We start from the raw sequence: 57,671 nt of genomic DNA, 5'->3' as shown, positions 1-57,671 counted from the left end.
CCCGAATGCACGATCAACAACGAACTTGCATCCAGGACGGGCTGCCCGTCGGGATCGTAGGACCGAACGTCTGCGCCGTCCACCCATGCTTGCAACGTGCGCACCGAGTCGTCGTTCCACGAGTGCGAGGTCAGTTCGGCGCCATCGGCGCCGAACCAGACCAGATCCGGCCTGCCCGATGGAGTGTCACGGCCTGTGAAGAATTCCTGTTGGCGCAGCGATGGAGCACTGCGCCGGATTCGGAGGAGTCTGGCGACGAAAGCGATCAGGTCCTCGTCGACGTCGGACCAGTCGAGTGCCCACGATTGTGCAGCGGGTGCATCGGCGGGAACGCAGTAGGCATTGTTGTTGCCGAATTGGGTGTGGCCGAGCTCGTCACCTGCGAGGAGCATCGGAGTGCCGGTCGAAAGCATCAGCGTGGCAAGGAGTGCGCGAACATGGCGGCCGCGTTCGGCCAGGATGACCGGGTCGTCGGTGGGACCCTCCGTTCCGTGATCGACAGACAAGTTGTTGTCGGTCCCGTCGCGATTGTCTTCGCCGTTCACCTCGTTGTGTTTGGTTGCGTACGATACGAGATCGGCGATGGTGAAGCCGTCGTGTGCGGTCACGAAATTGATCGATGCCCAAGGCTTGCGCGAAGCCCCGCCGTAAATGTCTTCCGAACCTGCCATGCGGGAGGCGAGCTCGCGAACACCGGTGTGTCCAGCCCAGAACCGACGCACAGTGTCGCGGTAACGATCGTTCCATTCGGTCCACAGACTTCCGAAACTGCCGACTTGGTACCCCGCACCGGTCGCGTCCCACGGCTCGGCGATCAGCTTCGTACGCGACAGAACCGGATCGGTCGTTATTGCAGTCAGTAGCGGAGCACGGGGATCGAATCGCCAGCCTCCTGGCCGGCCGAGGGTGCTGGCAAGGTCGAATCTGAATCCGTCGACACCCATCTCGGTAGCCCAGTATCGAAGGCTGTCGCACACCATCCGAACCACCGCAGGTGACGCCGAGTCCAGTGTGTTGCCGCACCCGGTGAGGTCGACGTCGTAACCGCGTCCGTCCAACAAGTAGTAGCCGGGGGCATCGAGCCCACGCCAGCTGAGCGAGGGCCCGTCGACCCCGGACTCACAGGTGTGGTTGTAGACGACGTCGAGAACGACCTCGATTCCGACAGAATGAAGTGCTCGCACCATCGCCCTGAACTCGTCGATCTCCGCTCCCGGTACCGCTGCGAAACGGGGGTCGGGTGCGAAGTAGGCGCCGGTCGAGTAGCCCCAATGATTGCGCTTGCCGCGGGCGCGCACACCTGGTTCGGTGAGCATCGCCTGAACTGGGAGCAATTCGATGGTGGTCACACCGAGGCGGGTCAGATGTTCGAGCACTGCGGGTGCGGTCAGTCCGAGATACGTTCCGCGGTGTGCGGGGGGAACGGCCGGGTTCCTCGCTGTGTAGGAACCGACGTGCATCTCGTAGATCACTGTCCGATCCCAGGGGACGTCCGGAGCGGAACCGGTATCGAAAGTGGATCGGCCGGTCACGACGGAAAGTGGGATCGAGCCCAGTGAATCGATGGTGCTGGGGTGTCCGAACGGATCCTCGTCGTAGGGAAGTAAGGCTCGAGCTGAACCGAGGCTTCCAGTGATCTTGCGGGCGGCGGGATCGATCAGGATCTTGTGCTCATTGAATCGGCGACCGGTGGAGGGATCCCAGCGTCCGTGTACCCGGTATCCGTACCTTTGTCCCGGTCCGACGTCCGGAACGATGCCATGCCAGATCCCATAGGTGCGGCTGCGTAGTTCGACCCTTTGTTCGGCTCCGTCCGCATCGATCAGACATACCTCGATGCCGTCCGATTCGGGGGAGTGGACCGCAAATTGCGTACCACCGGCGTGGACGGTTGCCCCGAGGGGGAGCGGCGATCCTGGCGGCGGAGTCTCTTCGCGCCAGGCGAGATGAAGGTTGGACGACACGCCTGCAGATCCTGCCGTGAAAGCCCGACGAATGTGGGACAAGATAGACACGTGTCTGAACCGGATCCCGATTTGCTCATCGATTTCAACAACGTTCTCGTCAGGCGGGGTGGGGTAACACTCGTCGGTCCCGTCACCTGGCAGGTAGAACTCGACGAACGCTGGGTCGTACTCGGGCCCAACGGGGCCGGCAAGACCTCGCTGCTGCGTATTGCAGCCGCCGAAGTTCACCCGACCTCGGGAACGGCTCACGTTCTCGGTGAAGTGATGGGCAAGGTCGATGTCGCTGAATTGAAAACTCGAATCGGCCTTTCGTCATCCGCGTTGGCACACCGCATACCCCCGCACGAGACCGTGAGCGATCTCGTGGTCTCCGCCGGTTACAGCGTGCTCGGCCGCTGGCGTGAGCGTTACGACGAGATGGACACCGAGCGGGCAGTGGAGATGTTGGAAAGCCTCGGTGCCGAGCATCTGGCCGATCGCACTTACGGAACGCTGTCCGAGGGCGAACGCAAGCGGGTGCTGATCGCGCGAGCGCTGATGACCGATCCGGAACTGCTGCTACTCGACGAGCCTGCTGCTGGGCTCGATCTGGGCGGACGCGAAGAACTCGTCGCACGGTTGGCGGACCTGGCTGCAGATCCGGACGCTCCGGCAACCGTCCTCATCACCCACCATGTCGAGGAAATACCACCTGGCTTCAGCCACGCACTGCTGCTCAAGGAAGGTGGGGTCGTTGCACAGGGACTTCTCGAGGACGTCATCACCGCGGAGAATCTGACCGAAGCGTTCAGCCAGTCGATTGCGCTCGATCGTGTCGATGGTCGATTCTTCGCTCGTCGAACCCGCACGCCCGGTCAGCATCGCCGCTGAATGCAGCAGGTTCGGTGCCGGGTAGATTCTCGAACATGACATCAACTGGTGTGTCGGTGCCCGAACAAGTCCCTGTCCGCGACGCGTCGACCGTAATTTTGGTTCGAGATGGTGCGCTCGGTATCGAGGTGTTTCTGCTCGAACGCGTCGGTGGAATGGCGTTCGCCGGTGGCATGACCGTCTTTCCGGGTGGTGGCGTCGACTTGTCCGACGCGGACGCCGACGTGGCTTGGTCCGGCCCCGGGCCGGTGTGGTGGGCGGACAGGTTCGGTGTGGACGAACGCAAAGCGACAGCGCTCGTGTGCGCCGCAGCTCGCGAAACTTTCGAGGAATGCGGAGTTCTTCTCGCAGGCCCCACGCCGGACTCGACCGTTTCCGATACCAGTTGTTTTGCAGAAGATCGTGGCAAGTTGGAGCGCCGGGAGCAGACCTTCGGCCAGTTCCTCACCCGAAACGGGCTCGTTCTACGGGCCGATCTGCTGCGGCCGTGGTCGAACTGGATCACTCCGGTCGGAGAGAAGCGTCGTTACGACACGCGGTTCTTCGTGGCGGTGCTTCCGGACGGCCAGGAGGCAGACGGAGCGACCAGTGAAGCGGCATCGGTTGGATGGCGTTCGTCGACAGCAGCGTTGGCGGACTGGCGACGGGGAGAGACGATCTTGTTGCCTCCGACGTGGAGCCAGCTGTCAGGACTCGAAGGCTTCGACTCGATCGCCGATATTCTCGACGCGTCGCCCGATATTTCGCCTATCCAACCCGATTTGCATCGGGTCGACGGAAAGATTCGGGTCGATTTCCCAGGCCAGGACGGGTACTACGCGGACAGTGCGCATCCGTGGTCGGGGAGAAAACCTTAGGTCGGTCGTGGCGCCTACCCCTGAGTTCGCAGACCGCGAGCACAGGTAGCGTGTGTTCTCATGGCTGAGTTCGTAACTTTAGAGGTCGAAGACGGTATCGGAACCATTCGGTTGGCTCGTCCACCCATGAATGCGTTGAATCGGCAGGTCCAGGAGGAGCTGCGGGCAGCAGCCCGCGCGGCGACCGTCGATTCTTCGGTCAAGGCGGTAATTGTGTACGGCGGCGAGAAGGTCTTCGCGGCCGGTGCGGACATCAAGGAGATGGCAACGCTCACCTTCGGTCAGATGAGCGACATCGCCGGTGATCTGCAGTCTGCGATCGGGTCCTTGGCCGATATTCCCAAACCTGTCGTCGCCGCGGTCACCGGATACGCACTTGGTGGCGGACTCGAAGTAGCGCTGAGCGCGGATCGCCGAGTCATCGGAGACAACGTCAAACTGGGTGTGCCGGAAGTGCTGCTCGGCGTCATCCCCGGCGGCGGTGGCACACAGCGTCTCGCCCGGCTGATCGGACCGAGCAAGGCCAAGGATCTCGTGTTCACGGGCCGCTTCGTCGGTGCGGAGGAAGCGCTGCGTATCGGTCTCGTCGACGAGGTCGTGGCTCCGGACGAGGTGTACAACGCGGCGCGAAAGTGGGCTTCCCAATTCGTCGGAGGTGCGTCCAGGGCGTTGGCAGCTGCCAAAGCGTCGATCGACCAGGGGCTCGACGCCGACTTGAACACTGGCCTGAAGATCGAGGCCGGCCAGTTCGCATCCCTCTTCGCCACGGCTGATCGCACGATCGGGATGGAATCTTTCATCGCGAACGGACCTGGCAAAGCAGAGTTCACCGGCGAGTGAAAAGATGCAAGAAACTAGAACTTGTTCATTTCCTACCGGATAGTAGGCTGCCCTCATGACTGCAAGCCCCCACGACGGCAAAGATTCGTCGACCGGCAGCGCTGACACCAGCCTGCGAGCCGTCCCCGACGCTTCGAGCGACCCGACGCCCAACCCGCATGCCACCGCCGAGCAGGTGGAGGCGGCACGGTCCGATACCAAGCTCGCCCAGGTGCTTTACCACGACTGGGAAGCCGAGACGTACGACGACAAATGGTCGATCTCGTACGACGAGCGTTGCATCGACTACGCGCGTGGCCGATTCGATCAGGCTGTCAGTGGACAAGCCGGCGCACAGGAGGCGCTGCCGTACGGACGAGCACTCGAACTCGGGTGTGGCACCGGATTCTTCCTGCTCAACCTTATGCAGGCCGGTGTTGCCGAGAAGGGCTCGGTCACGGACCTGTCTCCCGGGATGGTCAAGGTTGCGTTGCGCAACGCCGGCCACCTGAATCTCGACGTCGATGGTCGGGTCGCCGATGCCGAGACGATTCCGTACGAAGACAACACGTTCGATCTGGTCGTAGGTCACGCGGTTCTGCACCACATCCCCGACGTCGAACAGTCGCTTCGTGAGGTGCTGCGAGTGCTCAAGCCGGGTGGACGTTTCGTGTTCGCCGGTGAACCCACAACGGTCGGCAACTTCTACGCCCGCTGGCTCGGCCGGCTGACGTGGGAGGCGACCACTCGCACAACCAAACTGCCTTTCCTGAGTAGTTGGCGCAAGCCGCAGGAAGAGCTCGACGAGTCGTCCCGCGCAGCGGCGCTGGAGGCAATTGTCGATCTGCATACATTCGATCCCACAGATCTCGAGAACATTGCGGTGTCGGCAGGGGCCGTCGACGTCCAGGCTCGGACCGAAGAATTTGCAGCTGCTCTGCTCGGTTGGCCGGTCCGCACTTTCGAGGCCGCCGTGCCCGCAGACAAGCTCGGATGGAATTGGGCCAAGTTCGCGTTCGGTAGCTGGAAGACGCTGAGCTGGCTCGATGAGAAGGTGCTCACGCATGTCGTCCCGCGTGGATACTTTTACAACGTGATGATCACCGGAGTGAAGTCGAACTGATACAGCGTTCACCCCGGTACTGCACATGGCTTATCTTTTCGGCGACGCCGACATCGACTATCTCGTCAGCGATGTCGGCGTCGCTGCGCTGGCAGATGTCGACCGCTACGCGTTGACGCCGAAGTCGATGTTGGCTGATATCGGTGCGATCAGGTCGGCGCATTCCGATCATTTCGCAGCTCTCGTCGAAACGGTCACGCTTCGTCGTCGAGCTCGCGTGAAGTTGACCGATGCAGAACGATGGCTGTTGACCGACGATGCCGTTCAGCAGGCGACACCGTCACGTGTCGCCGATCGTAGGGCCGGCCGTTTGGCAGGTAGAGCAGTGCACGATGTGACGTGTTCCATCGGCACCGAATTGGCCTCGTTGACCGGTGTCGGCAACGAAACTGTAATCGGCAGCGATCTGGATCCGACGCGGCTGCGGATGGCCGCGCACAACGTGCCCGGCGCGGCTCTACTGCGCGCGGACGCTTTGACCCCGACCACAAGGGGGACGGTGATCCTTGCCGATCCAGGACGCCGCAGCGGCGGGAGACGAACACTCGATCCCGCGGCACTCGAACCTCCACTCCCCGCGCTTCTCGACGCGTATCCCGGGCGCGATCTGGTCGTCAAATGTGCACCCGGTTTGGATTTCGACCGACTCGACTTCACCGGCGAGATCGAGGTGACATCACTGGATTCCGGGGTCCGGGAGGCATGTCTGTGGTCGCCCGGTCTCACTCGGTCCGATGTACGTAGACGCGCATCGGTTCTCTCCTCGACGGGAGCGTCCTACGAGATCACCGACGCAGAGCCCGACGACATCGAGGTCAAAGCTCCAGGGGCGTGGATCGTCGACCCCGACGGCGCGGTCGTCCGTGCCGGTTTGGTTCGGCACTATGCGGCCAGACACGGACTGTGGCAACTCGATCCCCGGATTGCATACCTCACCGGAGATTCGGTGCCGGACGGCATCAACGGATTTCGCATCCTGGAGCGAATCAAGTACTCGGAGAAGACGTTGCGCCAAGCTCTGACTGCTCACGGATGTGGAGCTGTCGAGATTCTCGTGCGCGGCGTCGACGTCGATCCGGCCCTACTGCGTCCCAAACTCAAGCTGCGAGGTGAGACCGCCTTGTCGGTGATCATCACCCGAATCGAGCGTGCGGGGGTCGCGTTCATCTGCGAAGCACGCCGACCGGGCGCGCCGGTCAGGACGCGTAGGTGAAAATCTCGCCCAGATAGGTCGAGGTGACGACCTGACCTTCCGGTCCGATCGAGGTACCTACGGTGAAACCCGTTGCATCCGGGAGGATCTGCTCGGAATTGGTAGTCCCGGATTGGGCATCGACACTGGTGAGTGCTAATTCTTCGCCGCGACGAACTACCGTCTGCACGGTACCGTCCACGCTCTGAACTGGAACCCCGGCTTGCTGCAAATCATTTCGCGACCACACGAGAGTGGCGTGGTCTCCTTCGTCCTGTAAGGCTTGCATGCCGCTGTCCCCGCCCGTCGGAACTATCAAGCCGGTGGAGGAGACCGACGGCGATCCCGAAGCGCCGAAGGCTGCACCCTGCGTCCACTTCACGGTGCCATCCGAAGCGTTGTAGGCGCTGACTCGGCCGTCGACGTCGGCGATGTACACGGTGGAGCCGTCCTGCGACAGGACCGGGCTCGAGGTCACCCCTGCCGGAAGCAACTCCGAAGACCATTGCTCGGTAAGAGCCGGGGTTGCGTCGGCGTCGTAATGGAGTGCGACCAGCTGTGGCGCAATCGCACCGGGCCGCCACAGGACGAGGTAGATCGAGGACGATTCGAGGTCTACCGCTGGGGCGGCACCGACGGGACATGACGCCGATCCGGTTGCGCAGTCGGCAAGTCCGGAGTCGGGTGCAAGGAAGTTCGTGTTGGGGGATTCGAGGAAGTCGGGGGTATCGATCAAGTCGACAATGGGGACGGTCAACTGTCCAGTCTGCGTGTTCAGAACATTGACCTGACCGAAGTGGGTCACCGCGAGCACACTTCCGTCACCGAGGAATTGAGCGGTGCGCGGGACGCCGTAGACAGGTGTGCGCCAGCGCAACTGACCGTGATCGTTGAAGGAGGAGAACGCACCGTCTTCGCCGACGTACACGTTCGCTACCGAGTCCACCAGCGGGGTGGACACGGCGACGGAAGGCGCTAGTCGGTTGCACCAGCGCTTGCGACCGGAATCGATATCGAACGAAAAGAGGTTGCACCCGGCGTCGGTGTAGGTCGAGACGAACATCTGTCCGCTCGCGGCAATGGATACCGGCGACACCACGGCGCCACCGAGCGGACGCGACCACGCGAAAGACACCGCGGACAAGTCGGTGTGATCGGTGGTGTTGCTGTTTCGTGCATCGCCGTGTGCGACGGGCCAACTCCCCGGCGCGAACGCGTCGATTGTCCCGGCACCGCTCGAGCACGCACCGAGGGTCAAGATGCCGACAATCGCAAGGGTCGCGATCGACACGCGGTCCGCTCTGCCGCCAAGCACCTGGTGATCTCCTTCGTGTCCGGTCTCTGCTCATGATCTTCGCGGGAGGGGCCGGGGAGGCGCCGCACTCGTCGGGACAGAGACTATCGCGGCCGAGGTGTCGATCTCGCGTCGCGGCCTCTCTGGCGATCTCGTGTGTCCCACGTATCGAGGGCCGTCGGAAAGCTCGGACGGCAGAGTTGGATTGCGAGAGCACCGAAACTATGGTGAGGCGTTATGACGAGCATGTGGAACGCACCGCTGCGTACGCGGTGGCGTGGTTCGAGACGACGCGACCCCGACCAGGCACAGTTCCTCACTCTCGACTCACTACGATGGATCCGCCGAAACAAGGCGTACACGCCGTGGTACCTCGTCCGGTACTACCGCCTGGCCCGGTTCAAGATGGCGAATCCGCACGTGATTCTGCGGGGCATGGTGTTTCTCGGTAAGAACGTGGAGATCCACTCGACTCCAGAGCTGTCGCGGCTCGAGATCGGTCGATGGGTCCACATCGGCGATGGCAACGCCATTCGGTGCCACGAGGGATCGCTGCGGATCGGTGACAAGGTCGTCTTCGGCAAGGACAACGTCGTCAACGCCTATCTCGATATCGAGATTGGTGCGTCGACGCTGGTCGCGGACTGGTGCTACATCTGCGATTTCGATCATCGGATGGACGACGTCACGATGCCCATCAAGGACCAGGGGATCGTCAAGGGGCCGGTACGGATCGGCCCGGACACCTGGATCGCGGCCAAGGTGACAGTGCTGCGGGAGACGCGCGTCGGGCGAGGTTGCGTCCTCGGTGCACACGCCGTCGTCAAGGGCGATATACCCGACTACAGCATTGCTGTTGGCGCTCCCGTCAAGGTCGTGCGCAATAGGAAAGTGGACTGGGAAGCCGGCGCGGCCAAGCGCGCCGAGTACATCGCCGCGCTCGAGGACATCGCCCGCAAGAAGGCGCTCACTGCGGCCGAGGCGGCTCGGGACGACTCAACCACGTTCGGGTAGCGCCCGCTCGACGATACTGGGTCGTGCAAGCGGGAACCGAACCTTTCGCTTTGCCGAAAGATAGACCTGCGCTGTCGATTCGGCGACGTGTTTCCAGTCGAAATCGACGGTGAGGCGTTCTCTCGCTGCTGAAGCACGCGCCTGGGCTGCATCGACGTTGTCGAGCACGTTCCGGACGGCGGCCGTCAGCCCGGCGACGTCCGCCGGTTCGAACGACAACCCGGTCTGCCCGTCCACGATCGCCTCGCCCAGCCCGCCCGCGGTCGATGCAACCAGCGGTGTGCCTGCTGCCGCAGCCTCGAGCGCGATTATCCCGAAAGGTTCGTATCGGCTCGGGAGCACGATGGCGTCGGCACTGTGGAGAGCGCCGAGTAGATCTGCGTGACCGAGGGTGCCGAGGAAAGAGACCGCACGGGCGACGCGGTGGGTTCGTGCCAGCTGTGCCAGCCAGGTGAATTGTGTTCCCTCCCCGGCAATGTGCAACGTGGTGCCAGGGTGAGAGCGTCGGATGCGGGGGAGTGCGGCGATGGCGTCCTGAATGCCCTTCTCGTACTCGAGTCGCCCGACGTACAGCAGTGTTGCCGGCGTCGACCGCGGCTCCCGTAGCCGGAAGTTCCACGCACGAATGTCGATCCCGTTCCTGATGACGGTGACCGCGGCATCCGGAATGTCGAAAAGTCGGGTCACCTCGTCCTTCATGGAGGCGGAGCACGCGATGACAGCGTCCGAGTCGTTGGCGAGCCACCATTCGATCGAGTGCACCTGCCGATTGACCTGACCCGAGATCCAGCCGCTGTGCCGTCCCGCCTCGGTGGCGTGGATGGTGGAGACAAGCGGTACGTCGTAGTGCTCGGCAAGGGCGATGGAGGGGTGAGCGACGAGCCAGTCGTGCGCGTGGACGACGTCGGGTTGCCAGCCTTCACCGAGCCCTGGTTTACCCAACGCGACTCCTGCCCGAACCATGGCGTGACCCATTGCCAGCGTCCATGCCAGCATGTCTTCACCGAAGACGAAGTGGGCAGGATCCTCGGCCACCGCGACCACGAGAACGCCGTCCTCGATGTGGTGTGAGGTCGGATGTGTGGATGCGTCGGTACCGGTGGGGCGGCGTGAGAGAACGACGACCTCGTGACCGGCGCGTACGAGTTCGGTCGCGAGATGGTGGACATGTCTACCGAGCCCGCCGACGACGACCGGTGGGTACTCCCACGACACCATCAATATCTTCACTTCGACGTTCCCCTCCGTACAGCCCCGTGATCAGTGTGCATGTGGCCTACCGACGACCACCCGGTAGGCGTCGGGCATCGAGCGCAGGAAACAGTCCGTCCGCTCGGTTCCACTGCGCCGCGAGCCGCTTCGCTGCCGCGTCGTGCCCCTGGTTCACCGCGTCGGCGATCTCCCGGAGAGCGTGCGCGTGGACATGCGCTCGTTCGCGGGCATAGCCGGCGGCAGTGTCCTTGCTGACCATGAAGGCCCAGTCGCTGGCTACCGCCATGAGTGTCTCACGCAGCACCTGGTCGTTGATCCGGTTACGCAATTCGGGCTGTCCTGGAATCGAGGCGTTGTCGCGAGACTTGTCGACAGTATCGAGCGCGGCCGTCACGACCTCGGCGTTGAGTGCAACCAAGTCTTCGACGGCATCTCCCGCCCAGACTCGCCAGTCCTTGCCCGAGCCCCACGACGAGTCCTCCAGCTCGACCGAGGATCCGACGTAGCCCCTCGATCGTGCATCGTCGAGGGTGCCGACGTCGATTCCTGCTTCGGGTAGTGCTCGCAGAACCCGTTCGAGCCAGACCGGACCCTCGAACCACCAATGGCCGAACAGTTCGGTGTCGAACGCGGCCACCACTAGTGCCGGTCTTCCGACACGGGCGGATTCGGCGCGTAGGCGCTTTCGTATCGCATCGACGAAATCCACCACGTGGCGATCGATGGCAGCAGATGCGAGCTCCGGGTCGTACGGCGCCTTGTCCGCCGAGTCCACGTTTCGACCCGTCACCCGTGAGGATTTGAGTCCGGTCGCGTGGTCGTAGGTATGGAAATCGCGATAGGCGCTGTGCCCCGGGTATCCGGATTTGGGCGACCACACCCGATAGCTCACCTGAAGATCCCGCCCGAACGCGACGACATCGGAGTCTCGGACGGGCCGGCCCACGGTCGTGTCGCCGCGCAACGCCGGTCCGTCGACCATGAAGTGGGTGACCCCTGCCGCGTCGTATTCGACCTCCATGCCAGGGGTGTACGCGCACTCCGGTGCCCAAAGGCCGTTCGGCCTCGTGCCCCAGCGTGTCTGCGCATCCGAGAGCCCCTCCGCCAGTGAGAACTGGCGCAGGCGTGGATCGAGCAGCGGAGTGAAGGGATGGGCGAGTGGGCCACCGAGAAGTTCGATGGTGCCCGCATCGACGAGTCGACGAACGACGGCGGAACCGCCGTGACGCCAATGCGTTTCGAAATTGTCCAACGCCGATGCGGAAGCGCGATGTTCGCGAATCGCCAGCGCCCGATCGGTCGACTCGTGGGCGCGCAGTTGCCAATTACCGAGCCAGTGGTGCATTCCGGCGAGACTGTGCGGATCGTCGAGTTGCGCAGCGAGCACCGGTGTGATGCCCAGCGACAACAGGTTGTGACGTCCCTCACTTGCCAGTCGCGTCAGCATCTCGGTCAGCGGCAGATAGGACGCAGCCCATGACTGGTACAGCCATTCCTCTCCGACGGGCCACCGGCCGTGGTTGGCGAGCCAGGGGAGATGGGAATGAAGTACCAGGGAGAACATCCCGGGTTCTTTCACCCGCTTACCGAAATCACGTGTGCCGAGTCGGGTTTCACCGCGATCGCAACGAGGTCGAGGCTGGCGTCGATGTTTTCGGGAGTGAGATCGAAATCGGCGGTCGTCACGGCAGCGACGTCCGTGGTGAGTTCCGCAGGCCATGGCTGACCTGCTAGGGCGCGTTCGATCTGCGCATCGATGAACGAACCGCCGTGTTTGGCGTCCAGCGCGCGCAGGGCCCCGCCATGGTGGACCCCGGTCATCTCCTGGACGGCGAAACGCGCATCTTCGAGGAGTTCGGTGAGTTCGGTCGCGTTCAGTTCGCGGGTGTGAAACGGATTGAGCGGCGTGTCGCGGCCGGGGGAGAACGTGATGCGGTTGGGCGTGGAGATCAGCAGCAGGCCGCCGGGAGTAAGCACGCGGAAGCACTCGTCGAGAAACTGCGCTTGGTCCCAGAGATGTTCGATGACCTGAAAGTTGACGACGACGTCGACGGAGGAATCTTCGATGGGCAACTGCGCGAGGTTGCCGCGCAACATCGCGATTCGGGGATAGCGAGCAGCCACGTGCGCTGCTGCGGACGCGTCGTAGTCCAGTCCGATGACGGTCTTCGCGAGCGCGGCAATCATGTTGGCGCCATAGCCTTCTCCCGATCCTGCTTCCAGGACCGTGCGGTGTGCGCAGTGACTCGCCAGGCGCTCGTACACGATTTCGTGTCTACGGAACCAGTAGTTCTCCTCCGCAATGCCGGGGACCGTCCGTTCCCCGGTGAGAGGGAGCGGCTGAGCCGCATCGGTTGGCAGCGGCCGAGCCGCATCTGGGATCGGGTTCATCACCGTGGGTGTCGCTGCCGAGGCTGCGTTCGAAGAATCGCTCACCGACGAGAGGTTAGTGCCTACGGGATCGGTTCGGCGGAGAGTGGTCACTTGGTCCGGTGCGGTCAGATGTATGGTCAATCAGGAAACGTCGTAAGTTACCCGTCAGTAACTTGGTATGAGGTAATCTTCGGCAGAGTCGTAAGAACTGCACTGTGGTGCCGCACCGAAGCGGCATTGCAATAACACCGAACGAACATTCGATACAGCGGAACATGACCAGGAGGTCGACGCAGACCCATGACGAACATCGTTGTTTTGATCAAGCAGGTTCCCGACACGTGGTCCGAGCGCAAGCTGACGGACGGTGACTTCACTCTGGATCGTGAAGCAGCCGACGCAGTGCTCGACGAGATCAACGAGCGCGCAGTCGAGGAAGCTTTGCTCATCAAGGAGTCCAAGGGCGGCGAGGTCAAGGTCCTGTCCGCAGGCCCCGACCGCGCGACCGACGCAATCCGCAAAGCACTCTCCATGGGTGTCGATAGCGCTGTCCACCTCAACGACCCGGCCCTCCACGGCTCGGACGCGATCCAGACGGGCTGGGCCCTCGCGGCTGCGCTCGGTCAGATCGAGTTCGAAAACGGTGAGCCGACAGAGCTCATCATCGCGGGCAACGAGGCAACCGACGGTCGTACCGGCGCAGTTCCGGCGATCATCGCCGAATACCTCGGAATCCCTCAGCTGACGCAGCTCCGCAAGTTGACGATCGACGGTGACACCGTCTCCGGTGAGCGCGAGACCGATGAGGGCATTTTCGGCCTCGAGGCCACCTTGCCTGCGATCGTCAGCGTCACCGAGAAGATCAACGAGCCACGATTCCCATCCTTCAAGGGAATCATGGCAGCGAAGAAGAAGACTGTGCAGACGCTCACGCTGGCCGAGATCGGTGTCGATCCCGAGACCGTCGGCGTCGAGAACGCCGGTACCACCGTGACTTCGTCCACTCCGAAGCCTCCCAAGACTGCGGGCGAGCGGGTCACCGACGAGGGCGACGGTGGCGACAAGATCGCGGCGTACCTCGTGGGCCAGAAAATCATCTGAGCACACACCCGAAGCAACGCAGACCACAAGAGGAGAGCAAGAAATGGCAGAAGTACTTGTGCTCGTCGAGCACGCAGAGGGAACGCTCAAGAAGGTCAGTCTCGAGCTCATCACCGCTGCACGCGCACTGGGTGAGCCGTCGGCAGTCGTGACCGGTCCGGCCGGCACTACCGACAAGCTGGCCGACGCATTGACAGAGGCCGGTGCCGAGAAGATCTACGCCGCCGAGTCCGAGGACATCGACGGCTTCCTTCTCACACCGAAGATCGATGTCCTGTCGAGCCTCGCGGAGTCCGTGAGCCCGGCAGCGGTCATCACGGCGGCAAGCGCCGAGGGCAAAGAGGTTGCAGGCCGTCTGGCTGCGCGCCTGGGATCTGGGCTGCACTCCGACGTCGTCGCCGTGAACGGTGACGGCAGCGCCGTGTACTCCATCTTCGGTGGCGCGTTCACTGTCGAGGCCAAGGCCAACGGCGACGTTCCCGTCATCACGGTTCGCCCCGGTGCAATCGAAGCCGAGCCGAAGGCCGGCGCCGGCACCCGCGAGACCGTCGAGGTCCCAGCCCAGGAAGAGGGCGTGACCAAGGTCACCTCGCGTGACCCGATCGTCGGTGGCGACCGTCCGGAACTCACCGAGGCGAAGGTTGTCGTCTCCGGCGGCCGCGGTGTTGGTAGCGCAGACAAGTTCAGTGTCATCGAGGAACTGGCCGATTCGCTCGGTGCCGCCGTCGGCGCATCGCGCGCAGCGGTCGACTCCGGCTACTACCCGGGCCAGTTCCAGGTCGGCCAGACAGGTAAGACCGTCTCACCGCAGCTCTACATTGCTCTCGGAATTTCCGGTGCCATCCAGCACCGCGCGGGCATGCAGACTTCGAAGACGATCGTCGCGATCAACAAGGACGAAGAGGCGCCGATCTTCGAGATTGCCGACTACGGCATCGTGGGCGACCTGTTCAACGTCGCACCGCAACTCAAGGATGCAGTGAAGAAGCACAAGGGCTGACAGGCTCTGTAATTCTCGAAGAATGTCCCCGCCGTCCTCGCGACTGCGGGGACATTCTTCTGTGACCACCAGTTCACAGCAGAAGCAGTTCACACGACGGCTTCGGACGCGTTACCCGCTGGATGCGTTGACGCCGCACCGAGTCGTTAGACACAGCATCATGGCCACCTCAGTCATGACTTCGCACCTCTCGACCGCTCCGTTCACCGACCGCTACACGGTGGTGATGGAAACCGACAAAGACCACCGCGAAGCCGCACAGCGCCTTCGCTACGACGTGTTCGCGGCCGAACCGGGCTTTCGAATGCCGGGTGATTCCGCTGGACGCGACTTCGATCGATTCGATGAATACTGCGACCACCTACTTGTTCGCGACAATCTGAGCGACTCCTTCGTAGGGTGTTACCGAATGCTCCCTCCCGACGCCGCAATCCGGGCCGGTGGCTACTACACCGAGACCGAGTTCGACATCACCGCGCTGGATCCGATGGGTACCAGGGTCGTCGAAATGGGCCGAGCCGTCGTACACCCCGACCACAGATCGGGATCCGTTCTGGGTTTGATGTGGGCCGGAATCCTGCACTATCTCGAGGTCACCGGGCTGCAGTGGGTGATGGGTTGTGTGTCGGTACCCCTGCAGCGCGGGGATGCGGAACTGCCCGGTGCAAACGTTCGGGGGGTGCGTGACTTCCTCCTCGATCGACATGGCTCCCCGCTCGATCGGCGGGCGGTGCCGTACAACCCTGTCGTCGTCGACGGAAGATCGCTCGACGACGTACCCGGACCTGGCCGTCTCGCGATTCCGCCGCTACTGAAGGGCTACTTGAGGCTCGGTGCCACGGTATGTGGGGAACCCGCTCATGATCCGGCGTTCGCAGTTGCCGATTTCGTTGCGCTGCTCGGTCTGCAGCAAGCGAATACGCGCTACCTGGACCGGCTTCGTAACGCTGCGGAGACGTTCGAGAGGAAGTCGAGCGCGTGAGCGAGCACTCCTGGATGCCGTCGAGTCCGTGCGGAGACCGATGCATTCCGCGCAGCGCGGAATCCATCCGGCGGATCGGAGTGGTGGTGCGGACCGCATCGGCGTTGTTCGCCATCGGATTGGTGCCGCTGCTGATCCTGATCGGACTGTTCTGGCCGCGTGTCCGAGGCGGCGTGGCAACAATCGGCGCCAGGTTGTTGTTGGCGGTGGTCGGCATCGGTCTCCGGGTGGAGGATCTTCGATCCGGCCGTGAGGCCTCGCGCACTCGGAACGGTTCGCTGGTGGTCGCCGGCCACGTCTCATGGACCGACATTCTGGTGTTGACCGCGATTCGCCCGGCCAGATTCGTAGCTCGGGGAGATCTGATCGACTGGCCCGTCCTCGGACTCCTGGCGCGGTCGATGAAGGTTATTCCCATCGATCGAGGCAAGCTTCGCGCGCTTCCCGGGACAGTCGATCAGGTATCGGCCACGCTGCGCGCCGGTGGGTCGGTCATCGTGTTTCCCGAGGGGACGACGTGGTGCGGTCTCGCATATGGATCGTTCCGGCCCGCCATGTTCCAGGCCGCGATCGATACCGAGACCTGGGTTCAGCCGGTTCGTCTGCGATATGTCGACACCTTTCGAGATCGGACGACGACGTCGACGTGCTTCGTCGGGGACGAGACCATCGGTCGATCGATCGGACGTATTTTCCGGTTGAAGGGAATAGTGGCGGAGGTCGCACTGCCGGCCCCGCAGGCGCCAGGCCACGACCGACGCGACCTCGCGCGTCGATGTGAGGACTCGGTCAGGGCCGATGACGTGCACGGCCGGCGTCTTCATCCGATAATCGAGCGCGCGGGCATCGAACCGAAGGCCACGCCCACCCGCTGTTGACGCACTCCCGTCCCGGTATCGCGTGCGAAGGGCAACGGCGAGGACCCGCTATCCTGGTAATCGTTATGCCCTCTGCCCGCAGTTCGGCTGCTATCAACTCGACGAGTCCTCCCGTCTACCTCGATCACGCAGCGACGACACCGATGTCCGCCGCCGCGATCGAGGCGATGACTGCTGCTTTCTCGACAGTCGGCAACGCGTCGTCCTTGCACGGTTCGGGTCGTGCGGCCAGACGCCGTGTCGAGGAGTCGCGCGAATCGATCGCTGCAGACCTCGGCGCGCGGCCTTCGGAAGTGATCTTCACCTCAGGTGGCACCGAAAGCGACAACCTCGCTGTGAAGGGAATCTTCACCGCCCGACGCGACGAAGACTCCCGTCGGACCAGGATCATCGCCGCATCCGTGGAGCACCACGCCGTACTCGACGCTGTGGAATGGCTCGTCGCGCACGAAGGCGCTCAGGTGACGTGGCTTCCGGTCGACGAGTCGGGGTGCGTGCATCCCGACGTACTACGCGCTGAACTCGACGTAACCGCGAGCGAGACTGCGCTGGTCACCGTCATGTGGGCGAACAACGAAGTCGGCACCATCATGCCGATCCGAGCTCTCGCGAATGTTGCTCGCGAATTCGATGTGCCGATGCACAGTGACGCCATTCAGGCAGTTCCGCATCTGCAGGTCGACTTCGCCGCCAGCGGGCTGTCCGCGCTCAGTATCGCGGCCCACAAATTCGGTGGCCCGCAGGGCGTCGGAGCGTTGCTACTCGGCCGGACCGTCCCCTGCGTTCCGCTGCTGCACGGTGGCGGCCACGAACGTGACGTTCGATCGGGCACCCACGACACAGCCTCTATCGTGGCCATGGCTGCTGCGCTGAGGGAAGCTGTCGACAATCGTGAGCTGCAGCACGAAGAGCTGTCCCGTCTGCGCGATCGTATGATCGCCGGGGTCCGCGCGATCGATCCAGATGTGATTGTCAACGGTGCCGCAGGCGAAGGTGGCTTGGCAGGTATCGCACATTTCACCTTCCCTGGTTGCGAGGGCGATTCGCTGTTGATGTTGCTCGACGCCGCCGGGATCGAATGCTCGACGGGTTCTGCGTGCACCGCAGGCGTTGCAAGCGCCAGTCATGTGTTGATAGCGATGGGAGCGGACCCGTCGACTGCGCGAGGGTCGTTGCGGTTCTCGTTGGGAGCCGGTTCTTCCGACAGTGACATCGACGCCCTCCTGGCGGCGCTGCCTCAGGTAATCGAACGTGCCCGCGCTGCGGGACTTGCGAGCGTAGGAGCTCGGGGAGGACATCGCTGATGCGTGTTTTGGCAGCAATGAGTGGCGGAGTCGATTCGGCGGTGGCGGCGGCTCGGGCCGTCGACGACGGACACGATGTCGTCGGTGTACACCTGGCGTTGTCCAGCGAGCCAGGGACGCTTCGCACAGGCTCACGCGGGTGCTGTTCGAAAGAGGACGCAGGTGACGCACGTCGCGCTGCAGACGTCCTAGGTATCCCGTTCTACGTCTGGGATTTCGCCGACCGATTCAAAGAAGACGTCATCGACGATTTCATCGAATCCTATGCCGCGGGCGAGACTCCCAATCCTTGCTTGCGCTGCAACGAGAAAATCAAGTTCTCCGCGCTGGCCGACCGCGCACTGGCACTCGGCTTCGACGCTGTCGCAACGGGTCACTATGCGCAATTGCACGATGGTGTCCTGCGTCGAGCGGTCGACGCCGACAAGGACCAGTCGTACGTACTTGCCGTTCTCACCGAGAGCCAGCTCTCGCGCGCGATGTTCCCGATCGGCGACACACCGAAGTCGGAGATCCGCGCCGAAGCGGCCGAGCGGGGACTCGCTGTCGCCGACAAGCCGGACAGCCACGACATCTGCTTCATTCCGTCGGGTGACACCAGAGCCTTCCTCGGTGCCACGATCGGAATCAGGCCGGGCAAGGTCGTCGACGCCGACACCGGCGCCGAGCTGGCCGACCACGACGGAATACATGGATTCACCATCGGGCAGCGCAAGGGCCTGGGTGTCGAGGGACCTGCAGCAGACGGGAAGCCGCGCTACGTGACGGCGATCGAAGCCGAGAGCGGCAACGTGATCGTAGGTTCGGCGACGCGTCTGGATGTGTGGGCTATCGCCGGTGAGCGCGCAGTGTGGACACAGGGAACCGCGCCGATCGGGCCGATCGAGTGCGTCGTGCAAGTTCGTGCGCACGGCGGTCTTACCGACGCCGTAGCCGAGGCCACCGCCGACGGAGGCATGGACATCACTCTTCGTGCACCGCTCACTGGCGTTGCGCGGGGACAGGCTGCCGTTCTGTATCGCCGGGATATGGAGGGAGACGTCGTAATCGGGAGCTCCACGATCTCCGGTACTCGTTCCGAGAACGTGTGACCGCGAGCGTTTTCAGCTCCCTCTCGACCGGTATCGGATCGTGGCCTGGTGTCGACGTTCGTGAGGCCTGCGCCGTCGTCCTCGGGGAGTTGCCGGTTCTGCCTCATCTCGTAGAACTTCCCGCCCGTGGCATCGGGGCCGACATGATCGGTCGTACGGGTGCCATCATGGCGGACGTCGAGCTGGATGTCCGAACCTCGGGTTATCGTGTCGCACAGCGTAAGTCGCTCACCGGACGGCGTGCTGCGGACCTACTGCGCGAGGATCTCGACGTTCTCGAAGAGCTGTGGGAGACGGGCGGTTTCGCGTCCTCTGACCGCCGGTTGAAAATTCAGGTCGCCGGCCCGTTCACCATGGCTGCGCAGGTGGAGCTTCGGTCGGCCCATCGCGTGCTGACCGACCGTGGCGCGGTGCGCGACTTCGCCGGATCGCTGGCAGAGGGTGTCCGGCAACACTGTGCGGAGATATCCTCGCGCCTCGGCGTCGAGGTAGTCGTCCAGCTCGACGAACCGAGTCTGCCTGCGGTGCTGGAAGGTTCACTGAGTGGGGTGACGATGCTGGATTCGGTGCGCGCCATGCCGGAGCCCGACGCGCTGGATCTGCTCGACACCGTCATCGCTGGTATCGGCCTCCCGGTTGTCGTCCACTGTTGCGCTCCTGCCGCTCCGCTGGAGTTGATTCGTCGCAGTGCTGCGCAGGCTGCGGCAATCGACGTTTCCATGCTGCAATCACGCGATCTCGATTCCGTGGGTGAGTTTCTGCAGGCGGGAAAGTCGCTGATGTTGGGATTGGTACCCGGTGTCGCCCCGGATCGGACACCGAAGTGGCGTGAGGTGGCGACACCTGCGGTGACGCTCGTAGACCGGCTCGGGTTTCCGCGGTCCGTGCTCGCGACACAGATCTCCGTGGTGCCTGCGTGCGGTCTTGCGGAGGCGACGCCCGACTGGGCTCGCACGGCACTGGCTCTGGCGAAGGACGTCGCAGACGCCTTTCAGGATGCGCCCGACTCCCTGTAGCGCTTTCGGTGCGCCAACGTCGTTCACGGTGTCGGTGGGGTCCGTTAATCTTCCAGGGTGGACGAAACGACTGCTGTACCGCGTTCTGCTGCCGAGCGTTCGATCGACAATCCATCGGGGGAGTCGGCGGGTACTCCGGCCTCGGGCGCCGATCGTGAACGGTGGCAGGCTTTGGCCGAGGAAGTTCGCGGCCACCAGTTTCGGTACTACGTCCGCGATTCGCCGATCATCTCCGACGGTGAGTTCGATGTTCTGCTGCGAGAACTGACCGAACTCGAACAAGCGCATCCAGATCTTCGGACCCCCGATTCGCCGACGCAACTGGTCGGCGGAGGATTCGCCACCGACTTCACGGCAGTCGATCATCCCGAGCGAATGTTGAGTCTGGACAACGTATTCGACTACGACGAGCTTCGTACCTGGGCAAAACGAGTCGAGGCCGAGGCCGAGGCCGGCGTCGATCTGCACTATCTGACCGAAGTGAAGATCGACGGTGTCGCGCTCAATTTGGTCTACGAAAACGGAAAATTGGTTCGCGGCGCCACCCGAGGTGATGGTCGTACCGGTGAGGACGTCACCCTCAATGCTCGAACGATCGAGGACATACCGGAGATCCTCGTGGCCACCGCGGACCACCCGGTCCCGGCGTTCCTCGAGGTCCGCGGCGAAGTCTTCTTTCGTCTCGAGGACTTCCGGGCACTCAATGCATCGCTGGTCGAAGAAGGTAAGCCGCCCTTCGCCAATCCTCGGAATTCCGCTGCCGGCTCATTACGGCAGAAGAATCCGGCTATCACTTCCAAGCGTCGGCTGGGGATGATCTGCCACGGCCTCGGACGAATGGAGGGTTTCTCACCCGATTCGCAATTGCACGCGTACGAGGCATTGAAGGCCTGGGGGTTGCCTGTCTCCATTCATACGACACGTGTTCAGGGGATCGAAGCTGTCGTGGAGAGAGTGGCCTACTGGGACGAGCACCGGCACGACGTCGAACACGAAGTCGACGGTCTCGTCGTCAAGATCGACGATATGGGTCTGCATCGCCGACTCGGTACCACTTCACGCGCGCCGAGATGGGCAATCGCGTTCAAGTATCCGCCCGAGGAGGTCACCACGACACTCCTCGACATCAGGGTGAGCGTCGGCCGAACCGGCCGGGTCACTCCGTTCGCCTACATGCAACCGGTGCTCGTCGCCGGATCGACCGTTTCGTTGGCGACCTTGCACAACGGTTCCGAAGTGAAGCGCAAAGGCATCTTGATCGGGGATACCGTCGTGATCCGTAAGGCGGGCGAGGTCATTCCCGAGGTGCTCGGCCCCGTGGTCGATGCTCGCACCGGTGACGAAACAGAGTTCGTCATGCCGACACACTGCCCCGAGTGCGGCACGCTCCTCGCGCCCGCCAAGGAGGGTGATGCCGATCTTCGGTGTCCCAACTCGCAGTTCTGCCCCGGCCAACGACGCGAACGGTTGTTCTTCGTCGCCGAGCGTGGACGTTTCGACATCGAAGGTCTGGGATACGAGGCCGCGACAGATTTGCTCGCGGCGGAGGTGGTTCTCGACGAGGGAGACATCTTCTCGTTGACGGAAGAGGACCTGTTGAAGACCTCGATCTTCCGAACCAAGGCGGGCCTGCTGTCCGCCAATGGGCGCAGACTGTTGAATAATCTCGACTCCGCGAAAGATCGTCCGCTGTGGCGGGTACTGGTCAGCCTCTCGATTCGACACGTAGGCCCGTCGGCCGCTCGAGCGCTCGCAGGTGAGTTCGTCAGCCTCGACCGAATTGAGGCCGCCTCCCAAGAAGAATTGGCCGCTGTCGATGGCGTCGGCAACACGATCGCGACGGCGGTGTCGGAATGGTTCTCGGTGCCCTGGCATCGCGAGATCGTCGACAAATGGCGTGCGGCAGGTGTGCGGATGGAAGACGAACGAGACTCCTCGATAGTGCGCAACCTCGAGGGACTCTCGATCGTCGTGACCGGATCACTCGAGAAGTACTCGCGCGACGAGGCAAAGGAAGCGATCCTCGTTCGCGGTGGCAAGGCGGCCGGCTCGGTATCGAAGAAGACCGCATTCGTCGTTGTCGGAGAGTCGCCGGGGACCAAACACGACAAAGCCATCGAACTGGGAGTGCCAGTGTTGGACGAAGCGGGGTTCACGACACTGCTCACCGAGGGTCCCGACGCCGTCCGGCCGGCCGAACCGGAGTAGGACGGACCGATCTAATTCAGAACGGTGGCGACAATGCCGGCCAGGTATCCGAGGCGGGCTACTTCCGACGGCCTGAACTCGGGACCGCCGGGGCGTCCGAGCATCAGTACTGTTCCGGTCGAGCCCAGCGGCGCGGCAGCGAGTGTCGTGTCCATATCTCGCCACACCTTGGGGACCCAATCGGCATCGCCGTCGAGGCTTGCCGGACGTGTGAGCGGCATCCACGGCATTTCGGTGGCGTGGGTTTCGGGGGCGCCCGAACTGCCGACGACTCGAAACGATCCGTGCTTGTTCGTCGCTATCACAACGCTCCACCCGACGCGCAATACCCGTGGTGCGCCGTCGACCAGTACCTGAAGTCGATCGTCGGACGCTGCTGCGACGCGGTCGATGAGTTCTAGTTCACGGTGTGTGTCCAGCACTCCGGTGTACGGCCTGATGGAGTCGACCCGGACACCGGTCACATTCTCCGAGGCAGTGATCAACGTGTCCGGCAGGGAACCGGGCGCCACTTCCACGACGAGGTCGTCCACCGCGTAGCCGTCGCCCCGTTCGATCACATCGAGGGACAGGATGTCCGCGCCGACGGAACCCAGCGCGACTGCCAGTGCACCGAGACTGCCTGGTCGATCGGGCAATTTGATGCGGAGCAGGTACGACATGTCGCAGCCTTTCGGTGGCGTGTGGCGGAAGAGTTCGGAGCCGTCAGCTATCCGAACTCAACCGACCCGATGCGCCGCGTCTGCACAGCGCCGCGCGCAATCCTTGCATTGTCGTGGATATGAGGTCGAACTGCGGCCCCGCATGTAACCAGGACGACATATACCGCGGAGAGTGAACGCTGAATGCAGCGCCCGGACTGTCAGCTACTACGCTTGCACACGGTCGCGTACCTGTGCGGCTTGCTACTCGACATGTGTGAAAGGGGTCTACGCGGTGCCTGATATCTCCCGCGACGAGGTGGCTCACCTCGCCCAGCTGTCCCGGCTGGCTCTCAGCGAAGCCGAACTGGACGAGTTCGCCGGCCAGTTGGATTCGATTCTTCACTACGTGAAGACGGTCGCGGAGGTTGCAGCGGACGACGTCCCACCGACGGCCAATCCCAGTGCTATCACCAACGTGACGCGACCGGACGTGATCGTGCCGGGCCTTACCCCCGAGCAAGCGTTGTCGAGTGCGCCCAACGCAGAGGGAAATCGGTTCGCCGTCCCGCAGATTCTGGGAGAGAACGAATGACCGATCTGACCGCCCTCGACGCCTCCGAACTGGCGTCGCGTATCCATTCTCGTGAAGTCTCGGCAGTAGAGGTGACGCAGGCTCACCTGGACCGTATCGACAAGGTCGACGGCGAGTTCCACGCATTCCTTCATGTCGCCGGAGCCGGTGCATTGGTGTCCGCCAAGGAGGTCGATGCTTCCATCGCTGCCGGGAATGCGCCGGCATCCGCGCTCGCCGGGGTGCCGCTTGCGCTGAAGGACGTCTTCACCACGACCGACATGCCGACGACGGCTGCGTCGAAAATCCTCGAGGGATGGATCTCTCCCTACGATTCGACGGTCACCTCCAAGCTTCGGGCCGCGGGTATCCCATTGTTGGGCAAGACCAACATGGACGAATTCGCGATGGGATCGTCTACCGAGAACTCGGCCTACGGGCCGACCAAGAACCCGTGGGACACCACACGCATCCCAGGTGGCTCCGGAGGCGGAAGCGCGGCGGCACTGGCTTCGTGCCAAGCCCCGCTCGCAATGGGCACGGACACCGGCGGTTCGATTCGTCAGCCCGCTGCCCTTACCGGCACTGTCGGCACCAAGCCGACGTACGGCACGGTGTCTCGCTACGGGCTCATCGCCTGCGCGTCCTCACTCGATCAGGGCGGCCCTTGCGGCCGCACAGTCCTGGACACCGCTTTGCTACACGAGGTCATCGCCGGGCACGATCCACGCGATTCCACCTCGGTCGACACCGTCGTGCCGTCGGTCGTTGCGGCAGCACGCGAAGGTGCCCGAGGGGACCTTTCCGGTGTTCGCGTCGGCGTCGTGAAGGAGTTGCACTCCGACAGTTATCAATCCGGTGTCATCTCCTCGTTCGATGCCGCCGTTGCAACTTTGACCGGTCTCGGTGCCGAGGTGGTCGAGGTGTCATGCCCCAATTTCGTGCATGCCCTCGCCGCGTACTACCTGATTCTGCCGTCCGAGGTGTCCTCGAACCTTGCCCGTTTCGACGGTATGCGTTACGGGGCCCGCGCAGGTGACGACGGAAGTAACAGTGCCGATCAGGTCATGGCCATCACCCGCGCGGAAGGATTCGGCGCAGAAGTCAAGCGTCGCATCATGATCGGTACCTACGCGTTGTCCGCCGGCTACTACGACGAGTATTACGGCCAGGCGCTCAAGGTCCGCACGCTCATTGCGCGCGACTTCGACGCCGCCTACGAGAAGGTGGACGTCCTGCTGTCTCCGACGACGCCGACGACAGCGTTCCCGTTGGGGGACAAGGTGAACGATCCGATCGCGATGTACCTCAACGATCTGTGCACGTTGCCGACCAACCTTGCCGGCCACTGTGCAATGTCCGTGCCTTCGGGTCTGGCGGTCGAGGATGGGCTGCCTGTCGGCTTGCAGATCATGGCACCGGCATTCGCCGACGATCGCCTCTACCGGATCGGTGCGGCGTACGAGGTTGCTCGCGGCCCGCTGAAGTAGCGCGATCATGGGGTCTTGGCCGCGTGGTTTCGCGCACGACGTGGTTCATCTACCTATCGAGGGTCAGTTCGTCTCGATCGCGACGGTCGCGGCGATAACGGCCGTGATGGTGGTGGCGGTCGTGCTGTGGGTTCGCCTCGGTCGCGGAGGGAGCGGTTTCGTTCGCACCGGAAATACTGCGATCGGTGCGGCCGGACTCGCTGCCGCAGTCCTCGTCGTCGTGGCCACTGCATCTCAATGGAACGTGCGCACCGCGGAGTACCCCACACTGGCGGCGGCGCTGGGCCATCCACCGGTAGTCGCGGCTGACTTGTCCGCGCTGGAGAAGCCGGCATCCGCCGTGGTCGAGAGCCGACCACTCGAGGATGCGTGGCAACAGTCCATTGCGTGGCGACGGTCCGACCCCCTGCCCGATCATGGCAATGTCATCGAAGCAGATATTCCCGGCACCGCATCGGGTTTCTTTGCACGCCCAGCGTCGATCTACTTCCCTCCCGCTTACTTGTCGGACCCCCGTGCCGATCTGCCTGTCCTGGTCTTGCTGACCGGCCAGCCGGGACACGTAGTCGACTGGCTGGCCGGCGGCCACCTCGCGCGCACGATGGATACGTTTGCCGCCGCCCACAACGGACTCGCCCCGGTCGTGGTGGTCGCGGACGCTCTCGGTGACACCGAGGCGAACCCCATGTGCATGGATTCCGATCTCGGGAACGCCTTCACCTACCTGTCCGTCGACCTGCCGACGTGGGTGCGTGGACATCTTCAGGTGGCATCCGATCCGCGAGATTGGGCGATTGGCGGTTACTCCTACGGTGGAACCTGCGCGTTGCAGACCGCGGTCCTCGCACCGGCCGTGTATCCGACGTTTCTCGACATCTCGGGTGAGGACGAACCGCGGCGAGGGACGCGAGAGGAGTCGATCGCGGCCGCTTTCGGCGACAACAGTGAGGAATCGGTGCGACGCTTCGATTCCGTGGCGCCGCTGACGGTTCTCGACGAGCGTTGTTTCGGCTCCAGCGCAGGGGCCTTCGTGGTGGGCATCGGGGATACCGAATTTCGACCGCAGACCGAACGTGCTTTCGCCGCAGCGAAGGTAGCCGGAGTCGACGCACATCTTCGCGAGCTTCCCGGTGGGCACTCGATGGACGTGTGGGCACCAGCTTTGGAAGCGGAAATGGACTGGCTCGCAGCACGTATGGGGCTGACCTCTTAGCATCCGGGCATCGAGGTTCCCTGGTCGGTGCCGTATCGGTGGCCGTGCCCAGCAGGGACGCCGAGTGCGGAGAACAGGTCCACTGTCGTCTGGACGAAGCTGACGACCGGTATCCATCGCGGTATCGGCGCGTCGCGACGGGCGAAGCTCAGATCTGGTTTCGATCCGACGAGCGCGGTGGACCACCAGATGACCGGGTCGGATGTGTTCGCCATCATTTTCGCGTTTCCGGGGATAACCTCATGGGCAGGTGGGCCTGCCCACAGTGCTCCACACAGTGTGGTCGGCGTAGTAGTTCCCTCGAGTACGGCTGCGGCCGAACTGCCTCCGATTGCCCCGAGGCTTTGGCCGTAGAGATAGAGGTTCGGCCGCGCGTCGAGCGGTACCTCGCCGATACGGCGCGATACCGCCTCGAGCAATGCCGTCGCGGACGCCTCGGCCAGCGGTTGTGCGAAAAGGAAAGTGGACCAACTGGGTTCATATGAATACTGGGCCGCAACGGTGGCGACATCACCGTCGAACCGTGTTTCTAGTCCGGTGACGGCATTCTCGTCGATCCACCCGGAACCGGTCGGTACAGCGACGACGATGTGCGAGCGGTCGAATCCACCTGCGCGGTCGAGTTCGCGTACTGCCAACTCGGCGCCTGCTTCGACGTCGGTCGACGCTTGGACTCCGATGTAGGCGCGTACGGTCGAAAGATCGGTTCCGCCCGCGGCGAAAATGCGGCCTTCACGGCCTAGATCGTTCCAGGTGATCAGCGATGCGGCACTGCCGGACCGAGTAGACGACTGCGGAATCGGCAGGGAAGTCCCGACGAGCGAATTCGCTACAACGGACCGTTCGGCAAGGCTGGAGAAGGCCATCGGTACCGCGATGAAGTAGGAGCAGAGCAGAAAGACTGTCAGCACGACAATCGTTTTCACTCTTCCCAGGCGTAGGTATCCGCGAGTGGTCGCGAGAAAGAGCACGATCAGAATCGCCGAGACGGAGACCGAACCGCACAGTACTTCGATCCAATGCAACCGGCTTGCTGCAGGCATGCCCATGGACGAGCGCAGGGAACTCTGCCATCTCGCGTCGACAGCTCCTGCGACAGCTACCGAGACAACACTTGCCGCAGCCGACACAGCTCGGGCTCCGCACTGCGGGGCGATCGGCACGAGTCGGCGGAGAAATCGGTGCAGTCCGGCCGACAGTCCGAGGCCGAGGGCCGCCAGGACTCCAGTGACCAGTGCTTGTGTCAGCGGCAACCTGGGCAGAAGTCCCGGGGCAAGCGATGCAGCCACCATTCCTCCGACGATCAGCGACGTCGTGACGCGAGGAACAGCGAGTCGGGGCTCGGGAGCAGTCCGAAGTGCAGCAGTGGGGCGCAGGCGGACGGACGTGGTCATGATGACACCGTCTGGCAGGCGCGACGAGAAGGATAGAGCGACAAGGCACCCAGCGCCGCGGCCGACAGTGCGGTAACGACAGCGCCGGCAAGCAGGAACGGTAGTGCAGGTTCCGGAATGGGTGGCCCGTCGTGCTGACGCCATGAGTTCAAACGAACCGAGGATGCGGCAACCTCGGCCATGCCGTCGCACACTGCACGAGAGAAAATCTCGGTTCGCTGTGCACACGCGGCATGCATATCTGCTGCGAGCATCGAATCGAGGCTTCGTCGGGCAGAAGCGGGAAGCCTGTTGCCGTGAATCGCGCCGTGTCGTAGCAGATCGTAGCCGAGATCATGCGCTGCACAGGCAGATTCGAACTCATCGGGCAGCGGTATCGGCGAAGAGCAGCTCCCACCGGGATTCACCAGCAAGTCATGTTCGATGGTAGGGGAGTAACCGAAGTCGCCGACGAAGTCGGGCGGCACTTTCGATGCCGCGTCGGCTGCGTCGTGCATGGTCAGTGCCTCGATGGCAATCGTGGTTTCGGTGCCAACCGTCGATCCGGATGGAGCGTCGGCACTCGCCGCCGGGACCGAGAACGCCACGCTCGCAGCCAGTGCTGCGCACACTGCCGCCACCGTAACCAGGTGGTTCGTTCGTCTTGTTTCGCTGGGCGTCCCGGCCGTTTGCTTCATGGTGAGGACGCTATGAACGGGTCGTGCCAGGCGTCGTCGCCCTGCGGTGCTGGTTCTGCCCGACACCGACACATGAGCGTCGACGTTGCGCTGATACCTAGGGGTTGGTGCTTTCTCACTCCTCAGTACGATGACTTTTCGGGTCAGGGTTCTTAGTGTTCACACCTGTGGGCAGAAAAATACTCTTCAGAACGCGCCGGACGAACGGCGCACGGACGGGCGCCGTTGCGCGCGTCGTTTCCCATATCGGTCCGATTCGGCTGGTGGATATCGCGATCGTGGTGATCACTGCCGTTCTCTATGCGGTGGCGTGGCCGACGCTCGCTCTCACCCATCTGGTTCCGGCCCCGATCATGCCGATCGTCGCGGCGCTCGCTGCGTTTCCGTTTGTCGTGGTCCGCACGAATCCAGCACTGGGATGGGCTGTTTCGGCAGGCTCTGGATTGATCATCCCGGTTGCGTTTTCGCTGCAGCCGGGATGGGAGTATCCCTGGCAGGTCGTGCACATCATCGTTTTGCTGACTCTCCTGTTCGCGGTGAGCCTGCGATGTGCAGTGCCGATCGTGGCGGTCGCCTGGATGTCGACCGTGTTGCTGTTCGTTGCCGACATGCCCGGATCCGACGGGATCGGCTGGGCGGTGGGCCTGACGGCGATCACCATCTTCGGCCTGCTGATCCGCTGGCTGATCCTCTCGCGTCGGCAACTGGCGAAGCAAGAGGAAGTAAATGATCTCGAGCGGACACGGCGGACAGTACTGGAAGAGAAAGCCAAGATCGCACGCGACTTACACGACGTGGTTGCCCACCACATGTCACTGGTCGTTGTGCAAGCCCAGACCGCACCCTTTCGTCTCGACGATGTATCACCCTCGGCCGCAGCGGAATTCGATGCGATCGGCGCCACTGCACGCGAGGCGCTCAACGAAATACGCGGAATGCTCGGGGTACTTCGAAGCGATGGGGAACAAGCGGCGGATGCGCCGCAACCCGGAGCGGCCGACGTCGAATCACTGCTGGAAGGCAGCCTCCGCGCAGGGGTCCGATTGCGCTGGACATCGACCGGAGACCCGGCGGTCATGTCGGATGCCGCAGGTCTTGCGCTGTACCGCATCGTGCAGGAATCGCTGGCCAATGTGGCCAGGCATGCCCCTGGGGCGGAAGTTCGAGTGCGGATTGCCTACGACCAGGATCCGGTATCGATGGAGGTCGTCAACGGACCTGCACCTGGCATAGGACCTGCGGTGATCGAATCGGGCACCGGCGGACATGGTGTGCGCGGTATGCGCGATCGCGCGATGGCTGCCTCGGGGTGGTTGGATGCAAGAATTCTCCCCGACGGCGGATTCGAGGTAGTCGCGCGGTTGCCGCCACGCGTCACCGCCCCAGCGGCAGACAGGTCGGCATAGGGTGTCGCCTGTGGCCATCACCGTTTTCATCGCCGACGATCAGGCCATGGTTCGGCAAGGATTCGGCGCACTTCTAGCCGCGCAGTCCGACATCAGCGTCGTCGGCGACGCAGACAACGGCGCTACTGCGGTGACCGAAGTCGAACGTCTGAGACCCGACGTCGTATTGATGGATGTGCGGATGCCGCAGATGAACGGACTGGAGGCCGCCCGGGCGATCCTGCGCGGCTCGCACCACCCACCGGTGCGTGTCTTGATGTTGACGACGTTCGATATCGACGAGTACGTGTACGAGGCACTAACTATCGGTGCGAGCGGATTCATGCTCAAGGATGCGCCTGCCGAGGAATTGATTCGCGGCGTTCGCGTCGTCGCGGCCGGTCAGGCTCTGTTGGCGCCGTCGGTGACGAGGCGGCTCATCGCGGACGTGACCAAGAGGCGTGGTTCGCTGCGGTCGCAGCCGGCGAAGTTGGCCGTCCTCACACCTCGTGAACGCGAGGTCCTCGAACTGATCGCGCAGGGCCTGTCCAATGTCGAAATTGCCGAATCGCTTTTCGTGGCGGAGCAGACCGTCAAGACTCACGTCGGCAAAGTTCTCGGCAAGCTTCATTTGCGCGATCGAGCCCAAGCAGTCGTGCTCGCCTACGAAACTGGAGTCGTCACACCCGGCTGATGTTGCCCATCGTGCTGCCGAAGCGGAAACGAACCGGCAAGATTACGGTGGACGGTATGGATTCGAGGAGAGGCGAGAATGCTATGCGCATCGGAGTTCTGACCGGCGGTGGTGATTGCCCAGGTCTCAATGCGGTGATCAGAGCAGTGGTGCGCACCGCAGATGCGCGCTACGGATCGACAGTCGTGGGATTTCAAGACGGATGGCGCGGCCTGCTCGAGAACCGGCGCGTCCAACTCCGCAACGACGACCGGAACGATCGGCTGCTGACCAAGGGCGGCACGATGCTCGGAACGGCGCGTACCAATCCTGATGTGCTTCGGGCCGGGCTCGACAGAATCAAGGAAACGCTCGAGGACAACGGAATCGATGTTCTCATCCCGATCGGCGGGGAGGGCACTTTGACTGCCGCACACTGGTTGTCGGAGGAAGGCGTACCCGTCGTCGGGGTGCCGAAGACCATCGACAACGACATCGACTGCACCGATGTCACATTCGGGTTCGACACCGCGCTGACGATCGCCACCGACGCCATCGACCGCCTGCACAGCACCGCGGAGTCGCATCAGCGGGTCATGCTCGTGGAAGTGATGGGCCGTCACGCTGGGTGGATCGCCCTGCACTCGGGGATGGCGTCGGGCGCGCACATGACGCTCATACCCGAGCATCCGTTCGATGTCGACGAGGTCTGCGATTTGGTTCGTAAACGCTTTCAGCGCGGTGATTCGCATTTCATCTGCGTCGTCGCCGAGGGCGCCAAGCCGAAAGAAGGATCGATGTCGTTGCTCGACGGCGGCATCGACGAGTTCGGACACGTCAGGTTCACCGGAGTTGCCCACCAACTGGGCCAGGAGATCGAGCGTCGGATCAACAAGGAAGTGCGTACTACTGTTCTAGGTCACGTGCAGCGCGGCGGCACCCCCACTCCATACGACCGGGTGCTGGCGACAAGATTCGGGGTCAATGCAGTAGACGCTGCTCATGCAGGTGATTTCGGCCAGATGGTCTCCGCGAGAGGCACAGAAATCGGTCTCGTATCGCTTGCCGAGGCGGTCAAGCAACTCAAGCGAGTGCCCGAGAGTCGGTACATCGATGCAGCGGCGTTCTTCGGCTAGAGCGCCGTCTGTTCTTGTTCATACCTCACTGTCCGATCTCGATGGGCACCCGTGGTTACTCGCGCAATGTTCCGAGCGCATAAACTCCTGTCCATGACTGCTGCCATGGTCGATCTGATCGATTACGACGACGTGCTGACCCGTTTCGACCCCGTACTGGGTATGGAGGTCCACGTCGAGTTGGGCACAGCCACCAAGATGTTCTGCGGATGCCCGACGGCGTTCGGCGCCGAGCCGAACACTCAGGTGTGTCCTGTGTGCCTGAGTCTTCCAGGGGCGTTGCCCGTCGTGAACGAGGCGGCCGTGGAATCAGCGATTCGCATCGGGCTGGCCTTGAACTGCTCGATCACGCCGTGGGGAAGATTCGCGCGTAAGAACTACTTTTACCCGGATCAGCCCAAGAACTACCAGATCTCCCAGTACGACGAGCCGATTGCGACCGAGGGCTATCTCGACGTGTTGCTCGACGACGGCAGTACCTTCCGCGTCGAGATCGAGCGTGCCCATATGGAAGAGGACACCGGAAAGTCCACTCACGTCGGCGGCGCCACCGGCCGGATCGAAGGGGCGAGTCACTCGCTGCTCGACTACAACCGCGCCGGAGTTCCGCTGGTCGAGATCGTCACCAAGACCATCACCGGCACCGGTGCCCGCGCGCCAGAGGTCGCTCGCGCGTACGTGACCGCGCTGCGCGATCTGCTGAAGTCGCTCGAGGTGTCCGACGTCCGGATGGATCAGGGCTCGCTCCGGTGCGACGCAAACGTATCGCTCATGGAGAAGACGGCAACCGAGTTCGGCACCCGCACCGAGACCAAGAACGTCAACTCCCTCAAGAGCGTCGAGGTCGCCGTCCGTTACGAGATGCGGCGTCAAGCCGCCGTGCTGGTAGCTGGTGGCGAGATCACCCAGGAAACACGTCACTTCCAGGAAGTGGATGGCACAACGACCAAGGGGCGCAAGAAGGAGACCGCCGAGGACTACCGGTACTTCCCCGAGCCCGACTTGGCGCCCGTCGCGCCGGATGCTGCGTGGGTCGAGGAACTGCGCGGCACGCTTCCGGAGTTGCCGTGGTTGCGCCGTGCGAGGATCCAGGCCGACTGGGGCGTCTCCGACGAAGAGATGCGGGACCTCGTCAATTCCGACGCACTCGAACTCGTGGCTGCGACCGTCGACGCCGGTGCACCGCCGCAGGCCGCGCGTTCGTGGTGGGTCTCTTACTTGAGTCAACAGGCCAACATCGCCGGCATCGAATTGGGGGCACTCGCGATCACACCCGTTCAGGTCGCCGAGGTTGCCGCGCTGGTCGAAGACGGCAAGGTCAACAATAACGGTGCTCGTCAGATCGTCGACGGTGTTCTGGCCGGTGAAGGTGAGCCTGCGGAAGTCATGGCTGCCCGCGGCCTCGTCATGGAGAAGGACGAGGGGAAGCTTCAGGCAGCGGTGGACGAGGCTCTGGCAGCGAATCCCGGTGTCGCTGACAAAATTCGCAGCGGCAAGGTGCAGGCTGCTGGTGCGATCGTGGGCGCTGTGATGAAAGCGACTCGGGGCCAGGCCGATGCGGCTCGGGTGAAGGAACTGGTACTTCAAGCCTGCAGCTGAGTTAGAGTCGGCCCATGCCGTCGGCGGGTGCATCGCTCTTCTGGATCTCACTGATCGCGGTGCTCGCGCCGCTCGCCGCAGGGTTCGTGCCGCGGCGATTACTGCCGGAAGTCGTTTTACTGTTGGTGTTCGGAATGCTGGTGGGCCCGAACGTTTTCGGCCTCGCCGTCGACGGCACCGAAGTGGACTTGCTTCGCGAGCTCGGCCTTGGCATGTTGTTTCTTCTCGCAGGTTTCGAGATCGATATCTCGGAAATTACGGGGCGAGGGGGCCGTCGAGCGCTGGTTACGTGGTTGTTCAGCCTCGCCGCAGCATTCGGGGCGGTATTTCTGCTTGGACAAACGGGTATGGCTACCGCGGAAATAGCGGTGGCCATCGCATTGACCTCGACGGCGCTCGGGACATTACTGCCGATCCTCAAGGACGGTGGTCTTCAGAACACACCGCTTGGACGCACCGTGATCAATCACGGCGCGATCGGCGAGCTCGGTCCGGTGATCGCGATGGCCGTTCTGCTCGGTTCGCGCGGTGACCTGAAGTCGATCCTGATTCTCGCGCTGTTCGTCGCTGCAGCCGTTGCTGTCGGCTTCATCCCTGCGCGATTGCTCCGTGAAGGTTCCGATCTACTGGCGGTGATTCGGCGAGGCGCCGGCACCACCGCACAGACGACGGTCCGCCTTACGATGCTGCTGCTCATCACGTTGACCGCCATCGCGACGATCTTCGGGCTCGACATCATCCTCGGTGCCTTCGCCGCCGGGTTCATTCTGCGCCGGGTCGTACCGAGCGGCGACGAGCAGCTCGAAACCAAACTCGAGGGCTTGGCATTCGGGTTCCTCATCCCGGTCTTTTTCGTGACCTCGGGAATGTCGATCGACATCGGTGCGGTGCTCGCGGAACCTGGCATTCTCCTTGCGTTTCTGGCTCTTCTCGTCCTGATTCGGGGTGTTCCGGTTTTCATCGCAACCAGGTTGGATCGACAGGAGAATTTCACCACCCGTGAGCAGTTCCGCGTCGCGCTCTACGCGACGACCGGCCTGCCACTCATCGTCGCGGTCACCGGTGTAGCGGTCGACGCGGGGGAGATGTCCACGGCCAGTGCCTCGATACTCGTTGCTGCAGGCGCGATTACAGTGTTGGTGCTCCCGCTGATCGCGACCCTCCTCGCCTCGGATCCTCCGAAGCTCGACCAGTCACCTCACGATGTACACCCCCGAGAACCCTCCTGAAGCCATCGACGTGGGCGGCGTCGGCGATCATGCGGGCCAGGTTCTGAGGTGCTCGGCGGTCGTGCCGTCGTTACCGAGCTGATGTACACCGATTGCTAGCGGTCAGTACCAGGGTGCTGATTCGGTGGACAGTTCGAAGCCGTGACCGTTGTCGGTGGTGCATCCCATGCCGCTCCGGCGGGACACACAGGTGTATCCACCGGTAGTGACGGACTGGCCGTACTCCAAGACTGTCGGGTGTTCGGTCGTGAATACACCCTGGTTGAAGCACGATGGCTCCACGCTGTCCGGATGCAGGAAGAAGCCCTTGCTCAACTGTTCGACGGTGAAGGTGGGATTGACGCAGTTCGCTCCGTCCGGAACAGGTGCATCGCGGGCTTGGCATCCGGAACCATAGGTTCCTTCGGAGATGCGGCACCAGATGTTGCCCGACGGCGACACCCACGCTATTCCGTATCCGTCAGCGGACAGCGAGGCCGGATCGACCGCGCGCACATCAGTACTGGGGTCAGCAACGTTGGTGTCCGTCGACTCGACGGGCTCAGGATCCGTCGTGGCCGTCAGCATGGGCGTCGATATCGACATGTCCGTCCCGTTCGAACCGTCAGCGGCTGTGCATCCGGTGAGCGTCGCGATGGCAGCGGCAACCGCCGCAGCAATCGATACGTGCGCGCGGTTCTTGCACAACGAAATCCGTCGCGTCCGGTGGTCCGCGAGTTAGTTCATGAACGAAACCTTAGCTCGGGAATGGTGCACTTTCGAAGACTGCGTATCCGCCAATCACAGTGGCATTTCTCCGTTCAGGTGCACAAATAGCCATGCCTTCAGGGGTGTACGTCCCGCCGACTCGGCATAGATGATGTAGTGATGCCATGACGTGGGATCCGGCAACAACAGACAGTCAAGACTGGGACGAGCGCGGGCTCCGACGCGCTACCGACATCGGCGCAGCAACCTGGATCATCGAGAACACGCCTGGCTTCAATCACACTGTTGCAGCGCTGGTACCGCCAGTCTTCTCGGCGTATGCCCGTATCTTCCACCCCGCCAGCACGTTGGACGGCTACCCCGTGCACTGGAGAACGGTGGCCCGCGCGAACCACCGCGTCGCGCACCCTGCGATGGAATGGGGGTCCATCGTGGGAAGCTGGCAGATGTCCGAACAGGAAGGTTTGTGGGACGGTCCCCCTGAGCAAGGATCACTGCCTGCGGATACAGCACGGGCCTTGGCGGACACTCTCCGCGATTTCACGCGAACACCCTCGCAGTGTTGGTTCGCGCACTGGGAAGGTTCCGGCCACATCGAGGCGCCATCGAACTATCCGCGCCTACCGATGCCGGCCCGGGACATGATTCTGTTCTCGGGCGATATCGATCACGCGGACGTCCAGTTCGGCGCTGGTAAGCAGTTCCCGTTCGGGATGAGCGCACACTTGTGGTGGCCGGACGACCGAAGCTGGTGCGTGGCAACTGATATCGACCTCATGACCACCTACGTGGGCGCGTCGAACGAGTGCGTCGAAAAGCTCGTCGACAACCCTGCGCTGGAGGCACTACGGGTGGACCCGACTCAAAGGGTTACATGGGATAGTGACACCCTCAACCCAATGCCGGTTGCAGACCCTTTTGCCTGAACGCCGGAACGTCGTCAGACACTCGACCGTGGCAGCTATTCGCAGTCCGAGCATGAAGAATTCTGATTCTGTTTATCGATCAGTGGCTTAGCTCCCTCATTCACCCCGGTGCTGGCTTTACTAATTCGATCCGGTCGCGCTGGGTCAGTCGGACCTGCCACCACAACGAGCGTTTCTGGGATGGGGCCCATTGGGTGTTCATCAGGCGGGCGATGCGAGTTCTGCCGGACGGTGCAGAGTGGTAGCGCAAAAGACCTCCTGCACAAACGGACTCGCGTTCCTGGGTACTTGCGCCAGCCATGAGGCGGCGGCGTCTGCAGTTCTAGCCCTCGTGGTTGCGACCGAATTGCACCCAGGTAACTCCGTCGATCTCTTTCGGTGACCGGAACACGGGTTGATTGAACAGTGTGGCACCGATGGTGCGCGCAGGTCTTTGCGCTCGGCCGTCATCGAACTTTCGGAGCTGTTCGGCGCGTACTCCCGCGAGGTCGATGTCGAAGCCGTATGCCTTGTCACCGGCTACCAGATGCCAGGTGTAACGAACAGTCACTCGTGACAGGCCGTGGAGGGCCACTTCATCGATTGTGAACCACCGGCTATTTCCCATCCGTCCGAGTTCATCGGCGAAAGTGGATGTCAGTGTGGAAATGAACTCGTGCGCCCACACCGAGGGCTCGGCCGCCAATGGGCGAGCTACCAGGTCGGAGTTGACGATGTCACCGTGTCGCCTGAGGTGGGCGAGCAGTTCCTGATTTTCAGGGACGACTTTCTCGGGGTAGGCGCGGCGCCCTCCACAGAGGAAAAGCCACCGGAAGTCGCTGGGGGCCAGCCGTGGGGCGGCAATATCTGCGAACACGAGAAAGAGTGCTGGGAGGGGCCGTAACTGCGCTCTGTCGCTGAGTAGTCGGTATGAGTAGTCAGCCAAGTCTCCGAGGACGGCGCGGGTCCATGCGGTCTGTTCGCGGACCGGTAGGACCACTGCTGGGGGTGGATGACCTCGGCGTTCTTCACCGGTGCCATTCAATCGTGCGTGGACCGCAACCGTCACCATTCGTGTACCAGCTGCGCGGTCGAAGGTTCCCAGAAAGAATGGATCTGAGGTCGTGACGAAAACTTTGACCGTCACGTCGTCGAGTTCGACGCTGCGTGCTTCGATCGAAGGCCCCCGCCCTAATGACGGCGTGCGGTCGGTTCCGTAGACGGTTGTCAAGTAGTCGCGCATTCGATCGAGATCAATATCTTCTTTGTTGCGAATTATTGTCGCGATCTCGGAGGGGGTCTTGTCCTCAATCATGTGCTCATTCATCAGATACTGGGGACATGCTAGTCCGCGGATGCCCCCACGGACTAGCGAAAGATTCCTTGAGATTGAGATGTCGGTTCTCAGATCCACCCCTACAATTTCGATGGGCGGGGTGTTCGGAAAGTGGGACTGCCAGCCACCAGGAGCTGGCGGTCAGGCTATCGACGAGGACTTCGTCTGAACCGACGGCTTGTTCCGCAGAATAAACTCGTCAATCGGACAACCCCTCGTCAAACGGCATTCGCCGATCGTAGCGATCGATCTGAGCATCGCAGTGGCCGCGACACTGGTTGTGTGCTCAGCGAGTTCGGCGAAAACGTGTCGGTGTCTGCCTCCACGCTGTCGCCGTGTGAGTGAAAGCGCCGATGTGGGTGTAACTCCGGTAACCGATCGTGTGCTGAACGAGCTCGCCGACCGTCTGATGGACAGGATGGATCAACTGCTCGACCGGCTGACTGATCGAACAACGGCGGCACCGGTGCCCGGATCGCGTACATGGGGGTCGGCGTGGAATGAGCGAGACACTGCATTTGGCGTGCCCGCGACCAAGAAAGATCTCGCGTGCGGAATGAATTGACACGCCTGGCGGTCGCAAAACTCGGCCCGAAGCACGTTGCCGCCCTCCAGGTCCCAGCTCGACATCGGCCGGCGGTGACGACCCGCGCGGCGAGCGCCGGTCGTAGTCCTGTCGACGATGCGCAGCTGGCTTTCTTATGACGATTCCCTTCGTACCTTCTCACTACTGCGGAATGCGGCAGATCAGTCTCGGTATACCGATTCGTATCGGTACCAAGGGCCGTCGAGGTGAGTGGAAGAGAAATCGACATCGCCCAGGCCGCCCGGTTCATGATCAGGTGAGTACACCCACCCGCTCGTAAAGCTGAAAAAGACGGTCGAATTGTCGACGAAATAGACCTCACCCGACGGGCCGCCTCGCGCGCGACTGATATCGAAAGGACCGATCTCGAACTCATCGCGGGACGTGCCGGGGTTCTCCCGGATGTCGACGGCGATTGCCTCGAACTCGCTGCGCTTGTCGAGGAAGGTCGTGCCTGGCCCCCACGCCACGAACGCAACGGCAGCAGAGACGACGACGGGCGCAGGAAGTATCCACCAGGACCAACGTCGGTCGCGGCCGAGCACGTAGAGGGTTCGGATCGCCCACACCAGCCCAGTGACGGCCAAAACCACAAGTACGACTAGGTGGGCCAGCAGTGGGTCGGCCCAGGTGTGTGCGGCGAACGGCGACGGCCACCAATTTCGTTTGACGCAGACCCATACCGCGACGGCGGCCGTCACGATGAAGAGCAGTATTCGACCGGGTGGCTTCGCCCGTGTCCGCTCGCCCGTCAGCTGCCGATGCACCCACCTGTCGAGCGATGTCATTCTCGCCATCGAGTCAGGATATCGGTCACAGCGCTGCGGTCCCCTTCGCCGCGTCCAGAGTCGGTAGCCGGCGTTCGAGACGCGTTGAACTCGAACTGGTGGCGCGGCCGATCTCGAACCGTGTACGTCAGTACGGTTGATGTCGATGAGGCAGAACAGGGCGGAAGCAACGCGGGGGATCCGGCGGGCACCTGGTTACCAGAGTTCGTTCCGTTTGCGGGGCTCGACGGCTACTTTCTTTTTGTCGATTCCAGACCAGGGCCATTGCGTGGCTGTGTGAGCGAGTTCGAGAAAGTGGGTGCCTACGATCGTGGACCGCAATGGATCTCCCTGAGCGCCATGCTCACCGATCTAGCAGATGCTCTCGACACCGGCGGCAAATTCGCGGAAGTGTGGCGCCCGAGCATCGTCAACGGCCAGCTGGACTGGACGTACGAGGCGAACGGATAGCCCTGCCGACCATTATTACGGTCGCGGAACGGTTCGCATCACGATCCCAGGATGGCGATCAGATTACCGTTGAAAGCGAACGTCCTCGATGCCCGCGCACCTCGATGTGGACTGCCGCATTGAACAGCGCGCACAGGAAGAGTGCTAGTCGAACCCGCCGCCGCCTGCCGGAATGGGAATCTTGACTACTCGATCGTCGTTGGGGCCGGGGGCGTCGCCGTTCTTGTTGACGGTGCCGGCCCAGATCTGACCGTCCGGAGCAAGTGCCGCGCCGTTGAGTTGGCCGTATCGATCCTGAACGAGCAGTGTCGGAGCCGCGGTGACCGAGCCGGTGTCCTGATCGGTGGCGAGTACTGCCATCGCGCGGGCGGTGGTCAGTGACACCGCTACGGTTCCGGGTCCAGCCGCGCATCCCGCGACGCCGGGGCGGTCGGGCCACGTCCAGACCGGCGAGATCACCGTACCGAGCGGATCGATGCGCTGTAGTCGATCCTCGACGGCTGTGCGATCGGTGACCCAGATGCTGCCCGCCGGGTCCAGGCACACGTCTCCTGCTGTTCCGATTCCGCTGAGCGCGACCTGAGGCGCGGGCTGCGTCGCCGACGGTGTGAGGGACTCGACACGTAGAAGCTTCCCGGCCAACGACGCGGGATTCGTTGCCGCAGAGGGGTTTCCCGCGTCTCCGGTCAGGACGAGCAGTTGGTTCGGGCTGTAGAAGTCGAGGGCACCGCGATTGCCTTGGCTTCCTTTTGGAATGCCGGTGAGGACCGCCTTGGGTGTGTCGCCGACTGCGATTCGTACGACGCGGTTGTCCGAATCGGTAGTGATGTAGGCGTAGATCAGCCCGTCCTCGGTGTAGGTAGGGGATAGGGCGAGATCGAGAAGTCCTCCGTCGCCTTGGGGGTCGACGTCGATCTGTGCGATCTGGATCGGAGACTGCCCCGCAGTCACCTGCATGATGCGTCCTGTGCGACGCTCGGCCACCAAGGCGGACATCCCGCCCGGCAACACCACGAGACCGCCGGTCGAGTCCAAACAGGTGGCGACGACGTTGGGGTCTGGGTCCACGCAAGGCCCCGCGGGCGGCGCCTGCCCGCCGGGTTGAGTCGACGTCGGGGGTGCATCGGGATCCACCGGGTTTATCTCCGCGGCACCGAACGACGGTTCCGGGCTGAAGGGTGTCGTGGCCGACTCGTCGAACCGCGCACATCCGGTCACGATCACTGCCGTCACCGCGAGGATGGCTGCTGCAGTTCGGGTCGGCCTCATCGTCTGAAGGGTACTCAAAAGCGAAGGGTCCATCGTCAGGCGGCCGCAATTGTGCCGCCGCGCGGAGTCGAATGAGCCTGGATCGGCGACGCGGCGATCTAGTGTTGAGCGCGTGACCGACAAGCCTCGTGACTCCGACGCAACCGACACCGGCTACGAACCGGCGCCGAGCCCGTACGACCAACCGACCGAACAGCTGACGCCGACGACTCGGTCGACCCCGACCCCGCCCGAGACATCCGCTGGCCCCGGTAGCAGTGGATTGGACCGCAGTGGCTCGAACCGCAGCGGATCGGATCGGATGCCGCGTACCGATGAGGACCTGGACTTCGGCGAGCGAGGCTCGGGGTCGTATCCGACCGAGCAGATACCGTCGTTTCAGCCGTCCAAATACGATGAGCCGATCGCCCCGGATTCGCGATACGGCGCCGGTTCCTACTCGGAGCAGCCGACGGAGTTCATCGAAACGCCAGCCGCCAACACTCGTGGGCGTGGAGCCGCCGAGGTGGCCGCGCCCGTCCCCGAGCCGATCACTCGGACCGAAACCGTCGAGATCCCCGCGCGAAGAGGAACGACAGATCTCGGGTTGCTCCTACTCAGGCTGGCGGTAGGCGGAATTTTCCTGGTCCACGGGCTGCAGAAGCTCATCGGCCTGTGGAACGGTCCGGGTCTCGACGGATTTCGCACTCTTCTCGAGGACTCCGGCTACGAGCAGGCCAATCTGTTGGCCATCGCCGGTGCAGTCGGTGAGACGGCCGGTGGTGCGCTACTGATCCTGGGCTTGGCGACGCCGTTCGCCGGGGCTGCGGTACTCGCTGTCGCCATCAACGCGTGGTGCTTCAAGCAGGCTGCGGAGCCTGGCCTCGCATTCTTCGCGCCGGATGGCGTGGAATACGAAACCTTGCTCGGTGTTGCAGCGGCGGCGATCATTTTGACCGGCCCGGGCAAGATCGCTTTCGACGGTCGTCGAGGCTGGGCAACGCGTCCGCGCTTCGGCTCGTTCATCGCGCTCGTACTCGGCATCGCAGGCGGCGTGTGCCTGTGGATTTTCTTGAACGGTGCCAATCCACTGGTCCAGTAGCTCTTCCCACAGTGAAGGGCCCGGGTGCGCATCGAGCGCAACCGGGCCCTTCACTGTTTTTTCAGTACTCAGGGGACGTATCGAACGGCGCCCTTGTCTGCGGAAGTGGCCAGGGCCGCGTAGGCGCGCAATGCAGTGGTGACCGTTCGTTGCCGGTCCACCGGCTGCCAAGGCCGTTCGGACGCATCCATTTTCTCTCGTCGCTCTTCGAGAACCTCTGCGCCGACGAGTATTTCCAGTGTGCGCGCGGCGACGTCGATGCGTACCTGGTCCCCATCCTGAACGAGACCGATGACGCCTCCGGCCGCTGCCTCTGGAGAGATGTGTCCGATGGACAAGCCGGATGTTCCGCCGGAAAATCTTCCGTCGGTGATCAATGCACAGACCTTGCCGAGTCCGGCTCCCTTCAGGAATGCGGTCGGGTGCAGCATCTCCTGCATTCCCGGGCCGCCCTTGGGACCTTCGTAACGTACGACGAGGACATCTCCTGCCTTGATCTTCTTCTGGAGGATCGCCGAGACCGCCTCTTCCTGCGACTCGACGACCAGCGCGGGGCCCTGGAAAGTGAACAGCTCTTCCTCGATCCCCGCGGTTTTCAGGATTGCGCCGTCGAGTGCGACATTTCCGCGTAGAACGACCAGGCCGCCCTCGACGGTGTAAGCGTGTTCCTTGTCACGAATACATCCTCCGGCCGCGTCGGTATCGAGCGAATACCATCGGTTGTCGGTCGAGAACGGTTCGACTGTGCGTACTCCACCCGGCGCGGCGTGGAACAGCTCGATCGCCTCGTCCGAGGCTGCACCGGAGCGAATGTCCCAGGTGTCGAGCCAATCTTCGAAACTCTTGGTGTGGACGGTGGATACTTCGGTTTCGAGAAGCCCTGCACGTCGCAGTTCGCCGAGCAACGCCGGAATTCCGCCCGCCCGGTGTACGTCCTCCATGTGGTAGTCCGAGTTGGGGGAGACCGTTGCCAGACAAGGCACCTTGCGGCTGATGTCGTCGATGGTGTCCAAATCGAAGTCGACCTCGCCTTCCTGCGCAGCAGCGAGCGTATGCAGAACGGTGTTGGTCGATCCGCCCATCGCCACGTCGAGAGCCATCGCGTTTCGGAACGCCGCCGGAGTGGCGATATTGCGGGGAAGAACGGAGGAGTCCTCGTCGCGGTAATACTTGAGTGCCGCTTCGACGATGGTGGTTCCGGCACGGGTGAACAGCGCGCGCCGCGCCGAGTGCGTGGCCAGCGTCGAACCGTTTCCGGGCAGAGCGAGGCCGAGCGCCTCGGTGAGGCAGTTCATCGAATTGGCAGTGAACATCCCCGAGCAGGATCCACAGGTCGGGCAGGCGCTGCGCTCGATCTCGTCGAGTCCGTCCTCGGACACGGCGTCGTTGGCCGATGCCGAGATGGCGGTGATCAGGTCCGTCGGAGCCTGTGCGACGCCATCGACGACGACGGCCTTGCCGGCCTCCATCGGCCCGCCGGAGACGAAGACTGCCGGAATGTTGAGGCGCATGGCTGCATTGAGCATGCCCGGGGTGATTTTGTCGCAGTTCGAGATGCAGACGAGTGCGTCGGCGGTGTGCGCGTTGGCCATGTATTCGACGGAATCGGCGATGATCTCGCGGCTCGGCAGCGAATACAACATGCCGCCGTGACCCATCGCGATTCCGTCGTCGACGGCGATGGTGTGAAATTCGCGGGGCACTCCGCCTGCGGCACGGATGGCGTCCGCGACGATCTCACCGACGTTCTTCAGATGTACGTGGCCGGGCACGAACTGCGTGTAGGAATTGGCGATCGCCACGATCGGTTTGCCGAAGTCGGAGTCCGTCATTCCTGTTGCGCGCCACAGCGAGCGCGCACCCGCAGCGTTGCGTCCGACAGTGGTTACTCGTGACCGTAGCGGGGGCATGCTTTCGATTCCTCAATCTCGGAGCGGATTATCGCGCCGTCGAGATTACTCCCGCGCTAGGAAGGGTCTGTCTCTGGAGCGATCTCCGGGGCCTCGTCGGGATGTTCGGCATCTTGCGCGGCGTCGGCTCGGGCCGAGGCGTAGGGGTCGGTGATTCGTCCACCGCTTGCGGCCGCCAACTGGGGTAGTCGATCGAACCGGACGAGGGGTAGTGACTTCTCGGTCTTGTCGGTCAGGACAACGCGGGCCCAGCGACGGTCGGGGAAGTGAATTCCTCGAACTCGGTCCCATTCGATGAACTCCGAACCCACGATCCGACGCACTGCGAGGCCCTGCTCGCTGACGGTCGTGCGGACTCGGAGAACCCAGATGGCGACCGCCACGGGAACGAGGAACAGCCAGCCGAACACGGCGGGCCAACTCGCTGCCGGGAACGACACGCCGAACAGAAGAAGGACAACGCCCACCAACGCGAGCTTGGGGAGTCGGATGACCTGCGGAGACGGATCGGGGGTGTGGGATGATGAGTCCGGTGGTTCGGACTGCTGTGAGGATGACACCCCTTCATCCTCGCATTGCAACTGCGCGATCTCACATAATGGGATTGCGTCGTGACGAGTTTGACTCTTCCCTATGCGCGCGCCTACCGTCGAGCACGTGAAGCGGAATTGGATACTCGTAATCGGCCGGCGCGTCAACGCCTGAGCCGGTTGTTCAAACTCGCATCGACGCGCCACCCTCGTACAGCTACTGCTGACGGGGGTTTTTTCTTGCCCAGAGATCGCCCAGAACTCGAAAATCCTGAGGAAGCAGCAGTGAGCGCACCAACCGCACGCCCAGGGCCCACGACTCGTAAGTCGGGCACAGTCAACAGCTCGTCGACGTCCGAAACGCCGACGGCCGGCTCCAATGACGGATCACGTCGTCATGTAGCGCCCGAGAAAGTGACCGGCGCACAGTCCGTCGTCCGAGCGCTCGAAGAACTCGATGTCGACACCGTGTTCGGCATTCCGGGAGGAGCAGTACTTCCCGTCTACGACCCACTCTTCGATTCGAAGAAGGTTCGACACGTTCTGGTTCGCCATGAGCAAGGCGCCGGACATGCCGCGACCGGATACGCGCAAGCCACCGGCCGTGTCGGCGTATGCATGGCGACGTCCGGTCCTGGAGCGACCAACCTTGTCACTCCGCTCGCCGACGCTCAGATGGACTCGGTTCCGATCGTTGCGATCACCGGTCAGGTCGCCCGATCGCTCATCGGTACCGATGGTTTCCAGGAAGCCGACATCTCGGGCATCACGATGCCGGTGACCAAGCACAACTTCCTGATCACCGACGGCGCCGATATCCCGCGCATCATGGCCGAGGCGTTCTACCTCGCTGCCTCGGGGCGTCCCGGTGCTGTGCTCGTCGATATCCCGAAAGATGTGCTCCAGGCGCAGACCACCTTCTCGTGGCCGCCGGAGATGCGTCTGCCCGGCTACCGACCGGTCACCAAGCCGCACGGGAAGCAGGTTCGCGAGGCGGCGCGCTTCATCGCCGATGCCAAGCAGCCGGTCCTCTACGTCGGCGGCGGCGTCATCAAGTCCAACAGCTCCGCCGAACTGCTCGAGCTCGCCGAGCTGACCGGGATACCCGTCGTCACGACGCTCATGGCCAGGGGAGCGTTCCCGGACAGCCATCAGCTCAATCTCGGCATGCCCGGAATGCACGGGACAGTCGCTGCGGTCGCTGCGCTGCAGCGCAGTGATCTACTCATCACTCTCGGCGCGCGCTTCGACGACCGCGTCACCGGGCAGTTGTCCACGTTCGCCACCAATGCCAAGGTCATCCACGCCGACATCGATCCGGCCGAGATCGGTAAGAACCGCTACGCGGACGTCCCGATCGTGGGTGACTGCAAAGAGGTCATCACCGAACTCATCGAGGCCATCCGCGCGGACCGAGCCACCGGAACGACGCTCGATCTCGCGGACTGGTGGGTCTATCTCGATGACATCCGCAACACCTACCCGTTGAGCTACGACCGTCCGACCGACGGTGCGATGTCGCCGGAATTCGTGATCTCCTCGGTCGGTAGAATCGCCGGACCGGATGCGATCTACTGCGCGGGAGTGGGCCAGCATCAGATGTGGGCCGCCCAGTTCATCAAGTACGAGAAGCCGCGCACGTGGCTGAACTCGGGCGGACTCGGAACCATGGGTTACGCGGTGCCCGCCGCGATGGGCGCCAAGATGGGATTACCCGACGCCGAGGTGTGGGCGATCGACGGTGACGGCTGCTTCCAGATGACCAATCAGGAACTCGCTACCTGCGCAGTCGAAGGTATCCCCATCAAGGTTGCTGTGATCAACAACGGCAACCTGGGCATGGTGCGACAGTGGCAGACCTTGTTCTACGAGGAGCGGTACTCCAACACGAACCTGGGTACGCACGGCGCCAAGCGCATCCCGGACTTCGTCATGCTCGCCGAAGCGCTCGGGTGTGTCGGACTGCGGTGCGAGCGAGAAGAGGATGTCGAGGACGTCATCGCTCAGGCTCGTGCGATCAACGACCGTCCGGTTGTCATCGACTTCATCGTCGGTGCCGACGCGCAGGTGTGGCCGATGGTCGCAGCAGGCACCGGAAACGACGAGATCATGGCTGCCCGCGGAATTCGGCCATTGTTCGACGATGACGAGGCAACGGGCGCCGAGCCTGCCGTGATCGAAGAAGCTATGGCACGCGAGCAGGCGCACGGCGAAGCGAAAGGCACCGACAAGTGAGCACGAGCCACACCCTCAGCGTTCTCGTCGAGGACAAGCCAGGCGTCCTCGCCCGAGTCGCGGCATTGTTCTCGCGACGCGGATTCAACATCTCCTCGCTCGCCGTAGGTGGGACGGAGATCCCCGAGATCTCGCGGATGACGATCGTGGTCACTGTCGACGAGTTCCCGCTGGAACAGGTGACCAAGCAGCTGAACAAGCTCATCAACGTCATCAAGATCGTCGAGCAGGACGACGATTCTTCGGTGGCCCGCGAACTGGTCCTGATCAAGGTTCGAGCCGATTCGAGCGTGCGTAGCGAAGTCATCGAGACCGTGAACCTGTTCCGCGCCAAGGTTATCGACGTGTCGCCCGAGGCGGTCACGGTCGAAGCAACGGGTACGAGGTCGAAACTCGATGCGTTGCTCAAGATGTTGGACCCCTATGGAATTCGAGAAATAGTCCAGTCGGGAGTCGTTGCCGTCGGACGTGGACCGAAATCGATCACCGCGTCGCGCTAGCGACCGCAGTGACGAACTAGCGTAAAACCCAAGAGGAAAGGTAGTAACCAGTGGCAGTCGAGATGTTCTACGACGACGATGCTGATCTGTCGATCATTCAGGGCCGCAAGGTCGCTGTTATCGGCTACGGAAGCCAGGGCCATGCGCACTCGCTGAGCCTGCGCGATTCCGGAGTCGATGTGCGCATCGGCCTCAAGGAAGGTTCGAAGTCTCGCGCCAAGGCCGAGGAGCAGGGCCTCGAGGTCGGCACTCCCGCCGAGGTCTCCGCATGGGCCGACGTGATCATGGTGCTCGCACCGGACACGGCTCAGGCATCGATCTACAAGGAAGAGATCGAGCCGAACCTGAAGGACGGCGACGCGCTGTTCTTCGGACACGGACTCAACATCCACTTCGATCTGATCGAAGCTCCCGACTTCGTCACCGTCGGCATGGTCGCCCCGAAGGGCCCCGGCCACCTCGTGCGCCGTCAGTTCGTCGATGGCAAGGGTGTCCCGGCGCTCATCGCCATCGATCAGGATCCCAAGGGCGAGGGCCAGGCGCTCGCACTGTCCTGGGCAAAGGGAATCGGCGGCACGCGCGCCGGAGTCATCAAGACCACGTTCAAAGAAGAGACCGAGACGGACCTCTTCGGCGAGCAGGCCGTGCTGTGCGGCGGCACCGAGGAACTGGTCAAGATCGGGTTCGAGGTCATGGTCGAAGCCGGTTACGCGCCGGAGATGGCGTACTTCGAGGTGCTGCACGAGCTCAAGCTCATCGTCGACCTCATGTACGAAGGCGGTATCGCGCGGATGAACTACTCGGTGTCCGACACCGCTGAGTTCGGTGGCTACCTGTCCGGACCGCGCGTCATCGACGCCGGCACCAAGGAGCGCATGAAGGAAATTCTGGCCGACATCCAGTCCGGTGAGTTCACCCGTCGTCTCGTCGCCAACGTCGAGAACGGCAACACCGAGCTCGAAGGACTGCGCAAGGCCAACGCCGAGCACCCCATCGAGGTCACCGGCAAGAAGCTGCGCGGTCTGATGAGCTGGGTCGATCGTCCGATCACGGAAACAGCCTGATCGCAGCCGAATTCGTTCGGTAGTACCTGCTTGACGAGAGGGGCGCCCCACGCACTGACCAGTGCGTGAGGGCGCCCTTCTGCCCGGGTCGTGAGGGCGACACCGATGCGCCCCACCTCGGCATCTAAACTTGTGCCGCACCACGCCATTCTTCATTCCGATCGACAGCATCATTTGCGATGACATAGGGAGTTCTTCACGTGAGTCAGCCAGGCCGTCCTGTCGTTCTGATCGCCGATAAACTTGCGCAGTCCACAGTCGAGGCACTCGGCGACGGCGTAGAGGTCCGTTGGGTCGACGGCCCGGATCGCCCCGCACTTCTCGCGGCAGTCCCCGAAGCCGACGCCATCCTCGTCCGATCCGCCACCACGGTCGACGCCGAGGTTCTCGCCGCCGGCACGAAACTCAAGATCGTCGCTCGCGCGGGCGTCGGCCTCGACAACGTCGACGTGCCTGCCGCCACCGAGCGTGGTGTCCTCGTGGTCAATGCCCCGACGTCGAATATCCACACTGCTGCCGAGCACGCTGTGACGCTGTTGCTGTCCGCTGCTCGCCAGATCCCTGCTGCCGACGCGACACTGCGTCAGCACGAGTGGAAGCGCAGCAAGTTCAACGGTGTCGAAATCTTCGGCAAGACGGTGGGAGTCGTCGGGCTCGGCCGTATCGGCCAGCTGTTCGCTCAGCGCATGGCTGCCTTCGAGACGCATGTCATCGCGTACGACCCGTACGTCTCCGCTGCTCGCGCTGCCCAGCTCGGAATCGAGCTCGTCAGCCTCGATGAATTGCTGACACGCGCCGACATGTTCTCCGTGCACCTTCCGAAGACACCCGAAACCAAGGGCATCATCGGCAAGGAAGCCCTCGCGAAGACCAAGCCGGGTGTCATCGTCGTCAACGCCGCCCGCGGCGGTCTGGTCGACGAGCAGGCGCTCGCCGACGCCATCACCAGCGGCCACGTGTTCGCTGCCGGAATCGACGTCTACGCGTCCGAGCCATGCACCGACAGCCCGCTGTTCGAGCTGCCGCAGGCCGTCGTCACCCCCCACCTCGGAGCATCGACCACCGAAGCTCAGGACCGTGCGGGCACCGACGTCGCGAAGTCTGTATTGCTTGCTCTCGCAGGTGAATTCGTTCCCGACGCAGTCAACGTCAAGGGCGGCGCAGTCGGCGAAGAGGTGTCGCCATGGCTCGAGATCGTCCGCAAGCAGGGTGTACTTCTCGGCGCGCTCTCCGAAGAACTGCCTTCCTCGTTGTCGGTCGACGTGCGCGGCGAGCTCGCTGCCGAAGATGTCGAGATCCTCAAGCTGTCGGCACTGCGCGGCCTGTTCTCCGCTGTCATCGAGGACTCGGTCACCTTCGTCAACGCTCCGTCACTCGCCGAGGAGCGCGGGGTCACCGCCGAGGTCACCAAGGCACCCGAGAGTGAGAACCATCGCAGCGTCGTCGACATTCGCGCCGTATACGGCGACGGAACCGTCCTCAACGTCGCAGGCACACTCACCGGCACCAAGCAGGTCGAGAAGATCGTCAACATCAACGGCCGCAACTTCGACCTCCGGGCCGAGGGCAAGAACCTGATCGTCAACTACGCAGATCAGCCCGGCAGCCTCGGCCGCATCGGCACATTGCTCGGTGACGCCGGAATCGACATCCAGGCCGCAGCGCTCAGCCAGGACACCGAGGGTGAAGGCGCCACGATCCTGCTCCGCGTCGACAAGGACGTGCCGTCGGAACTGTGCGCAAGCATCGCCGCCGCGGTCGGCGCATCGACGATCGAACTCGTCGACCTGTCCTGAGCACCGTCTCATCCCGAATGCATTACACAGAACGAGGAGTTCAATGAAGCTCGCCGTCATCGCTGGAGATGGAATCGGCCCTGAGGTCGTCGAACAGGCATTGAAGGTGCTGGACATCGTCGTACCCGGCGTCGAGAAGACCGAATACGACCTCGGTGCCCGCCGCTACAACGCGACCGGCGAGCTTCTTCCCGGTTCGGTCCTGGAAGAGATTCGCGGACACGACGCAATTCTCTTGGGTGCCATCGGCGACCCGTCGGTTCCCAGTGGAATCCTCGAACGTGGCCTGTTGCTCAATGCACGGTTCGCGCTCGATCATCACGTCAATATTCGTCCCGCGAAGTTGTACCCCGGGGTTACCGGACCGCTCGCAGGTAACAAGGAAATCGACGTGCTCGTCGTACGCGAGGGAACCGAAGGGCCGTACACCGGCAATGGTGGAGCACTGCGGGTGAACACACCGCACGAGGTTGCGACCGAGGTGAGCGTCAATACTCGCTTCGGTGTCGAGCGTGTCGTTCGCGACGCGTTCGCCCGTGCGCTCGGACGTCGCAAACACCTCACGTTGCTGCACAAGACCAACGTGCTCGCGTTCGCCGGCAGTCTCTGGGCGCGGACGGTGGATGAAGTCTCCAAGGAATTCGCTGACGTCGAGGTCGCCTACCAGCACATCGATGCCGCGATGATTCACCTCGTCACCGACCCGGGTCGGTTCGACGTCATCGTCACCGACAATCTTTTCGGTGACATCGTCACAGACCTCTCCGCTGCCGTCAGCGGCGGCATCGGCCTGGCAGCCAGCGGAAACATCGATGCGACGGGCACCAACCCGTCGATGTTCGAGCCGGTCCACGGCAGTGCCCCGGATATCGCAGGGCAAGGCAAAGCGGATCCAACGGCAGCAATTCTGTCGGTGTCGCTACTTTTGTCGCATCTTGGCGACTCCGTCAACGCAGCACGAGTCGAAGCTGCAGTTGCTGCAGACCTCGCTTCCCGTGGATCCTCGACTGCGACCACCGCAGAAATCGGCGACCGGATCGCTGCCAAGCTGTAAATCTCTTACTGAGTGCATCGAATGCCTCTCACGTGCACCTGGTGGGTGCAGTGGGGGGCATTCGTTGCTTATGGGTCTCTACTGGTTGCTCTCGTGATCGTCGGGGATGACGGGGACGGACAGGGCAGGGAAGACGGCCGACGCCAGGAATGCCAGCGGAAAGCTCACTGCGGCGAGGGCGCCGAAGGCCGGTGGTACGAGCGACGCCGCGATGTACTGCCCGGTGTTCTGGACGCCGAGGGCGCGCCCGCTCCAATAGGATCCCGAGAACTCGGCAACGGCAGTGAATGCCAACCCGTTCGGTGCGACGGTGACGATCGAGGCCACGACCAGCAGCGCGATGGAGATGGGGGAGTCCAGCCAGTCGGTGACTGCGAGCGCGAGCATGCTCACGGTCGTCGAGAGTGCGACCCATCGCAACGGACGCATTCGGCTTCCGACACGGTCCGATAGTGCGCCGACTCCCATTCGACCGAACGCTCCAAGGATTTGGGTGACGGTCACCAAGATGCCTGCCGAGGCTGCCGACCACTCGCGATCGGTCATGAGCCAGACGAGCGCATAGGTCCACACGACGTATTGAGGTACCACCAGCAGGATCGAGGTGGAATGAATCCGCCAGAGTTGAGAACTGGCCCGGTACGGGTTGGCAAGTAGTCCCTGTTCGGCGGCATCGGCTCGCGTCGGGCGTGGGGGATCCACGACGGCCAGGCACAGCACGGCTCCCAGTGTGCAGATGATTGCGGGGACCAACAGGGCAGCCGAGACCCCGTGGTCTCGCGCGATGGGTGGTATCGACAGTGCGGCGATGGCGACGCCCAGTGGTACCGACATCTGGCGGATACCCATGGCGAGGCCGCGTCGCTGGGGCGGGAACCATCCCACGACGACGCGTCCAGACGCGCTGTTTGCGCTGGCTGCCGCCATTCCGCCGATCAGCAGGCACAGGCCGAGCATTGCGAACGAGGTGGTGAAAAACGCTGCGAAGCTGGCAGCCGCAGTGAGGCCGAGCCCGAGAGCGAGTACGAGGCGTTCACCGATGCGGTCGACGAGCATGCCCCACGCGATCAGCGTGAGCATGATCCCCACCGTCGGCATCGCGACGAGCAGTCCAGCACTGGGCAGGCTCAACCCGCGGTCCTCGTGCAGAGTCGGAATGAGAAAAGCAGCTCCGTTGATGAACACCGCGCCTGAAGTCTGCGCGAGCATTCCGAGCGCGAGCATGAACCACTTTCGGGCGCTGTCGGTGTCGAGCGCGCGAGCTGTTGCAGTCATGGCCTCATTCCTGGTTCCCACTATATGGACTCCAGATCTTGGTATCTGAAATCCAGAAGCGACGTTACACCCGTAGCGCGCGCTGCATCGGACGGCATGGACGCCGCGAAATAGAAGGTCGATAGACTTTCGACATGCGTCTGGGTCGAATTGCAAGTCCTGATGGTGTGGCATTCGTGAGTATCGAGGGAGAGGGTGATGAACGCACCGCCAAGGAGATTGCCGAACATCCCTTCGGCACGCCGACTTTCACGGGTCGTTCGTGGCCGCTGGCCGACGTTCGTCTGCTCGCGCCGATCCTCGCCAGCAAAGTCATAGCGATCGGAAAGAACTACGCCGCACATGTAGCCGAGATGGGCGGGGAGGCTCCCAAGGATCCCGTTATCTTCATCAAGCCGAACACCTCGATCGTCGGGCCGGGAGCGCCCATCATGTTGCCGGCGACCTCGAACGAGGTTCACTACGAAGGCGAACTGGCTATCGTGATCGGGCGTCCGTGCAAGGACGTGCCTGCAGCCAAAGCTCTCGATGTGGTCCTGGGTTATACCGTTGCGAACGACGTATCTGCTCGCGACCATCAACGGCACGACGGTCAATGGACCAGGGCCAAGGGTCACGACACGTTCTGCCCGCTCGGGCCTTGGATCGAGACCTCGCTCGACGCCTCCGACCTCGAAATCACGACCGAGGTCGACGGCGAGGTGAAACAACGCAGTAGGACGTCGTTGCTGCTGCACGACATCCCTGAGATCATCGAGTGGGTCTCGGCCGTCATGACCCTGCTGCCCGGCGACGTTATTCTCACCGGTACCCCCGAGGGCGTCGGTCCGATCATTGCGGGCCAGTCGGTGTCGGTCACCGTCGAGGGCATCGGCACGCTGACCAACCCCGTCGCCGCCAAGAACTGACGATCCTTTCACCTTCCCCTCGAACGCGAGCGAGCTATGACCTCCAACGAAGTACGAGTCCGATTCTGTCCGTCACCGACCGGCACCCCGCACGTGGGCTTGATCCGCACGGCACTGTTCAACTGGGCGTTCGCGCGCCATCATGGTGGTGCTTTCGTCTTTCGCATCGAGGACACCGATGCAGCACGTGATTCCGAAGACTCGTATGCGGCGATCCTCGACGCACTGCGATGGCTCGGGCTCACCTGGGACGAGGGCCCGGAGGTCGGTGGGCCGTACGAACCGTATCGACAGTCGCTACGGCGTGATCAACATCTCGATGTAGTCCGACAGCTGCTCGAAGCGGGGGAGGCGTACCACTCCTTTTCGACCCCCGAGGAGGTCGAGACCCGCCACAAGGCCGCCGGGCGGGACCCCAAGTTGGGTTATGACAACTTCGATCGGGATCTGACCGACGAGCAGCGACAGAAGTTTCGCGACGAAGGCCGCAGCCCCGTCGTTCGGTTGCGTATGCCCGATCACGATCTGTCGTGGACGGACCTCGTCCGTGGGGAGACGACTTTCAAAGCCGGCACGGTGCCGGACTTTGCTCTCACCCGAGGTAACGGGATTCCGTTGTACACGTTGGTGAATCCGGTGGACGACGCGCTGATGAAGATCACGCACGTGCTTCGCGGAGAGGACCTGCTGTCCTCGACCCCGCGTCAGTTGGCGTTGTACGAGGCGCTCATCCGGATCGGTGTCGCGGACAGCACACCAGAATTCGGCCACCTGCCGTTCGTGATGGGTGCGGGAAACAAGAAGCTGTCCAAGCGCGATCCCGAATCCAATCTCTTCATCCACCGTGACCGCGGATTCGTGCCCGAGGGACTGCTGAACTATTTGGCGCTTCTCGGCTGGGGCATTTCCGACGACCATGACGTCTTCTCGCTCGACGAGATGGTGGCGGCGTTCGACATCTCCACCGTGAACTCCAACCCGGCTCGATTCGACCAGAAGAAGGCCGATGCCATCAATGCCGAGCACATTCGGCTGCTCGAGCCTGCGGATTTCGCAGCGCGACTGCGTACGTTCCTGACCGAGCAGGGACATTTGCCCGAGCAGGTCGACGAGGAGCAGTTTGCCGTGGCCGCCGATCTCGTGCAGACACGCATCGTGGTGTTGTCGGACGCCTGGGGACTGCTGAAGTTCCTCTACGTCGCCGACAGCGACTTCGGAATAGACCCAGCGGCAGCGGCGAAGAATCTGACTGCCGATGCCGGACCCGTTCTCGACGCGACGATCACAGCATTGACAGAGTTGTCTTCCTGGCGCACAGCAGATCTGGAGGCGACGCTCAAAGCGGCACTGATCGACGGCTTGGAACTCAAGCCGCGCAAGGCTTTTGCACCGGTCCGCGTCGCGGTGACCGGATCACACATCTCTCCGCCACTGTACGAGTCGATGGAACTCCTCGGGCGCGAGAAGACGCTCGCGCGACTCGGCGCTGCGCGCGCCTCCATCGGCTGATCGGCGCGGTAACCAGGTGTCTGTCGCCGCACGGGTGGACCGAGTTCAGCGTCGCCACCCGGTCCTCGGCTTCCCGCTGGCGGTGATCTACAAGTTCGTGGACGATCAGGGCGGCTATCTCGCTGCTCTGATCGCCTACTACGCATTTCTGTCGCTCTTTCCGTTGCTGTTGCTCGGATCGACGATCCTAGGAATCGTGTTGGCCGGTAACCCGCAGCTGCAGCAACAGATCTTGGATTCGGCACTGAGTCAGATTCCCATCATCGGTGACGAGGTCGGCGAACCGGACAAGATCGGTGGCGGAACTCTCGGTCTGATCATCGGTGTCCTGGGTTCGCTCTACGGCGGGCTCGGGGTCGCGGTAGCCGTTCAGAATGCGATGAATGTTGCGTGGGCAGTACCGAAGAACCTTCGCCCGAACCCGATTCGTTCACGAGTACGCGGGCTTGCGCTACTCAGCACGGTCGGGGTCGCCGTCCTGGCTATCACTGCCGTCAACGTTGCCAGTTCTGCCGGTGTCTTCGGCAGCATCAACGGCAGTGTGGTGCTGATTGCGTCCATTCTTCTCAACATCATCGTCTTCACCGTCGCTTTCCGGCTGGCGACGGCCCGCGACTTGTCGATCTCGAACGTGCTTCCGGGGGCGATCGTGGCTGGGGTTCTCTGGCAGATTCTGCAGACATTCGGCGGTGTGTACATCAGATATGTCGTGGGCCGAGCGTCGATCACCAATGGGGTATTCGCGGTAGTGATCGGACTTCTGGCGTTCATGTACATCGCTTCGGTCCTCATCGTCTTCGCCGTCGAGATCGATGTGGTTAGGGTGGAAAAGCTCTATCCCCGTTCACTTCTGACGCCGTTCACCGACGATGTTATCCTTACCGAGGGCGACCGTCTCACCTATACCGGGCAAGCGGAAGCACAACGCAGCAAGGGGTTCGAGGAGATCGAGGTGACCTTCGACGGTCATGGATCCGAGGAAGAATCTCAATCCTCCGGATCGGCGTAGCTAGATCTGACCGCGACATCCATCGGAAATCGAACTGCGGTGTCGCCGAAGAGAAGCCGTGTGGCGCTGAGCGCTGCATCTTCGATGTGTCGGCGAGCTGTGACGCAGTCGCGACTGTGCACGACTACCTCGTCGTGTTGAAAGAAGACGAGTTCGCCGGACCCTGGTTCGGCTGCCAGCCTCTTTCGTAACTCGGCCAACAGGCATACTGCCCATTCCGAAGCGGTTGCCTGCACGAGAAAGTTTCTGGTGAATCGCCCGCGCGCATGTGCATCGCCGTGCGCCCACCACTCGGCCGACGGTTGCGGACACGCGCGCCCGAGCCATGAATGGACGACCTCCCCGCGTTCACCGCTCCGAGCGGCCCGCTCGACGTACTCGACGGCCTCGGGGAACCTGCGGCGTAGCAAGGCCAGAAGGGACCGCGACTCGCCTGAGGTGGCGCCGTACAAGACTCCGAGGATGGCAACTTTCGCTTTGTTTCGGTCGCCGCCGAAGGCCGCCTGTGCGACGGGGGCGTACAGATCTTCGGTACCGGCAGCCTCGGTCATTGCGGGATCGGCCGACATCGCAGCCAAAATCCGTGGCTCCAGTTGTCCAGCGTCGGCGATAACGAAATCGTGGTCGGGCTCCGCTATCACGCTGGTGCGCAGGGGTTTCGGAATTTGAAGTCCGCCACCCCCGCGACTGGCCCATCGACCGGACACCACCGCACCGGGTACATAGACGGGGCGAAATCGGTCCTGCCGAACCCATGCCTTCGACCATGCCCATCCGTTGGTACTGAACAACTTCGACAGATCCCGGTGGCGAAGCAACAGCGGAACTGCCGGGTGATCGACGGCGCTGAGAATGTGAGCACGCGTCGAGGTCAGTTCGATGTCTTCCCGGGCGAAAGCGGCGATTACCTCCAGGTGTGAACTCGGATTGACTCTGCGCCCGAACACCGCGCTGATCTCGGATTCGAGCTCGATGATCGAGGGCGGCAAGTCTCCGTCGCGAGGGCGTCGGCCGAGCATCTTCTCGAGGTATCGATCGTGTGCGTCGGCAGAGAATGGCAAACCGGCGTGACTCATCTCCGCCGCGGCGAGTGCCCCCGCGGATTCTGCAGCGAACAAGAGTCGCAGGCCGGTCGATGTCACACTTTCTGCTACGTGCCGACGATGCAAGTCGAGGATCGATTCGGAGCTCGGATAAGCGTATGCGTCGAACAACCCCGGTCGGTCGTCTTCGGGCGCGGTCGTGGGTGGGGGGACCTCACCGCGGCGGACGGCGAGGATTCCTTCCACGAGGGAAAGGTCGTGACAGCGGTCGACGCGTACCCCTGCCTCCAGCAGCGGGCCATAGGTGCGCGCAGTGGACTCCCAGATCCATCTGGGACGATCAGCGGTTTCGATTCGGTGCACGGACGCAGCGAGGTCGGTGCATTCTTCTCGCTGCCCGGACAGGTGTCCGTCGTCGTCGGTGGGGAAGAGGTGATGAACGGTGCCCGTCGGCACTACGACAACTTTCACTCGCATCTACCGTCGCTGATCACAAGATCGAGTGTCCGCTAGGACCTTCGAGGTCGTCCCCGCGGGTCCAGAGGTCGCTCCGGCGCGTAGTTCGAGACTCTGACCAGCCGATTTGGAGAAACCCGGGTGTCCTTTGATAGTCTCTATTCCGGCCCAGAACGCAGTGCACATGTTGGTTGTGTGGATGTCGTCGAAGGTCATTGGGGTATGGTGTAATTGGCAACACAGCGGTTTCTGGTACCGCCATTCTAGGTTCGAGTCCTGGTACCCCAGCAAGCGTTTCGGTGGTGAATTTTGTTGCCGAACGTCAGCCGGTTAAGCTGGCTAAGCTTTCATCTGGTTGTACACAGTTGAATGTGATTGCAACCGAAGTGTGGTTGCAATCGATGAAGTTCCTGGCCCCGTCGTCTAGCGGCCTAGGACGCCGCCCTCTCAAGGCGGTAGCGCGGGTTCGAATCCCGTCGGGGCTACAACGAACAAAACACCCTCTCACCGGTTCGGTGAGAGGGTGTTTTCGTTCTGTGCAAGCGGGTCTACGTTTGCGAACCTAGACGCTCTTGCGTCGGAACATCCGCTGATGATCGGCGGGGCCGTGGGCGTTGTTCACCTTCGGTCCGCCATCCTTGTGCTCGACCGCGGTAGCCGACTTGTGATTCTTCTTTTCCAGGGCCTCGCGAAACTTCTTCTTCGTGTCTTCTTTGCTGGGTTCTGTCATGATCGCTCCTTGCACGTCGGTGACGAGAAAAAGGTACCGCAGAATGAGAGCGGAGATTGCCGCCTCTGTCTCCGCTCTCACCCGCTATACGTGTTCGGCCGTGGATCCACCCAGTGGAATGGCGGGCAGGCCGAGCTTGCGGTGATCCCACGAGCGTGTGCGGTCGACGACGACCCTGACTGCAATCCGCTTGTTCATCATCTGCTCCACCATCGGA

51 protein-coding genes and 2 tRNA genes (2 of these 53 only partly in view) are annotated in these 57,671 nt (G+C 62.8%); 35 read left to right on the top strand and 18 right to left on the bottom strand.

Annotated elements, in window-relative coordinates:
* Positions 1-1,964, bottom strand: partial view of a glycogen debranching protein GlgX gene (glgX, locus tag E5720_RS02650; RefSeq protein WP_136169356.1) — the 5' portion only. Its footprint begins 175 nt before the window's first position; 1,964 of the gene's 2,139 nt are visible here — the first part of the coding sequence; it begins with the start codon at positions 1,962-1,964; its stop codon lies off the left edge, out of view.
* A gap of 51 nt (positions 1,965-2,015) precedes the next feature.
* Between glgX and E5720_RS02645 the strand changes: the two genes are divergently transcribed.
* Genes E5720_RS02645 through E5720_RS02625 form a run of 5 tightly spaced genes read left to right on the top strand, consistent with a single transcriptional unit; the run spans position 2,016 to position 6,849 of the window.
* Positions 2,016-2,837, top strand: coding sequence for an ABC transporter ATP-binding protein (locus tag E5720_RS02645; RefSeq protein ID WP_136169355.1), 822 nt, complete (start codon positions 2,016-2,018; stop codon positions 2,835-2,837).
* A 35-nt stretch (positions 2,838-2,872) separates the two neighbouring features.
* The gene (locus tag E5720_RS02640) at positions 2,873-3,694 is read left to right on the top strand and encodes an NUDIX hydrolase (RefSeq protein ID WP_210729944.1); all 822 of its coding nucleotides are present in this window, start codon (positions 2,873-2,875) and stop codon (positions 3,692-3,694) included.
* 60 nt (positions 3,695-3,754) lie between these two features.
* Positions 3,755-4,534 (top strand): enoyl-CoA hydratase-related protein, encoded by a 780-nt coding sequence (locus tag E5720_RS02635; protein WP_088944471.1) that lies wholly within the window; start codon positions 3,755-3,757, stop codon positions 4,532-4,534.
* Positions 4,535-4,589: 55 nt separating this feature from the next.
* The gene (locus tag E5720_RS02630) at positions 4,590-5,636 is read left to right on the top strand and encodes a class I SAM-dependent methyltransferase (protein WP_136169354.1); all 1,047 of its coding nucleotides are present in this window, start codon (positions 4,590-4,592) and stop codon (positions 5,634-5,636) included.
* A 25-nt stretch (positions 5,637-5,661) separates the two neighbouring features.
* On the top strand, positions 5,662-6,849 hold the full coding sequence (locus tag E5720_RS02625) for a class I SAM-dependent methyltransferase (protein ID WP_136169353.1): 1,188 nt from the start codon (positions 5,662-5,664) through the stop codon (positions 6,847-6,849).
* Here the strand turns inward: E5720_RS02625 and E5720_RS02620 are convergent.
* Positions 6,833-8,143, bottom strand: a complete 1,311-nt coding sequence (locus tag E5720_RS02620) for a PQQ-binding-like beta-propeller repeat protein (RefSeq protein ID WP_247596141.1) — start codon at positions 8,141-8,143, stop codon at positions 6,833-6,835. The genes E5720_RS02625 and E5720_RS02620 overlap by 17 nt on opposite strands.
* Positions 8,144-8,359: 216 nt before the next feature.
* Here E5720_RS02620 and E5720_RS02615 point away from each other — a divergent pair, with 216 nt between their 5' ends.
* Positions 8,360-9,136, top strand: a complete 777-nt coding sequence (locus E5720_RS02615) for an acyltransferase (RefSeq protein WP_136169352.1) — start codon at positions 8,360-8,362, stop codon at positions 9,134-9,136.
* Here E5720_RS02615 and E5720_RS02610 read toward each other — a convergent pair.
* Genes E5720_RS02610 through E5720_RS02600 form a run of 3 tightly spaced genes read right to left on the bottom strand, consistent with a single transcriptional unit; the run spans position 9,119 to position 12,739 of the window.
* Positions 9,119-10,366: a glycosyltransferase family 4 protein gene (locus E5720_RS02610; RefSeq protein WP_136169351.1), complete on the bottom strand. Its 1,248-nt coding sequence runs from the start codon at positions 10,364-10,366 to the stop codon at positions 9,119-9,121. The genes E5720_RS02615 and E5720_RS02610 overlap by 18 nt on opposite strands.
* A gap of 46 nt (positions 10,367-10,412) precedes the next feature.
* Positions 10,413-11,912: a glycoside hydrolase family 57 protein gene (locus E5720_RS02605; protein WP_136172395.1), complete on the bottom strand. Its 1,500-nt coding sequence runs from the start codon at positions 11,910-11,912 to the stop codon at positions 10,413-10,415.
* Between the two features lie 11 nt (positions 11,913-11,923).
* The gene (locus tag E5720_RS02600; protein WP_136172394.1) at positions 11,924-12,739 is read right to left on the bottom strand and encodes a methyltransferase domain-containing protein; all 816 of its coding nucleotides are present in this window, start codon (positions 12,737-12,739) and stop codon (positions 11,924-11,926) included.
* Between the two features lie 282 nt (positions 12,740-13,021).
* Between E5720_RS02600 and E5720_RS02595 the strand changes: the two genes are divergently transcribed.
* The 8 genes from E5720_RS02595 (at position 13,022) to ligA (ending at position 22,301) form a co-directional block, all read left to right on the top strand.
* Complete coding sequence (locus tag E5720_RS02595) at positions 13,022-13,822, top strand: electron transfer flavoprotein subunit beta/FixA family protein (protein ID WP_084348522.1); 801 nt, start codon at positions 13,022-13,024, stop codon at positions 13,820-13,822.
* A 43-nt stretch (positions 13,823-13,865) separates the two neighbouring features.
* Positions 13,866-14,822: an electron transfer flavoprotein subunit alpha/FixB family protein gene (locus E5720_RS02590; RefSeq protein WP_136169350.1), complete on the top strand. Its 957-nt coding sequence runs from the start codon at positions 13,866-13,868 to the stop codon at positions 14,820-14,822.
* A gap of 160 nt (positions 14,823-14,982) precedes the next feature.
* Positions 14,983-15,804 carry a GNAT family N-acyltransferase gene (locus E5720_RS02585; RefSeq protein WP_136169349.1) on the top strand — a complete coding sequence of 274 codons (822 nt, stop codon included), beginning with the start codon at positions 14,983-14,985 and terminating at the stop codon, positions 15,802-15,804.
* Positions 15,801-16,682: a lysophospholipid acyltransferase family protein gene (locus E5720_RS02580; RefSeq protein WP_247596140.1), complete on the top strand. Its 882-nt coding sequence runs from the start codon at positions 15,801-15,803 to the stop codon at positions 16,680-16,682. Before E5720_RS02585 ends, E5720_RS02580 begins: the two co-directional genes overlap by 4 nt.
* Before the next feature lie 65 nt (positions 16,683-16,747).
* Positions 16,748-17,986, top strand: coding sequence for a cysteine desulfurase family protein (locus tag E5720_RS02575; protein ID WP_136169348.1), 1,239 nt, complete (start codon positions 16,748-16,750; stop codon positions 17,984-17,986).
* Positions 17,986-19,077 (top strand): tRNA 2-thiouridine(34) synthase MnmA, encoded by a 1,092-nt coding sequence (mnmA, locus tag E5720_RS02570; RefSeq protein ID WP_136169347.1) that lies wholly within the window; start codon positions 17,986-17,988, stop codon positions 19,075-19,077. Before E5720_RS02575 ends, mnmA begins: the two co-directional genes overlap by 1 nt.
* Positions 19,074-20,093 carry a methionine synthase gene (locus E5720_RS02565; protein ID WP_136169346.1) on the top strand — a complete coding sequence of 340 codons (1,020 nt, stop codon included), beginning with the start codon at positions 19,074-19,076 and terminating at the stop codon, positions 20,091-20,093. Before mnmA ends, E5720_RS02565 begins: the two co-directional genes overlap by 4 nt.
* 102 nt (positions 20,094-20,195) lie before the next feature.
* Positions 20,196-22,301 (top strand): NAD-dependent DNA ligase LigA, encoded by a 2,106-nt coding sequence (gene ligA, locus E5720_RS02560; RefSeq protein ID WP_136172392.1) that lies wholly within the window; start codon positions 20,196-20,198, stop codon positions 22,299-22,301.
* 11 nt (positions 22,302-22,312) lie between these two features.
* On the opposite strand, the gene E5720_RS02555 is transcribed toward ligA, so the two are convergent.
* Positions 22,313-22,963: an amino acid-binding protein gene (locus tag E5720_RS02555; protein WP_136169345.1), complete on the bottom strand. Its 651-nt coding sequence runs from the start codon at positions 22,961-22,963 to the stop codon at positions 22,313-22,315.
* 274 nt (positions 22,964-23,237) lie between these two features.
* Here E5720_RS02555 and gatC point away from each other — a divergent pair, with 274 nt between their 5' ends.
* The 3 genes from gatC to E5720_RS02540 are packed head-to-tail and all read left to right on the top strand — an operon-like array spanning position 23,238 to position 26,219.
* Complete coding sequence (gatC, locus tag E5720_RS02550) at positions 23,238-23,537, top strand: Asp-tRNA(Asn)/Glu-tRNA(Gln) amidotransferase subunit GatC (protein ID WP_136169344.1); 300 nt, start codon at positions 23,238-23,240, stop codon at positions 23,535-23,537.
* A complete protein-coding gene (gene gatA / locus E5720_RS02545) occupies positions 23,534-25,006 on the top strand; it encodes an Asp-tRNA(Asn)/Glu-tRNA(Gln) amidotransferase subunit GatA (protein ID WP_136169343.1) in 1,473 nt (490 codons plus the stop codon). Before gatC ends, gatA begins: the two co-directional genes overlap by 4 nt.
* Before the next feature lie 7 nt (positions 25,007-25,013).
* A complete protein-coding gene (locus E5720_RS02540; protein ID WP_247596139.1) occupies positions 25,014-26,219 on the top strand; it encodes an alpha/beta hydrolase-fold protein in 1,206 nt (401 codons plus the stop codon).
* On the opposite strand, the gene E5720_RS02535 is transcribed toward E5720_RS02540, so the two are convergent.
* Both E5720_RS02535 and E5720_RS02530 read right to left on the bottom strand, forming a co-directional pair.
* Positions 26,216-27,613, bottom strand: a complete 1,398-nt coding sequence (locus tag E5720_RS02535) for an alpha/beta-hydrolase family protein (RefSeq protein ID WP_168708268.1) — start codon at positions 27,611-27,613, stop codon at positions 26,216-26,218. The genes E5720_RS02540 and E5720_RS02535 overlap by 4 nt on opposite strands.
* Positions 27,610-28,290, bottom strand: a complete 681-nt coding sequence (locus E5720_RS02530; protein WP_136169341.1) for a phospholipase A2 — start codon at positions 28,288-28,290, stop codon at positions 27,610-27,612. Before E5720_RS02530 ends, E5720_RS02535 begins: the two co-directional genes overlap by 4 nt.
* A 245-nt stretch (positions 28,291-28,535) precedes the next feature.
* Between E5720_RS02530 and E5720_RS02525 the strand changes: the two genes are divergently transcribed.
* The 5 genes from E5720_RS02525 to E5720_RS02505 all read left to right on the top strand — a co-directional run bounded on the left by E5720_RS02525 (position 28,536) and on the right by E5720_RS02505 (position 34,312).
* Positions 28,536-29,696, top strand: a complete 1,161-nt coding sequence (locus E5720_RS02525; protein WP_247596279.1) for a sensor histidine kinase — start codon at positions 28,536-28,538, stop codon at positions 29,694-29,696.
* Between the two features lie 10 nt (positions 29,697-29,706).
* Positions 29,707-30,369: a response regulator transcription factor gene (locus tag E5720_RS02520; RefSeq protein WP_136169340.1), complete on the top strand. Its 663-nt coding sequence runs from the start codon at positions 29,707-29,709 to the stop codon at positions 30,367-30,369.
* Positions 30,370-30,452: 83 nt separating this feature from the next.
* The gene (locus E5720_RS02515) at positions 30,453-31,484 is read left to right on the top strand and encodes an ATP-dependent 6-phosphofructokinase (protein ID WP_136172389.1); all 1,032 of its coding nucleotides are present in this window, start codon (positions 30,453-30,455) and stop codon (positions 31,482-31,484) included.
* A 93-nt stretch (positions 31,485-31,577) separates the two neighbouring features.
* Entirely contained in the window at positions 31,578-33,083 is a 1,506-nt protein-coding gene (gatB, locus tag E5720_RS02510; protein WP_136169339.1) for an Asp-tRNA(Asn)/Glu-tRNA(Gln) amidotransferase subunit GatB, read from the top strand.
* 14 nt (positions 33,084-33,097) lie between these two features.
* Positions 33,098-34,312 (top strand): cation:proton antiporter, encoded by a 1,215-nt coding sequence (locus E5720_RS02505; protein WP_136169338.1) that lies wholly within the window; start codon positions 33,098-33,100, stop codon positions 34,310-34,312.
* A 102-nt stretch (positions 34,313-34,414) separates the two neighbouring features.
* Here E5720_RS02505 and E5720_RS02500 read toward each other — a convergent pair whose 3' ends face one another.
* Complete coding sequence (locus tag E5720_RS02500; protein WP_247596138.1) at positions 34,415-34,999, bottom strand: DUF6636 domain-containing protein; 585 nt, start codon at positions 34,997-34,999, stop codon at positions 34,415-34,417.
* A 185-nt stretch (positions 35,000-35,184) separates the two neighbouring features.
* Between E5720_RS02500 and E5720_RS02495 the strand changes: the two genes are divergently transcribed.
* Positions 35,185-35,946 carry a hypothetical protein gene (locus E5720_RS02495; protein ID WP_168708267.1) on the top strand — a complete coding sequence of 254 codons (762 nt, stop codon included), beginning with the start codon at positions 35,185-35,187 and terminating at the stop codon, positions 35,944-35,946.
* Between the two features lie 322 nt (positions 35,947-36,268).
* Here E5720_RS02495 and E5720_RS02490 read toward each other — a convergent pair whose 3' ends face one another.
* The gene (locus E5720_RS02490; RefSeq protein ID WP_136169337.1) at positions 36,269-37,240 is read right to left on the bottom strand and encodes a hypothetical protein; all 972 of its coding nucleotides are present in this window, start codon (positions 37,238-37,240) and stop codon (positions 36,269-36,271) included.
* A 768-nt stretch (positions 37,241-38,008) separates the two neighbouring features.
* Positions 38,009-38,644 carry a DUF1109 domain-containing protein gene (locus tag E5720_RS02485; RefSeq protein WP_136169336.1) on the bottom strand — a complete coding sequence of 212 codons (636 nt, stop codon included), beginning with the start codon at positions 38,642-38,644 and terminating at the stop codon, positions 38,009-38,011.
* Positions 38,645-38,911: 267 nt separating this feature from the next.
* Between E5720_RS02485 and E5720_RS21925 the strand changes: the two genes are divergently transcribed.
* Complete coding sequence (locus E5720_RS21925; protein ID WP_247596137.1) at positions 38,912-39,085, top strand: hypothetical protein; 174 nt, start codon at positions 38,912-38,914, stop codon at positions 39,083-39,085.
* 144 nt (positions 39,086-39,229) lie between these two features.
* On the opposite strand, the gene E5720_RS02475 is transcribed toward E5720_RS21925, so the two are convergent.
* Entirely contained in the window at positions 39,230-40,354 is a 1,125-nt protein-coding gene (locus tag E5720_RS02475; RefSeq protein WP_136169335.1) for a PQQ-dependent sugar dehydrogenase, read from the bottom strand.
* A 112-nt stretch (positions 40,355-40,466) separates the two neighbouring features.
* On the opposite strand from E5720_RS02475, the gene E5720_RS02470 reads away from it, so the two are divergent.
* Entirely contained in the window at positions 40,467-41,435 is a 969-nt protein-coding gene (locus tag E5720_RS02470; RefSeq protein ID WP_136169334.1) for a DoxX family protein, read from the top strand.
* A 68-nt stretch (positions 41,436-41,503) separates the two neighbouring features.
* Here E5720_RS02470 and ilvD read toward each other — a convergent pair whose 3' ends face one another.
* Together ilvD and E5720_RS02460 are read right to left on the bottom strand one after the other, a co-directional pair.
* A complete protein-coding gene (gene ilvD / locus E5720_RS02465; protein ID WP_136169333.1) occupies positions 41,504-43,345 on the bottom strand; it encodes a dihydroxy-acid dehydratase in 1,842 nt (613 codons plus the stop codon).
* 56 nt (positions 43,346-43,401) lie between these two features.
* Positions 43,402-43,905, bottom strand: coding sequence for a PH domain-containing protein (locus E5720_RS02460; protein ID WP_186626805.1), 504 nt, complete (start codon positions 43,903-43,905; stop codon positions 43,402-43,404).
* A 255-nt stretch (positions 43,906-44,160) separates the two neighbouring features.
* Here E5720_RS02460 and E5720_RS02455 point away from each other — a divergent pair, with 255 nt between their 5' ends.
* The 5 genes from E5720_RS02455 to E5720_RS02435 all read left to right on the top strand — a co-directional run bounded on the left by E5720_RS02455 (position 44,161) and on the right by E5720_RS02435 (position 50,524).
* The gene (locus E5720_RS02455) at positions 44,161-46,110 is read left to right on the top strand and encodes an acetolactate synthase large subunit (RefSeq protein ID WP_136169332.1); all 1,950 of its coding nucleotides are present in this window, start codon (positions 44,161-44,163) and stop codon (positions 46,108-46,110) included.
* Positions 46,107-46,610: an acetolactate synthase small subunit gene (gene ilvN / locus E5720_RS02450; protein WP_084348552.1), complete on the top strand. Its 504-nt coding sequence runs from the start codon at positions 46,107-46,109 to the stop codon at positions 46,608-46,610. Before E5720_RS02455 ends, ilvN begins: the two co-directional genes overlap by 4 nt.
* 62 nt (positions 46,611-46,672) lie before the next feature.
* Positions 46,673-47,674 (top strand): ketol-acid reductoisomerase, encoded by a 1,002-nt coding sequence (ilvC, locus tag E5720_RS02445; RefSeq protein ID WP_210730006.1) that lies wholly within the window; start codon positions 46,673-46,675, stop codon positions 47,672-47,674.
* Between the two features lie 200 nt (positions 47,675-47,874).
* Positions 47,875-49,470, top strand: coding sequence for a phosphoglycerate dehydrogenase (gene serA, locus E5720_RS02440; RefSeq protein WP_136169330.1), 1,596 nt, complete (start codon positions 47,875-47,877; stop codon positions 49,468-49,470).
* A gap of 43 nt (positions 49,471-49,513) precedes the next feature.
* The gene (locus E5720_RS02435; protein ID WP_136169329.1) at positions 49,514-50,524 is read left to right on the top strand and encodes a 3-isopropylmalate dehydrogenase; all 1,011 of its coding nucleotides are present in this window, start codon (positions 49,514-49,516) and stop codon (positions 50,522-50,524) included.
* A 78-nt stretch (positions 50,525-50,602) separates the two neighbouring features.
* On the opposite strand, the gene E5720_RS02430 is transcribed toward E5720_RS02435, so the two are convergent.
* A complete protein-coding gene (locus E5720_RS02430) occupies positions 50,603-51,799 on the bottom strand; it encodes an MFS transporter (protein ID WP_136169328.1) in 1,197 nt (398 codons plus the stop codon).
* Between the two features lie 134 nt (positions 51,800-51,933).
* On the opposite strand from E5720_RS02430, the gene E5720_RS02425 reads away from it, so the two are divergent.
* The 3 genes from E5720_RS02425 to E5720_RS02415 are packed head-to-tail and all read left to right on the top strand — an operon-like array spanning position 51,934 to position 55,225.
* Positions 51,934-52,707 (top strand): fumarylacetoacetate hydrolase family protein, encoded by a 774-nt coding sequence (locus tag E5720_RS02425; protein ID WP_136169327.1) that lies wholly within the window; start codon positions 51,934-51,936, stop codon positions 52,705-52,707.
* 36 nt (positions 52,708-52,743) lie between these two features.
* Entirely contained in the window at positions 52,744-54,216 is a 1,473-nt protein-coding gene (gene gltX / locus E5720_RS02420) for a glutamate--tRNA ligase (protein ID WP_136169326.1), read from the top strand.
* 16 nt (positions 54,217-54,232) lie between these two features.
* A complete protein-coding gene (locus tag E5720_RS02415) occupies positions 54,233-55,225 on the top strand; it encodes a YihY/virulence factor BrkB family protein (protein WP_210729943.1) in 993 nt (330 codons plus the stop codon).
* Here E5720_RS02415 and E5720_RS02410 read toward each other — a convergent pair.
* Positions 55,204-56,745: a bifunctional 3'-5' exonuclease/DNA polymerase gene (locus E5720_RS02410; RefSeq protein ID WP_136169325.1), complete on the bottom strand. Its 1,542-nt coding sequence runs from the start codon at positions 56,743-56,745 to the stop codon at positions 55,204-55,206. The two genes, E5720_RS02415 and E5720_RS02410, sit on opposite strands and share 22 nt — an antisense overlap.
* 195 nt (positions 56,746-56,940) lie before the next feature.
* On the opposite strand from E5720_RS02410, the gene E5720_RS02405 reads away from it, so the two are divergent.
* Both E5720_RS02405 and E5720_RS02400 read left to right on the top strand, forming a co-directional pair.
* A tRNA-Gln gene (locus tag E5720_RS02405) sits at positions 56,941-57,012 on the top strand.
* 124 nt (positions 57,013-57,136) lie between these two features.
* Positions 57,137-57,209, top strand: a tRNA-Glu gene (locus E5720_RS02400).
* Between the two features lie 77 nt (positions 57,210-57,286).
* Here the strand turns inward: E5720_RS02400 and E5720_RS21560 are convergent.
* Both E5720_RS21560 and E5720_RS02395 read right to left on the bottom strand, forming a co-directional pair.
* Positions 57,287-57,454, bottom strand: coding sequence for a DUF5302 domain-containing protein (locus E5720_RS21560; protein WP_168708266.1), 168 nt, complete (start codon positions 57,452-57,454; stop codon positions 57,287-57,289).
* Positions 57,455-57,538: 84 nt separating this feature from the next.
* Positions 57,539-57,671 carry the 3' end of a PPOX class F420-dependent oxidoreductase gene (locus E5720_RS02395; RefSeq protein WP_136172385.1) on the bottom strand. Its footprint extends 365 nt past the window's final position, so only the last 133 of its 498 coding nucleotides appear in the window; the start codon falls outside the window, past its right edge; it ends in the stop codon at positions 57,539-57,541.

Source organism: Rhodococcus sp. PAMC28707, assembly GCF_004795915.1.
Lineage (GTDB): Bacteria > Actinomycetota > Actinomycetes > Mycobacteriales > Mycobacteriaceae > Rhodococcoides.
The sequence above is the reverse complement of the archived record's forward strand: the minus strand, read 5'-3'. Positions and strand labels throughout refer to the sequence as shown.

Bases quoted from the DNA above. Each gene is read 5' to 3' on its own strand.
- E5720_RS02640 (WP_210729944.1), top strand. From the start codon at position 2,873: ATGACATCAACTGGTGTGTCGGTGCCCGAACAAGTCCCTGTCCGCGAC.
- E5720_RS02635 (WP_088944471.1), top strand. From the start codon at position 3,755: ATGGCTGAGTTCGTAACTTTAGAGGTCGAAGACGGTATCGGAACCATT.
- E5720_RS02630 (WP_136169354.1), top strand. From the start codon at position 4,590: ATGACTGCAAGCCCCCACGACGGCAAAGATTCGTCGACCGGCAGCGCT.
- E5720_RS02625 (WP_136169353.1), top strand. From the start codon at position 5,662: ATGGCTTATCTTTTCGGCGACGCCGACATCGACTATCTCGTCAGCGAT.
- E5720_RS02615 (WP_136169352.1), top strand. From the start codon at position 8,360: ATGACGAGCATGTGGAACGCACCGCTGCGTACGCGGTGGCGTGGTTCG.
- E5720_RS02605 (WP_136172395.1), bottom strand. From the start codon at position 11,912: ATGTTCTCCCTGGTACTTCATTCCCATCTCCCCTGGCTCGCCAACCAC.
- E5720_RS02600 (WP_136172394.1), bottom strand. From the start codon at position 12,739: ATGAACCCGATCCCAGATGCGGCTCGGCCGCTGCCAACCGATGCGGCT.
- E5720_RS02595 (WP_084348522.1), top strand. From the start codon at position 13,022: ATGACGAACATCGTTGTTTTGATCAAGCAGGTTCCCGACACGTGGTCC.
- E5720_RS02590 (WP_136169350.1), top strand. From the start codon at position 13,866: ATGGCAGAAGTACTTGTGCTCGTCGAGCACGCAGAGGGAACGCTCAAG.
- E5720_RS02585 (WP_136169349.1), top strand. From the start codon at position 14,983: ATGGCCACCTCAGTCATGACTTCGCACCTCTCGACCGCTCCGTTCACC.
- E5720_RS02575 (WP_136169348.1), top strand. From the start codon at position 16,748: ATGCCCTCTGCCCGCAGTTCGGCTGCTATCAACTCGACGAGTCCTCCC.
- mnmA (WP_136169347.1), top strand. From the start codon at position 17,986: ATGCGTGTTTTGGCAGCAATGAGTGGCGGAGTCGATTCGGCGGTGGCG.
- E5720_RS02555 (WP_136169345.1), bottom strand. From the start codon at position 22,963: ATGTCGTACCTGCTCCGCATCAAATTGCCCGATCGACCAGGCAGTCTC.
- gatA (WP_136169343.1), top strand. From the start codon at position 23,534: ATGACCGATCTGACCGCCCTCGACGCCTCCGAACTGGCGTCGCGTATC.
- E5720_RS02540 (WP_247596139.1), top strand. From the start codon at position 25,014: ATGGGGTCTTGGCCGCGTGGTTTCGCGCACGACGTGGTTCATCTACCT.
- E5720_RS02535 (WP_168708268.1), bottom strand. From the start codon at position 27,613: ATGACCACGTCCGTCCGCCTGCGCCCCACTGCTGCACTTCGGACTGCT.
- E5720_RS02530 (WP_136169341.1), bottom strand. From the start codon at position 28,290: ATGAAGCAAACGGCCGGGACGCCCAGCGAAACAAGACGAACGAACCAC.
- E5720_RS02515 (WP_136172389.1), top strand. From the start codon at position 30,453: ATGCGCATCGGAGTTCTGACCGGCGGTGGTGATTGCCCAGGTCTCAAT.
- gatB (WP_136169339.1), top strand. From the start codon at position 31,578: ATGACTGCTGCCATGGTCGATCTGATCGATTACGACGACGTGCTGACC.
- E5720_RS02505 (WP_136169338.1), top strand. From the start codon at position 33,098: ATGCCGTCGGCGGGTGCATCGCTCTTCTGGATCTCACTGATCGCGGTG.
- E5720_RS02495 (WP_168708267.1), top strand. From the start codon at position 35,185: ATGACGTGGGATCCGGCAACAACAGACAGTCAAGACTGGGACGAGCGC.
- E5720_RS02490 (WP_136169337.1), bottom strand. From the start codon at position 37,240: ATGATTGAGGACAAGACCCCCTCCGAGATCGCGACAATAATTCGCAAC.
- E5720_RS02485 (WP_136169336.1), bottom strand. From the start codon at position 38,644: ATGGCGAGAATGACATCGCTCGACAGGTGGGTGCATCGGCAGCTGACG.
- E5720_RS02475 (WP_136169335.1), bottom strand. From the start codon at position 40,354: ATGAGGCCGACCCGAACTGCAGCAGCCATCCTCGCGGTGACGGCAGTG.
- ilvD (WP_136169333.1), bottom strand. From the start codon at position 43,345: ATGCCCCCGCTACGGTCACGAGTAACCACTGTCGGACGCAACGCTGCG.
- ilvC (WP_210730006.1), top strand. From the start codon at position 46,673: ATGTTCTACGACGACGATGCTGATCTGTCGATCATTCAGGGCCGCAAG.
- E5720_RS02435 (WP_136169329.1), top strand. From the start codon at position 49,514: ATGAAGCTCGCCGTCATCGCTGGAGATGGAATCGGCCCTGAGGTCGTC.
- E5720_RS02430 (WP_136169328.1), bottom strand. From the start codon at position 51,799: ATGACTGCAACAGCTCGCGCGCTCGACACCGACAGCGCCCGAAAGTGG.
- E5720_RS02425 (WP_136169327.1), top strand. From the start codon at position 51,934: ATGCGTCTGGGTCGAATTGCAAGTCCTGATGGTGTGGCATTCGTGAGT.
- gltX (WP_136169326.1), top strand. From the start codon at position 52,744: ATGACCTCCAACGAAGTACGAGTCCGATTCTGTCCGTCACCGACCGGC.
- E5720_RS02410 (WP_136169325.1), bottom strand. From the start codon at position 56,745: ATGCGAGTGAAAGTTGTCGTAGTGCCGACGGGCACCGTTCATCACCTC.
- E5720_RS21560 (WP_168708266.1), bottom strand. From the start codon at position 57,454: ATGACAGAACCCAGCAAAGAAGACACGAAGAAGAAGTTTCGCGAGGCC.